Origin of the sequence: Halopseudomonas xiamenensis (assembly GCF_014219065.1) — a bacterium.
In the GTDB taxonomy this organism is placed as follows: domain Bacteria; phylum Pseudomonadota; class Gammaproteobacteria; order Pseudomonadales; family Pseudomonadaceae; genus Halopseudomonas; species Halopseudomonas xiamenensis.
Map to the genome: position 1 here is coordinate 110,562 of NZ_JACLGO010000001.1, position 56,915 is coordinate 167,476.

Consider the following 56,915-nt stretch of genomic DNA (forward strand, 5'->3'; position numbering starts at 1 on the left):
CCTTGGCATCTTCCAGCAGGAATTCCAGCGACACCAGGGCCAGTTGCTCTTCCTCGAAGGGGTTCTGCTCGGCCCCCTGGCAACGATCGCTGTTGAACAGGGCGAAACGCAGGTTGAAGCGGCGCAGCATTTCCACCAGCCACTGGTGCTGCAGGTTCTCCGGTACCACGATCAGCACGCGGCGTACCCGGCCGGTCTGCAGCTGGCGGTGGATGACCAGGCCAGCCTCGATGGTCTTGCCCAGGCCGACCTCGTCGGCCAGCAGTACCCGGGGCGCGATGCGGTCGGCGACATCCCGGGCGATATGCAACTGATGGGCTATCGGCTGGGTGCGTACCCCGGCCAGGCCAAGCAGGGGGGAGCGCTGGATGCGGCAGTAATGGCGCAGGCTCTCGTAGCGCAGGCCGAACCAGGGCAGGGGGTCGATCTGGCTGGCGAACAGGCGGTCGCTGGCCAGGCGGAACTGGATGAAGTTGTCCAGCATGGTTTCGCTGAACTCGTCATGGCTGCCGTCTTCACGCAGACCGCGATAGTGCAGCAGGCCGTCCTGCTCGCTGACGTCACTGACGGTCAGGCTCCAGCCTTCGTGATGGGTGATGCTGTCGCCGGGGCTGAAACGCACGCGGGTCAGCGGCGAGGTGCGGATGGCGTAGTGCCGGGTCTCACCGCTGGCGGGAAACAACATGACCACCAGGCGACCATCCTGTGATAACACCGTACCCAATCCCAGTTCCGCTTCGCTGTCACTGACCCAGCGTTGTCCCGGGGTAAATACTGTCATGCTCCACTCCTGCCCGTGCGTAAAGGGCGCTATGGTAACCGATACGGGTGTGCTCACAAACCGTTGGTAAAAAGCTGTGGTTGACGGCCGATAATATCGGTACCAAGCTGATGATGCTGGCATCGACTGATCAACGACGGGTGTTCCCATGCTCATTCCCGGTTTACCACCGGCAGGCGCACAGCAGGAGGTGTTCAAGCCGGATCGACAACCAAGAACCACGGCCGCCGAGGGGTTGGCTCACGACCCGCTGGCGGAGCTGCCGGTGGAACAGCAAGCCCTGCCACAGCACCATGGCCAGCATGCCGGCGGTGAGCATGCACCACCGGAGGACGCCGAGGCGGTATCCACGGCGGAAGCCGCGGACCCGCAGGCTGGCGCTCCAGAGCTGCCACGCAAGGGGCTGCTGGTGGACATCAGGGCGTGAGACGGCTGGCAATGAAACGGCAATAGGCCCTACACTTGCGCAAGTCTTGAGTCTGTGGGGAATCTGCGTGTCCGAGTCATCCGAACCTGCCGCGGTCATCGATCTTGCCGAAGCGCGACGCGAGCGGCTGCATGATATCCACGAAGCGCGCCTGGCCAAGGTGCGTGACGCTTTCGAAAAAGCCTTTCCCCTGCCTGCCGCGCCCGCCACCAAGAAGCGTTCCCAGAAGAAGAAAAAACCCAAAAAACGCTGAAAATCTCTACTTAATTGACCCTGGTCAATTACCCGGATGAAGTCAGTGGGTATTCTGCAACCATACACGGATGCGGAGGTGCCCTCATGTTTATTGATGACGCTGTAATTGCCGGACTGCTGACAGTCGGTCTGATGGTCGTTTTCCTGGCTGGGGTGGGCGTGTTCATCTACAAGGACGCGCAGAAGACACGCAATAGAAACACCTGAGCTTTTATCTATCGATTTTTAACGTGCATGGCTCGCAAGGCCTTCAGCGGTTGCCCTCGGGTAACCGCTTTTTTTATTTCCCCTTCCTCGCTTTCCTCATTCTCCCCAACCGGCGCCATGCCGATAAAAGTCTAAACCTCTGCAACCTGCTCCGGTCACAAGTTTGACCAGCAACCGTCCGGGCAAGCGAGGTTTTCCATGGCCATCACTGTGAGCGAGTACATTGTCGAGCGTCTCTACGAGTGGGGTATACGGCGTATCTATGGTTACCCGGGTGATGGCATAAACGGGGTCTTCGGTGCGCTCAATGCCGCCAATGGCAAGATTCGCTTCATCCAGGCCCGGCACGAGGAGATGGCTGCCTTCATGGCTTCAGCTGAATCCAAGTTCAGCGGTGGTCTGGGGGTGTGCATTGCCACCTCCGGCCCGGGTGCCTCGCACCTGTTGACCGGGCTGTACGATGCACGCCTGGATCACATGCCATTGCTGGCGATCACCGGCCAGCAGGCGCGCACCGCCATGGGTGGTCACTATCAGCAGGAGCTGGATCTGGCGTCGATGTTCAAGGATGTCGCCGGTTCCTTCGTGCAGCAGGCCAGCGCGCCGGCGCAGGTGCGCCATCTGATCGACCGGGCGATCCGTACCGCCTATGGTGAGCGGCGGGTAGCGGTGATAGTGCTGCCCAACGATCTGCAGGAGGAAGAGTACCAGGAGCCGCCCCGTGCCCATGGCACTGTCCATTCCGGGATGGGGTACAGCCGGCCCAGGGTGATTCCCCATCAGGAGGATCTGGAACTGGCGGCGGAAGTGCTCAATGCCGGCAGCAAGGTGGCCATTCTGGTCGGCGCCGGGGCGCTCGGTGCCACTGACGAGGTGATCCAGGTGGCGGAGAAGCTGGGTGCTGGGGCGGCCAAGGCGCTGCTCGGCAAGGCCGCGCTACCCGATGACCTGCCCTGGGTGACTGGCAGCATAGGCCTGCTCGGCACCGAGCCCAGCTACAAGCTGATGAACGAATGCGACACGTTGCTGATGATCGGCTCGGGCTTTCCCTATTCCGAATTCCTGCCCGAGGAAGGCCAGGCCCGCGGCGTGCAGATCGATATCAAGGCCGACATGCTCGGCTTGCGCTATCCGATGGAGGTCAACCTGCAGGGCGACGCGGCGCAAACGCTGCACCAGTTATTGCCATTGCTGAAGGAAAAGACCGACCGCAGCTGGCGCCAGGAGATAGAAAGCTGGCGTGCCGACTGGGACAGGACGCTGGAAGACCGGGCCATGGTATCGGCCAACCCGATCAACCCCCAGCGCGTCGCTTTCGAGCTCTCGCCGCGTCTGCCCGATCGCTGCATCATTACCTGCGACTCCGGCTCCTGTGCCAACTGGTATGCACGTGACCTGAAGATCCGTCGTGACATGATGTGTTCGCTGTCCGGCGGGCTGGCGTCCATGGGCGCGGCCGTGCCCTATGCGATAGCGGCGAAGTTCTGCCATCCGCAGCGCCCGGTCATCGCTCTGGTGGGTGACGGCGCCATGCAGATGAACAACATGGCGGAGCTGATCACGGTCGCCAAGTACTGGCGGGAGTGGGAGAACCCGCGGTGGATCTGCGCGGTATTCAACAATGAGGACCTCAACCAGGTGACCTGGGAGCAGCGGGTGATGGAGGGCGATCCGAAGTTCGAGGCTTCGCAGAACATTCCCAACGTGCCTTACCACAAGTTTGCCGAGTTGATCGGTCTCAAGGGGATCTTCGTCGATAGCGAAGACGCGGTAGCTGGTGCCTGGGAGCAGGCGCTGGCCAGCGAGTGCCCGGTATTGATCGAGTTCAAGACCGACCCGGATGTCCCTCCGTTGCCGCCGCACATCAAGCTGGAACAGGCCAAGGCCTTCGCCTCGACCCTGCTGCAGGGCGATCCGGACCAGATGGGCATCATCAAGCAGACCGCCAAGCAGGTGCTGAGCCGGATATTGCCGACCAGCAACGACAAATGATCAGCCTGGCGCGGTTCCGGTCCAGACCCTAGACTAACGGGCCGATCCTGACCAGTGGCGCGTCCCATGCCTGAACCCTCCGACCGGCCCCATGCTTCGATACGCCCGCGTTGCGCTCGCTGCCAGCGCCCGCCGGGGCATTGTCTGTGCCATCTGCTGCCGCATATCGCCAGCCGTACGCAGGTACTGGTGGTACAGCATCCGGACGAGCAGAGACATGCTCTCAATACCGCCCGGTTGTTGGTGAACGGCTTGGTCCAGGCCGAGTTGCTGGTGGCTGAAAAACTACCGGAGACCTGGTGTGCTCGACTGGCTGATCCGCACTGGCGTACCGAGCTGCTTTTCCCGGGACCCGACGCGCAGTTGGTGGTGGCGGCCAGCGAGGATCAGCGGCCCCGTCGCCTGGTGCTGCTCGATGGCACCTGGCGCAAGGCGCGCAAGCTGCTGTATCTCAATCCGGTATTGCAGGGGTTGGCGCAGGTGACGCTGCCAGCCGGGCTGAGCAGTCGATACCGGTTGCGCAAGGCGCCCATGGCGGAGTCCCTGTCGACCATCGAGGCGGGCATGCATGCCTTGCAGATCATCGAACCGGGTACCAATTTCAGCGCTCTGCTGCGGCCTTTCGATGCGCTGATCGAGGGGCAGATCCAGGCCATGGGGCGAGCGGTCTACCAGCGCAATCATGCAGGACCACGGCCATGCTGAGTTGCGCCCATTCGTAACAGTGATTTTGGTGTTTTCCGCTCCTCGCCGATTCCGCGCGCCGCTAGACTGGGTAATAGCGGGTGGTTGATACAAAAACAAGAATTGACTCGATCTGATGGCGGTGGTGACTGGAGGCGGTATGCACAAGACAGGTTTGCGGGTGGTGGTGACAGGGGCGGGTAGCGGGCTGGGGCGCGAGCTGGCCTTGCGTTACGCGAGGGAGGGCGCGCGGCTGGCGCTGGCGGATATTCAGGAAGAGGGGTTGGGAGAGACCCTGCGCCTGGTGGAAGCGGCAGGTGGCAGCGGTTTCACCCGGCGCTGCGATGTGCGCGACTACAGCCAGCTGGCCGCCTTGGCCCAGAGCTGTGAGGAAACCATGCACGGCATCGATGTGCTGATCAACAATGCTGGTGTGGCCTCGGGTGGCTGGTTCGAGGACCTGTCGCTGGAGGACTGGGACTGGCAGATCAGCATCAACCTCATGGGCGTGGTCAAGGGCTGCAAGGCCTTCATGCCGCTGCTGCTGGCGCAGCAGGGCCGGATCATCAACATCGCCTCGATGGCGGCACTGATGCAGGCCCCGGGCATGAGCAACTACAACGTGGCCAAGGCCGGGGTGCTGGCCCTGTCGGAAAGCCTGCTGTGCGAACTGCAACCCAAGGGGGTGCAGGTGCATGTGGTCTGCCCATCGTTCTTCCAGACCAACCTGCTCAACTCCTACCGCGGCCCGGACAATGCCTCGAAGGAAGATATCGCCAAGTTGCTCGAAGGCTCGCCGATCTCGGCGGCGGATATCGCCGACACCATCTATCGGGAAAGCCAGGCCGGCCACTTCCTGATCCTGCCCCATGACAAGGGTCGTGAGGCCTGGGAGGTCAAGCAGGCCAATCCACAGGTGATCTACGACGAAATGGTCCGTCTGGCGGAGAAAAAAATGGCGACCGCCAGCCGCTGACACTGCTGCGGCGGAAAAAGGGGAGACGGCGTTCGCCGGTCTCCCCTTTTTTCCATCTGCCGTGGCTGTTCGCCGGTGTCAGGCGCTACGGCATGTGGCACAATGCGTCATCGAATTGACTTATGGGGTCAGGCCGGAACATGGGCGTGTCTACTGCCACGGGCGGGGCGTTTGGATGACAGCTGAAGTGCGTCGCATGGCGTTTCTGATATGGCCCGGGTGTCATCCGGCGATCCTGATGCCGGCACTGTCGGTGTTGCGTTCGGCCAATCGCATGGCCGAGACCACCCATTACCAGATGGACTGCTTCACCCTGGATGATGCGCCTATCCTGTCATCGGAGGGCTGGCAGCTGCCGGCACGGCGCTGGACCGGTCCTGTGTCTGCGCTGTCGCACCTATGGCTGGTGGCGGACGTGGCGCAGCTGCCGGTGTCGCTGAGCCCGGCACTGGCATTGCAGCTGCGCTCGCTGGCGCGTGATGGGGTGCTGCTTGGCGGTCTGGAGGAGGGCGTGTTCCCGCTGGCCATGGCCGGGCTGCTGGATGGACACCGCTGTGCGGTGCACTGGCGCATGCTGGAGGAATTCCGCGAGCGCTTCCCCGCGGTGCAGGCCGGCACCCGGCTGTTCGAGCAGGACCAGGGCCGCCTGAGCAGCAGCGGTTGCGCCATCACCGATCTGTTCCTGACCATGGTCGGCGAGCACCATGGTGCTGATCTGGCGGCGTTGGTGGCCGAGGATCTGAATGTCGAGCGCATTCGTGACGGCAGCGAGCAGCAGCGGGTGCCGCTGCGCAACCGTCTGGGCAGCACGCATCCGAAGTTGACCCAGGCGGTGATCCTGATGGAGTCGAATATAGAAGAGCCGCTGACCACCGACGAGATCGCCCGCCACGTGTGCGTGTCACGGCGGCAGTTGGAGCGCATCTTCAAGCAGTACCTGAACAGCGTGCCATCGCAATATTACCTTGAGCTGCGCCTGAACCGGGCGCGGCAGATGCTGCAGCAGACCAGCAAATCGATCATCCAGATTGGCCTGTCCTGCGGCTTTTCATCGGGCCCGCATTTTTCCAGTGCCTACCGAAATTGTTTCGGCGTCACCCCCCGTGAGGACCGCAACCAGTACCGTGCCCAGCAGGCGCAGGACGGTCGGGTCAGCATGTAACACCGGCATGCCCAGGCATGCCATAGTCACTATCCGCCTTGGGCGAATACAGGAGAGTTGAGGAAATGTCGCAGTCAATGCAGGTCAGCCGTGCCGATTTCGACCGGTTAATGGTGCCCAATTACGCCCCGGTGGACATGATCCCGGTGCGTGGCAAGGGCTCGCGCCTGTGGGATCAGCAGGGCCGTGAATATATCGATCTGGCCGGCGGCATTGCAGTCAACGCGCTGGGCCATGCCCACCCCGAGCTGGTCGAGGCGCTGACCGAGCAGGCGCACAAGCTCTGGCACGTGTCGAACATCATGACCAACGAGCCGGCGCTACGCCTGGCCGACAAGTTGGTGGCGGCGACCTTTGCCGACCGGGTGCTGTTCGTCAACTCCGGTGCCGAGGCCAACGAATCGGCATTCAAGCTGGCCCGGCGCTGGGCGCACGACAATGCCGGTCCGGATAAGCACGAGATCATCGCCTGCAGCAACAGCTTCCACGGCCGCACCCTGTTCACCGTCAGCGTCGGTGGCCAGCCCAAGTATTCCCAAGGCTTCGGTCCGGCCATCGGCGGTATCAGCCATGTGCCCTACAATGACATAGCCGCCCTGGAGGCGCAGATCTCCGAGCGCACCTGCGCCGTGGTGCTGGAACCGCTGCAGGGCGAGGGTGGGGTGATCCCGGCCTCGGCTGAGTATCTGCGGGCGGTGCGTGAGCTGTGCGACCGGCACGATGCGCTGCTGATCTTCGACGAGGTGCAGAGCGGTATGGGCCGTACCGGCAAGCTGTTCGCCTACATGCACAGCGGTGTGACCCCGGACATCCTGACCAGCGCCAAGGGCATCGGTGGCGGGTTCCCGATTGCGGCGATGCTGACCACCGACCGGGTCGCCCCGGCATTGAGCGTCGGCAGTCACGGCAGTACCTACGGCGGCAACCCGCTGGGCTGCGCAGTGGCCGAGCGGGTACTGGATATCATCAATACACCGCAGGTGCTCGACGGCGTGGCCGAGCGCCATGCGCTGCTGAGCGACGGCCTGCGCACCCTGGCCGATGAGCTGGGGGTGTTTTCCGCCATTCGCGGCCAGGGGCTGCTGATCGGCGCCGTGCTGGCCGAACCCTGGCACGGGCAGGCTGGAAAGGTGATGCAACTGGCGCAGCAGCAAGGGCTGCTGGTGCTGCAGGCCGGGGCCGATGTGGTGCGCCTGGCGCCGAGCCTGATCATCCCCGAGGCGGATATCCGCGAAGGCCTGGGGCGGCTGCGCTCCGCGTTGCAGAAACTCGCCGAGTAACCGGAGAACCGCCATGCTCATCCAGCGTCTGTGTACCCCGGCCGATCTGCCTGAAATAGAACGTCTTGCCATCGCCAGCCCGGTGGGGATCACCTCCCTGCCGGCCGATCGCGAACGTCTGTCGGTGATCATCGAGGGCACCGAGGCGGCGATGGACGAGGGGGTGGCCTTCACCGGTGAGGAGCGCTACTTCTTCGTGCTGGAGGAGGTCGCCAGCGGTCGCCTGGTGGGGTGCAGCAGCATCATCTCCGCGGCGGGCTTCAGCCAGCCGTTCTATACCTTTCGCAACGAGATGTTCGTGCATGCCTCACGTGAGCTGGGGCTGCACAACCGCATCCACGTGCTGTCGCTGTGTCACGACCTGACTGGCCACAGCCTGCTTACAGGCTTCTATCTGGACCCGACCTGGCGCAGTTACCAGGCGCTCAAGCTCAATGCCTGCGGACGCTTGCTGTTCATCGCCTCGCAGCCGCAGCGGTTCGCCGAGTCGATCGCCGTGGAAATCTCCGGGATCAGCGACGAGGATGGCAACTCGCCGTTCTGGGACGGCGTGTGCCGGCACTTCTTCGATGTCGACTACACCGAGGCCGAGCGTCTGGGCAGCAGCCTGGGGCGTAGTGTGCTGGCCGAGTTGCTGCCCGGTTATCCGCTGTATGTGCCGATGCTGCCCGATGCTGCCCAGGAGGTCATCGGGCAGGTGCGGCCGGCTTCGCAGATGGTCTACGACATCCTCATGCAGGAAGGCTTCGAGAGCGACAATTACATCGATATCCTCGATGGGGGCCCGGTGGTGCAGACCAAGACCGCCGAGTTGACCTCGGTGCGCTGCAGCGACGTGGCCAGGGTCGTCATCGGTCAGCCGCCGGCTCCCACCGGCACCTGGCTGGTGGCCAACGAGCGGGTGCGGGATTTTCGCGCCTGCCTGTGCTCGTTGGCCTGGACGCCCGGCGAGCCGCTGGTGCTGGATGCGCAGTTGGCCGAGTTGTTGAAGGTAGCCGAGGGCGATACCCTCAGATTGATTGAAGGAGACTGAGATGCTGGTACGTGCGGCATGCATCGACGATCTGCCGGCGCTGCTCCAGCTGGCGCTGGAAGCAGGCTCGGGGCTGACCAGCCTGCCGGCCAGCGAAGAGCGCCTGGGCCGGCGCCTGCAGACGGTGATGGCGAGCTTTGCCGGCGAGCTGCCGGCTGCCGATGCCGACTACCTGTTCGTGCTCGAGGATCAGCAGGGGCAGGTGATAGGTACCAGTGGCATGCTCGCCGCTGCCGGCCTGCGCGAGCCCTGGTACAGCTATCGCAAGGGCCTGACGGTCACTGCCAGCCGCGAGCTGAACGTGTATCGCCAGCAACCCACGCTGTTTCTGACCAACGATCTGACCGGGGCCACGGCGTTGTGCTCGCTGTACCTCAGTCTGCCGCACCGGCATAGTCTCAACGGTCGCCTGCTGTCCAAGGCGCGCTTTATCCATATGGCTGAATTCGCCGGCGATTTCGCGCCGCGGGTCATCGCTGAGATGCGTGGCCTGTCGGATCGCCAAGGCCGCTCGCCGTTCTGGGACAGCCTTGGGCACCACTTCTTCCGCATGGATTTTGCCCGTGCGGATTACCTCACCGGTACCGGCAGCAAGGCCTTCATCGCCGAGATGATGCCCAAGTTCCCGCTGTATGCCTGCTTTCTCAGCGACGAGGCGCGCGCGGCCATGGGCCGGGTGCACCCGGACTCGGAGCCGGCGCTGGCGATGCTGCTCGAGGAAGGACTGCACGACCAGGGCTATATCGACATATTCGACGGCGGCATCACCATCGAGGCGCCGCCCAGCCAGATCCGCAGTATCCGCGAAAGCCAGCAACTGGTGCTGGCCGTCGGTACGCCGGGGGATGATGCGCAGACCTACCTGATTCACAACCGGGGGCGGGCGAACTGCCGCATCACCGCCGCGCCCGGGCGCATTGCCGCGGGCACCCTGGTGGTGGCCGCGCAGACCGCCGAGCTGCTGCGGTTGCGTGCCGGTACCCCGGTGCGGGCCGTGGCCCTGGTTGGCAGTCCCGGTGCTGCCGACCCCTATGCCGCTGCCGACTGACCGTCAGTCTGTCGTTGCTGGCAAAACGCTTCTATTGCGTTGATAGACAGAATCGCGCAGAGCAGGTAATGCATGCTGTGTTGCTATGCCTATATAATGTTGGACTTTGCCCGGCGTGAGCCTGGCCGACCTGATCCGTGGTAAGGGACCTATGAAAAGCGCTGAGATCCGTGAAGCCTTCCTTCGTTTCTTCGAAGAGAAGGGCCATACCCGAGTCGCCTCCAGTTCGCTGGTGCCGGCAGACGACCCGACGTTGCTGTTCACCAACGCCGGGATGAACCAGTTCAAGGACTGCTTCCTGGGGCTGGAAAAGCGAGCCTACACCCGTGCGACCAGCAGCCAGAAATGCGTGCGTGCCGGTGGCAAGCACAATGACCTGGAGAACGTCGGCTATACAGCCCGTCACCATACCTTTTTCGAGATGCTGGGTAACTTCAGCTTCGGTGATTACTTCAAGCGCGACGCCATCCACTATGCCTGGGAATTCCTGACCTCGGAGCAGTGGCTCAAGCTGCCCGCCGAGAAGCTCTGGGTCACCGTATATGCCAGCGATGACGAGGCCTACGATATCTGGACCCAGGAGATCGGCGTGCCTGCCGAGCGCATGGTGCGCATCGGTGACAACAAGGGCGCGCCCTATGCCTCGGACAACTTCTGGGCGATGGGCGATACCGGCCCCTGTGGCCCTTGCACCGAGATCTTCTTCGACCATGGCGAGCACATCTGGGGTGGCCCGCCGGGCAGCCCGGAAGAGGACGGCGACCGCTATATCGAGATCTGGAACAACGTGTTCATGCAGTTCAATCGCACCGCCGATGGCGTGCTGCACCCGCTGCCGGCACCGAGCGTGGACACCGGCATGGGCCTGGAGCGCATCAGTGCGGTACTGCAGCACGTCAACTCCAACTACCAGATCGACCTGTTCCAGAACCTGTTGCAGGCTGCCGCCGAGGCCATCGGCTGCGAGCAGAACGATGCCGCGTCGTTGAAGGTGGTGGCCGATCACATCCGCTCCTGCAGCTTCCTGATCGCCGATGGCGTGCTGCCGTCCAACGAAGGGCGGGGCTACGTGCTGCGGCGCATCATCCGCCGCGCCTGCCGGCACGGCAACAAGCTGGGCGCCAGCGGAACCTTCTTCCACAAGATAGTGCCGGCCCTGGCTGCCGAGATGGGCGAAGCCTTCCCCGAGCTGAAGGCCCAGCAGGCGCATATCGAGCGGGTACTGAAGGCCGAAGAAGAGCAGTTCGCCAAGACCCTGGAGCAGGGCCTGCGGATTCTCGAACAGGACCTGGCCGGTCTCGAGGGCAGCGAGATCCCCGGTGATATCGTGTTCAAGCTGTACGATACCTACGGCTTCCCGATGGACCTGACCGGCGATATCGCCCGGGAACGGGGGCTGAGTATCGATGAGGCCGGCTTCGATGCGGCCATGGAGGGGCAGCGTGAGCGTGCCCGTGCCGCCAGCCAGTTCGGCCTCGATTACAACCAGCTGGTCAAGATCGACGGTGACACCCAGTTCGAGGGCTACACCGCGACCGCCGGCTCGGCGCAGATCGTCGCGCTGTACCGTGACGGCCAGCAGGTGGAGACCCTGGGCGAGGGCGAGTCGGGCGTGGTGGTGCTGGACCGCACTCCCTTCTATGCCGAGTCCGGCGGTCAGGTGGGTGACACCGGCTACCTGAGTGGCGCCGGGGTGCGCTTCGATGTGCGCGATACCACCAAGGCCGGTGGTGCGCATCTGCATCACGGGGTGGTGACCAGCGGCAGTCTGGCCGTCGGCACCAGCATCAAGGCGGTGGTCGATGACAGCATCCGTGATGCCACCAAGGGCAACCACTCGGCGACCCACCTGTTGCATGCGGCGCTGCGCCAGGTACTGGGCGAGCATGTGCAGCAGAAGGGCTCGCTGGTCGACAGCCAGCGCCTGCGCTTCGACTTCAGTCATTTCGAGGCGATCACCGCGCAGCAGCTGCGTGAGCTGGAACGCATGGTCAACGAGCAGATCCGCCACAATTCGGCGGTGGAGATCGAGGTTACCGATATCGAGACCGCCAAGGCCAAGGGTGCCATGGCGCTGTTCGGCGAGAAGTATGGTGATCAGGTGCGTGTACTGACCATGGGCGGTGGCTTCTCGGTGGAGCTGTGTGGTGGCACCCACGTCAGCCGCACCGGCGATATCGGTCTGTTCAAGATCGTCAGCGAAGGTGGTATCGCTTCGGGCGTGCGGCGGATCGAAGCCATCACCGGCCAGGTGGCATTGGACTGGGTTGCCGAGACCGAAGAGCAACTGCGCCAGGCGGCGCAACTGGTCAAGGGCAACCGTGACAACCTGCTGTCCAGGCTGTCGGCGGCGCTTGAGCGTGCGCAGCAATTGGAGAAGGACATTCAGCAGCTCAAGGCCAAGGCCGCCAGTGCGGCGGGTAACGATCTGGCTGGCGAGGCGCAGCAACTGGGCGGCATGAATGTGCTGGTCAAGCGCCTGGACGGCCTGGATGGCAAGGCGTTGCTGGCGCTGATCGACCAATTGAAGAACAAGCTGGGCTCGGCGGTGGTGCTGCTCGGTGGCGAGCTGGACGGCAAGGTAGTGCTGGTCGCCGGCGTCACCAAGGACCTGACCGCCCGGGTCAAGGCGGGCGACCTGATCCGCAGCACCGCGCAGGCGGTGGCTGGCAAGGGTGGCGGGCGTCCGGACATGGCGCAGGGTGGTGGCACCGATGTGGCGGCGCTGGATGCCGCACTGGCTGGCGCAGCCCAGTGGATCGCGCAGCAGTGACAGTGAACAGGTCAGGCTCCCCCGGGAGCCTGACGCAATGATCGGGTAACCGATATCTGCATGGGGGTTGGTGCAACAAATGGCACTTATTGTCCAGAAGTTTGGTGGTACCTCGGTCGGCAGTGTGGAGCGCATTGCCCAGGTGGCCGAGAAAATCAAGACGTTCAAGGCCCAGGGCAATGATCTGATCATCGTGGTATCGGCCATGAGCGGCGAGACCAATCGCCTGATCGGTCTGGCGCGGGAAATCTGTGCCGATCCCGATCCGCGGGAGATGGACGTGATCCTGTCCACTGGCGAGCAGGTCACCATCGGCCTGCTGGCCATGGCGCTCAAGGCTATCGAGGTACCTGCCGTGTCCTACACCGGCGCCCAGGTACGCATCGAGACCGATGATGCCTTCGGCAAGGCGCGCATCCAGCATATCGATGAGCAGAAGCTGCGTACCGAGCTGGATGACGGCAAGGTGGTGATCGTCGCCGGCTTCCAGGGCATGGATGGCAACGGCAATATCACCACCCTCGGTCGTGGCGGGTCGGATACCACCGCGGTGGCCCTGGCCGCCGCGCTGAAGGCCGACGAGTGCCAGATCTATACTGACGTGGATGGCGTCTACACCACCGACCCACGGGTGGTCGACAGTGCTCGCCGGCTGGACAAGGTCACCTTCGAGGAAATGCTCGAGATGGCCAGCCTGGGCTCCAAGGTGCTGCAGATCCGGGCGGTCGAGTTCGCCGGCAAATACAACGTGCCACTGCGTGTGTTGCACAGTTTCAAAGAGGGTCCCGGGACCCTGATTACCCTTGAGGAAGATCTTTCAATGGAACAGCCCGTCATTTCCGGCATTGCTTTCAATCGTGACGAAGCCAAGCTGACTATCCGCGGTGTACCGGATACCCCCGGCGTGGCCTACAAGATCCTCGGGCCGGTCAGCGCGGCGAACATCGAAATCGACATGATCGTGCAGAACGTCTCCCAGGATCAGACCACCGACTTCACCTTCACCGTCAATCGCAACGACCAGCGTCGTACCGAAGAGATCCTGCGCAAGGTGGCGACCGACATCGGTGCCCGGGAAGTGGCGGGTGACAGTGCAATCGCCAAGGTGTCGATCGTCGGCGTGGGCATGCGTTCGCATGCCGGTGTGGCGAGCAAGATGTTCGAGGCGCTGGCGCAGCACGGCATCAACATCCTGATGATCTCCACCTCGGAGATCAAGATTTCCGTGGTCATCGATGAGAAGTACCTGGAGCTGGCCGTACGTACCCTGCACTCGGCCTTCGAGCTGGATGCGCCTGCCGAAGACGCCGAGCAGATCGGCTGACATCCCGGCAATGGTCGCTTGACCGTGGCGGCGGGCACGCTGGTTGACCCTCGTGCCCGCTGACAGGCCCGGATCAGTATGAATTGTCGCATCGATATCGAACGCCTGATGCAGGTTGTGGTCACATTTATGCAAACGTGACGGCTGAACCGGCACCAGGCCGATTTTTTTATTGCAGAGCTGTGTCCTGATTAATGAGCAAGGAGAAATGGAATGCTTATTCTGACTCGCAGGGTTGGTGAAACCCTGATGGTAGGTGATGAAGTGACAGTAACGGTCCTGGGCGTGAAGGGCAATCAGGTGCGTATCGGCGTCAATGCCCCGAAAGAAGTGGCTGTGCACCGCGAAGAAATCTACCAGCGCATCCAGAAAGAAAAGGATGATGCATCAAACGATTAATTTTCTTAAATTTTTCATTGCATTAGCGCAGCCGCGCAGTTAATATTCTGCGCGTGTTACGGAGAGGTGGCCGAGAGGCCGAAGGCGCTCCCCTGCTAAGGGAGTACACCTCAAAAGGGTGTCGAGGGTTCGAATCCCTCCCTCTCCGCCACTTTTGTATTATGGAGTTGTCAAGCGATAGATTCTTGAATTTAAAAGAAAAAATCGGTTGACAGGCAGAAAAAAGACTCTATAATACGCACCCACAACGCACTCGTAGCTCAGCTGGATAGAGTACTCGGCTACGAACCGAGCGGTCGGAGGTTCGAATCCTCCCGAGTGCGCCACTTTGAAAAGCCCATTGGTCATACAATGGGTTTTTTTTCGTCCCGCAAAAATCGCAGTCATCACGCCTGCGCAAAAGCCTGCCAGACTGGCTGGAGAGCCTGTTGTTGCGTCGCCCGGTGGTCCCTCGTGGCATTGTGGGACGGCACGACCCGGGGTGGCAGGCCGATCTTGTCTTGTCGGAGGACGCAGCATGTCAGAGTTGAACAGAAAGTCCCCAGAGCGCCTGCAGGACCGCCTCGAACAGGTCATCCAGCTGCTTGAGCGACATAGGCTGGTCGATTCCCTGCTCGACAGGAGCGGCGGTGGCAGGGAGGACCTGGTCGACAACCTGGTGCAGCGGCAGAACCAGGCCGAGCTGCAGCGCAAGCTGAGCGAGCTGCACCCGGCCGATGTTGCCTATATCCTCGAGTCGCTGCCGCTGGATGAGCGCCTGGCGGTCTGGCAACTGGTCAAGTCCGACCATGACGGCGACATCCTGCTGGAAGTGTCGGATGCGGTGCGCGAAACCCTGATCGCCGACATGGACAGCCACGAGATCATCGCCGCCGCCAATGCGCTGGATGCCGATGAGCTGGCCGACCTGGCGCCGGACCTGCCGCGCGATGTGGTGCGAGAGCTGATGGACAGCCTGGATGCCCAGCGGCGCGAGCGGTTGCGTTCGGCCCTGTCCTACGATGAGGACGAAGTGGGCGCGCTGATGGACTTCGACATGGTCACCATTCGTGATGATGTCACCCTGGAGGTCGTCAGCCGTTACCTGCGCCGCTTCGACAGCTTGCCGGACCATACCGACAAGCTGTTCGTGATCGACAGCGAGGGGCGCCTGCAGGGCGTGCTGCCGATCCACAAGCTGCTGGTGAGTTCGCCGGATGCGCTGGTCGCCGATGTCATGGCTACCGACCCGGTGGTATTCGACCCGCATGCCGAGGCCGGCGAGGCGGCCCAGGCCTTCGAACGCTACGACCTGGTCACGGCGCCGGTGGTCGATGCCGACGGCAAGCTTTGCGGCCGGGTGACCATCGACGAGGTGGTCGACTACATCCGTGAGGAAGGGGAGACCGAGGCGCTCAATTCCGCCGGTCTGCGCGAGGAGGAGGATATCTTCGCCTCGGTATGGAAGTCGGTGCGCAACCGCTGGGCCTGGCTGGCGATCAACCTGTGTACGGCACTGATCGCCTCGCGGGTGATTGGCCTGTTCGAACATTCCATCGAGCAATTGGTGGCGCTGGCGGCGCTGATGCCGATCGTTGCCGGTATCGGCGGCAACTCCGGCAACCAGACCATCACCATGATCGTCCGTGGTATAGCCACTGGTCAGGTCCAGGTGGCGCATGGTCGACGACTGATCCGCAAGGAAGCGGGCGTGGCGATGATCAATGGACTGTTCTGGGGGCTGGTGTTGGCAGTGATCGCCTGGGTTCTGTATGACAGCACCGCACTGTCAATGGTGTTGATGGCGGCCATGCTGTTGAACATGCTGCTGGCGGCACTGATGGGGGTATTCATTCCGCTGTTGCGACTGCGTGGCGGCAAGGACCCGGCACTGGGTTCCAGCGTGATGATCACCGGTATCACCGACAGCGGCGGTTTCTTCATATTTCTCGGGCTGGCGACGCTATTCCTGTTGTGAGTCGTTGATCTGGACGATTGCCAGTCCTGGCAATGTAAGGTTACATTGAGCCGGCTTTGCCGGGGCGGAGTGTCTATTCAGTCCGCCAGTACGCCAGAAGCGCATTCACACAGGTGGTGCGCTTTTTTGATAATGGAGGCATGAAAACTATGAGTTCGACTGAGCTGCTGATGGAAGGCGTGGAGCTGATGTTGATGGGCATGGGGGCGGTATTCGTCTTTCTGATGCTGCTGATCGGTTGCATCAACCTGATGTCGTGGTTGGTAATCCGCTTCGTGCCGGAAGAGGTACCGGTGACCGCGGCGCCCAGGCAGGTGCCTGTGCCGGCTGCCGTGCCGGTTGAACCTGAACTGCTTGCTGCGATCGGTGCCGCTGTGCGCCTGCATCGTGCCAAGCGCGCCGTCAGCTGAAAAGCATTCTGAAAATCTGAATAACAACAAAGGCCGTACATTCATGACCATCATGAAAGCTAACCCATTAGGAATCACCGACGTCATCCTGCGTGACGCTCACCAATCCATTCTAGCCACCCGCATGCGCCTCGAAGACATGCTGCCGATCGCCGGCAAGCTGGATCAGGTAGGCTTCTGGTCCGTGGAGTCCTGGGGCGGGGCGACCTTCGATGCCTGTATTCGCTATCTCGGCGAAGATCCCTGGGAGCGCATCCGTGCCCTCAAGCAGGCGATGCCCAATACCCGTCAGCAGATGCTGCTGCGTGGTCAGAACCTGCTGGGTTACCGGCATTATGCCGATGATGTGGTGGAGAAGTTCGTCGAGCGGGCTGCCCTGAACGGGGTAGATGTATTCCGCGTATTCGACGCTATGAACGACCCGCGTAATCTGCAGACCGCGCTCAAGGCGGTCAAGCAGGTGGGCAAGCATGCCCAGGGCACGATCTCCTATACCACCAGCCCGGTGCATACGCTGGATATGTGGGTCGATCTGGCCAGACAGATCGAGGACATGGGCGCCGAATCCATCGCCATCAAGGATATGGCCGGTATCCTGACGCCCTATGTGGCGTTCGAGCTGGTATCCCGGCTGAAGCAGACGCTGAGCATTCCGGTGCATATGCAGTGTCATGCCACCGCTGGCCTGTCCACGGCAGCGATTCTCAAGGCTGCAGAGGCGGGCATCGATAACGTCGACACCGCCATTTCTTCCATGTCCATGACCTATGGTCACTCGCCGACCGAGTCGGTGGTTGCGATCTTCCAGAATACCGAACGGGATACCGGTCTGAATCTGGAGCTGCTGGAGGAGGTGGCTGCCTATTTCCGCGAAGTGCGGAAGAAGTACGCCAGGTTCGAAGGTAACCTCAAGGGGGTGGATTCGCGCATCCTCGTCGCCCAGGTACCGGGCGGCATGCTGACCAATATGGAGAGCCAACTGAAGGAGCAGGGGGCCGGGGATCGCTTCGATGAAGTGCTCGCCGAGATTCCAAGAGTGCGTGAAGACCTGGGCTTCATCCCGCTGGTCACGCCCACCTCGCAGATCGTTGGTACCCAGGCGGTGATCAATGTGCTGACCGGAGAGCGCTATAAGTCCATTACCAAGGAAACCGCTGGTGTGCTCAAGGGTGAGTATGGCGCGGCGCCAGCCCCCTTCAATGCCGAACTTCAAGCCCGTGTGCTGGATGGTGCTGATGCGATCAGCTGCCGCCCGGCGGATTTGCTGGAACCGGAAATGGACAGGCTGACCCTGGAGTTGCAGGAGCTGGCAGCGGAAAAGGGCTTCGCCCTGGCCGATAACGACGTCGATGACGTTCTCACCTATGCCTTGTTCCCGCAGATCGGTCTGAAATTCCTGGAGAATCGCGGCAACCCCGCAGCGTTCGAGCCGGCACCGACCGGCCAGGTAGCCCCCGCCAGTGGTGGGCAGCCAGGTGAGTCGGAGGTCTACACGGTATCGGTGGATGGCAGGGACTTCGTGGTCCAGGTCACTGAAGGCGGCGACATCACCGGTATCAAGCCGCTGGGTGAGTCATCTCCGGCCAGCACCAGCCCGGCGGCGGCCCCGACGGCAGGTGAGCCGCAGGTGGCTCCGCTGGCGGGCAACATCTTCAAGGTGCTGGTGCAGCCTGGCGACCAGGTGCAGGCAGGGGACCTGATACTGATTCTGGAAGCGATGAAGATGGAAACCGAAATCCGGGCCATCAGCTCCGGTGTGGTCGGCTCGGTCAATGTGAAGGTCGGCGATGCGGTATCGGTCGGTGACACTCTGTTGACCATCGGCTAAGGAGAGCCCCATGGAAAAGTTGTTCCTGCTGTGGCAGACCACCGGCCTGTATCATCTGGCAGCTGGTCAGTTGCTGATGATCCTGGTGTGCCTGCTGCTTATCTACCTGGCTATTCGCAAGGGCTTCGAGCCGCTGCTGCTGATCCCGATCGGCTTTGGCGGCATTCTGGCCAATCTGCCGGTCGCCGGCATGGCGGAGGTGGGTGGCCTGCTCCGGCTCATCTATGATGTCGGTATCCCGACCAGCGTGTTTCCCCTGCTGATCTTCATGGGGGTCGGCGCCATGACCGACTTCGGGCCGATGCTGGCCAACCCGCGTACCCTGCTGTTGGGTGCCGCGGCACAGGTCGGTATCTTCGGCACCTTGCTCGGGGCGTTGGCACTGACGGCCTGGGGGATCCCCGGATTCGACTTCACCCTGCGCGAAGCCGCCTCGATCGCGATCATCGGCGGAGCCGACGGCCCCACCTCGATCTTCGTGACCTCGAAGCTGGCACCGGACCTGCTGGGGCCGATTGCCGTGGCGGCGTATTCCTACATGGCACTGGTGCCGCTGATCCAGCCGCCGATCATGCGCGCCCTGACGACGGAAAAGGAACGTGCCATCGTCATGACCCAGTTGCGGGTGGTCAGCAAGGTTGAGAAGATCACTTTCCCTCTGGTATTGCTGCTGCTCATCTCGCTGCTGTTGCCCGATGCCGCGCCGCTGGTGGGCATGTTCTGCTTCGGTAACCTGATGCGCGAAAGTGGTGTGGTCGAGCGACTGGCGGACACGACCCGCAATGCCCTGATCAACATCGTCACCATTGCGTTGGGGCTGGCGGTGGGCTCCAAGCTGTCGGCCGACTCCTTCCTGCAACTGAAGACCCTGGGGATTCTGGTGCTGGGAATGGTGGCTTTCTGCATGGGAACCGCCGGCGGCGTGCTGATGGCCAAGCTGATGAACAAGTTCAGCAAGCACCCGATCAACCCGTTGATCGGTTCGGCCGGTGTGTCAGCGGTACCGATGGCGGCCCGCGTATCCAACAGGGTGGGTCTGGAGGCCAACCCGCACAACTTCCTGCTGATGCATGCCATGGGTCCCAACGTGGCAGGGGTGATCGGTTCGGCGGTGGCGGCAGGTATCCTGCTGGCATTCGTCGGGTGATCCGCAGGCTGGAAGCCAACGGATAGCAGCCCCAAAATGAAAAACCCGCTCAGTGAGAACTGAGCGGGTTTTTTTACGGCTGCTGCATGGCGACAGGCAGCGCCAAGGTGGCGCCACCTGATCCGCTGGCTCAGGCCTGCTGTTCGCCAGCCAGAAGGGCGAGCAGGGCGTTCTGCTGGCGACGGCTCATTTCCCGGAAGCGTAGCAGCAGCTCGCGCTCGGGATGGTTCAGGTCTTCCAGGCGCTGCTCGTTGAGAGCTTGGCGAGAAGGCTGTTCCGGCAGGCTGGGGAGATCCAGCAGGCTGTGCTCCAGCCGGGCAATGATCTCCGAGTTCATGCTGCGGTGGTGTTGCTTGGCAACCTCGGCAATGCGGTCACGCATGCCTTCGGGGAGGCGGACGACAAATTTGTCGGCTGTTCGACTGGTGTAGCTCTGGAGTGCAGTTTTCATGGGCAACAATAATCGCTTTAGCTGATGAATCGATCCCGGCCAGTTGGAATCCGTATGGCTTCCTGCCATCCAAACCGCCTTCTCGTCAGGAGTTAAAAAAAATCCTGACACATTGACAATGGATAAAGGCATTTTGCTCAATTCCATACCCATTTTTTCAACGGCCTACTGAGGTGCCGGAATTACGTCTAGTTTTTGCGACGGGTTTCCGACGCTGGCCATTTGAAATCGAACTTTGGCAGTATTTGTCAAGGTGGTCAAGTCCAGTTGTGATCGGGTAATATGCGCGGCACGAAAAAACGATGCTGTGATTTGCGCTTGTAGCTCAGCTGGATAGAGCAACCGCCTCCTAAGCGGTAGGTCCCCGGTTCGAATCCGGGCTCGCGCACCATATAAATGAAGGCTTGCTGGGTGGGTGACCGGCAAGCCTTTTGTTTTTTTGGGGTTTTGGTCCCTGTTTGTTCTGAAGCTTGGTTCTTGGCTGCGGGTTTCCCCCTCTCCCCAACCCCGCTCCGCGCCCCGGCCCTTCGCAGAGCTCTGGGCGCTCAAGCGGGCGAAGCAGTGCTTCGCTTTTTCCGCTCTCGCCCCGCAAGGGGAGAGGGGGCTCCTGGGGCTTACTTTCGTTTGTTTCCTGATAATCTGCGAAGACCTTTGGCGTTTCGCTTGGTCCGGGTCTACGGAAAGTTGCCGACAAACACCGAGCCTGCCCTCAAACGCCCCCCCTCTCCCCTTGCGGGAGAGGGGCCGGGGGAGAGGGGGAACTCAGTCTGCCGTCTAGCGCGCCTTGGCCACCTGCCGCCAATGGTGCAGCAACGGCTCGGTATAGCCGCTGGGCTGCTCCAGACCCTTGAATACCAGATCCAGCGCTGCCTGGTAGGCAACCGAGGCCGAGAAGTCGGTGGCCATGGGTCGGTACTCGGGGTCGCCAGCGTTCTGCTGGTCCACCACCTTGGCCATGCGCTCGAAGGTCTCGATCACCTGTTCCTTGCTGACCACACCATGGTGCAGCCAGTTGGCCATGTGCTGGCTGGAGATGCGCAGGGTGGCGCGGTCTTCCATCAGGCCGATATCGTTGATATCCGGCACCTTGGAGCAGCCGATGCCCTGGTCGACCCAGCGCACCACGTAGCCGAGGATGCCCTGGGCGTTGTTGTCCAGCTCCTGCTGCTTCTCCACCTCACTCCAGTTAGCCTGTTCAGCCAGCGGTGCGGTGAGCAGGCCGTTGAGCAGGGCTTGCTGCTCGTCCTGCAGGGAGACCTTTTCCAGCTCCTGCTGGACCGCCTGCACATTGACCTGGTGGTAGTGCAGGGCGTGCAGCACGGCGGCGGTCGGTGAGGGTACCCAGGCGGTGTTGGCACCGGCCTTGGGGTGACCGATCTTCTGCTCGAGCATGGCGGCCATCAGATCCGGCATGGCCCACATGCCCTTGCCGATCTGCGCCTTGCCGCGCAGGCCGCAGGTCAGGCCGACCAGCACGTTGTTGCGCTCATAGGCCTGGATCCACGGGGTGGACTTCATGTCGCCCTTGCGCAGCACCGGGCCGCCCTGCATCACGGTGTGCATCTCGTCGCCGGTCCGATCGAGGAAGCCGGTATTGATGAAGGCCACCCGCGCGCTGGCGGCGGCGATACAGGCCTTGAGGTTGACCGAGGTGCGGCGCTCCTCGTCCATGATGCCCATCTTGATGGTGTGCTGTGGCAGGCCGAGCAGTTGCTCGACGCGGCCGAACAGTTCGTTGGCGAAGGCGACTTCGTCCGGACCGTGCATCTTCGGCTTGACGATATACACGCTGCCAGTGCGCGAGTTGCCCTTGCGTTGCAGGTCGTGCATGGCGATCAGGCTGGTGCAGACCGCGTCCATGATGCCCTCGGGAATCTCGCTGCCGTCTTCGAGCAGGATCGCCGGGTTGGTCATCAGGTGGCCGACGTTGCGGATGAACAGCAGCGAGCGGCCGTGCAGGGTCAGTTCACTGCCATCGGCGGCAGTGTACTGGCGGTCCGGGTTGAGCTTGCGGACCATGGCCTTGCCGCCTTTTTCCATATGCTCGACCAGATCGCCACGCATCAGCCCCAGCCAGTTGCCGTAGGCCAGCACCTTATCCTCGGCATCGACGGCGGCGATCGAATCCTCGCAGTCCATGATGGTGGATACGGCGGCCTCGATCAGCAGGTCTTTCACGCCGGCGGCATCGGTCTTGCCGATCGGATGGTTGCGGTCGATCTGGATCTCGAAGTGCAGGCCGTTGTGGGTGAACAGCAGGGCATCCGGGCTGGCCGGGTTGCCTTGGTAGCCGGCGAACAGCTCCGGCGACTGCAGACTGGTGGTCTGGCCCGACTGCAGGGTGACCTGTAGCTGGCCGTCCTGAACGCGGTAGGCCTCGACCTGGGTATGGTCGCCCTGCTGCAGCGGGATGCTCTGGTTGAGGAAGTCGCGGGCGAAGGCGATGACCTTGTCGCCGCGCACCGGGTTGTAGCCCGGGCCGCGTTCGGCACCGTCATCCTCGGCAATCGCATCTGTACCGTACAGTGCGTCGTACAGGCTGCCCCAGCGCGCGTTGGCGGCGTTCAGCGCATAGCGGCCGTTCATCACCGGCACCACCAGCTGCGGACCGGCCTGGGTGGTGATCTCGCTGTCGGTATTGGCGGTGCTGATCTGGAAGTCGGCGGGTACCGCTTTCAGGTAACCGATGCCGGTGAGAAATTCGCGGTAGGCGGCCATATCACGTACTGGCCCCGGATTGGCTTTGTGCCACTGGTCCAGCTCGCTCTGCAGGCGATCACGCTCGGCCAGCAGGGCACGGTTCTTCGGCGCCAGTTCATTGGCCAACTGGCTGAACCCGTTCCAGAAGGCGGCGGCATCGACGCCGGTACCCGGCAGTGCCTGCTGCTCGATGAATTGATGCAGGGCGGCATCGATCTGCAGGCCCTGGATGTTCACACGTTGGGTCATGACAACATTCCTCCTCGGGTTAGAGTGCGGCGATGCCGGCCTTGGCGACCTGGGCATCCTGGTCCGGCTTGACACCGGAAACGCCGATGGCGGCAACCACCTGGCCCTCGACCTTCAGCGGTACGCCGCCTTCGAGCAGGCCGCTGACTTCGGGGGCGGACAGGAAGGCGGTGCGGCCGCCGTTGATCATGGCCTCGAATTCGCTGGTATCGCGGCGGCCCAGGGCAGCGCTGCGGGCTTTCTGCGGGGCGATATAGGAGGCGATCGGCGCGCATCCGTCCATCCGCCGCATGGCCAGGATATGGCCGCCATCATCGACCACGGCGACAGTGACCTTCCATTCGTTCTTGTCCGCTTCGGCGAAGGCGGCGTCGATCATGCGGTTGGCTTCTTCGAGGGTCAGTACGGGTTTGCTCAGCATGGTGTTGTCTCCTGGTAGTCAGTTGAGTGCGTCTTCGACGACTTCGATCCAATGGCGCACGGGTGTTCGGTTGGCTGATCCCAGATGGGTCTGGCAGCCGATGTTGGCGGTAACGATGGTGTCCGGCTGGCCGGCTTCCAGCGCGTTCAGCTTGTTGTCGCGCAGTTGTCTGGCCAGTACCGGCTGGGTAATCGAGTAGCTGCCGGCCGAGCCGCAGCACAGGTGGGCATCGGCGACCGGGGTCAGGCTGAAGCCGAGCTTCTGCAGGATGGGTTCCACCCGGCCGCCCAGCTTCTGTGCATGCTGCAGCGTGCAGGGGCAGTGGAAGGCCAGCTTCTGGGTGGTGCGGGCCTGCAGCGATTGCAGGTCTTCCTTTTCCAGCAGCTCGACCAGGTCCAGCGCCAGGGTGCTGACTTTCTCCGCCTTGCCGGCGTAGGCCGGATCATCCTTGAGCAGGTGCGCGTACTCCTTGACGAAGGCGCCGCAGCCGCTGGCGGTCTGGACGATGGCCTCGGCGCCACCTTCGATGGCCGGCCACCAGGCATCGATATTGCGCCGTGCGCGGTCCAGGCCGGCCTGTTGGGCATCGAGGTGGTAGTCCACCGCGCCGCAGCAGCCGGCTTCGCTGATCGGCTTGATCGAGATGCCCAGGCGGTCCAGTACCCGCGCCGTGGCGGCGTTGGTATTGGGTGACAGGCCCTGCTGGGCGCAGCCTTCGAGGATCAGTACGTGGCGGGCATGACGCGGTGCCGGGCGTGGTTTGGCCGGGGCCACCTTGGCCGGAATCTTGTCCTTGATCGCCGCCGGCATGAAAGTGCGTACCGCCTGGCCGGTCTTGAGCAGGGTGTTGAAGATACCGGGGTTGGGCACCACCTGGCGCAGCGCCGAGCGCAGCATGCGCTGCTGCAGTGGGCGCTCGATCTGCCCGGCCATGGCTTCGCGGCCGATGTCCAGCAGGGTGTGATACTTCACCCCGGACGGGCAGGTGGTCTCGCAGTTGCGGCAGCTCAGGCACTGGTCCAGATGCAGCTGGGTTTCCCGGGTAGTGGCTTCGCCCTCGAGAAACGCCTTGATCAGGTAGATGCGGCCGCGCGGCCCGTCACGCTCGTCGCCGAGCAACTGGTAGGTCGGGCAGGTGGCGTTGCAGAAGCCACAGTGGACGCAGGAGCGCAGAATGCTTTCCGCTTCTGCGGCGCGCGGCAGCTGGCGCGCCTGTTCGGTGAGATTGGTTTGCATGGTGTTACCTCTTGTATCTCAGAGCCCGGAATACATCCGGCCGGGGTTGAACAGGCCCTGAGGGTCGAGCTGCTTTTTCAGTTGCCGGTGATAGCGTTGCAGCAGCGCTGCCAGCGGCTGGAACGGGCTGTCGGTAACGCCGCTGCTGTGGCAGGTGGCATGGCCGCCGTGCCGGCTGGCCAGCGCCTGGATGTCCTCGGCGGCGGCGTCGCTCTTCAGCCAGCGCTGGGCGCCGGCCCAGTCCAGCAGCGTGGAGCCGGGCAGCTCCAGATCCGGGGTCAGCGGTGGCAATGACAGCCGCCACAGCGGGCGCGGGTCCTGGAAAAACGCCAGTTGCTGTTCGTTAAGCTGGCTCCAGAATCCGGCATCCAGTTCCTCGCCGCCGATACGATCGGCTGCCGAGCGTACCGAGCCGACTCCGCCTTCCAGACGCAGGTGCAGATGGCCATCCAGATAGCTGGCAGCGGTGATCGGGATCGGCTGCTGGCCCCATTCAGCGAGCTTCAGCAAGGCCTTCTCGGCAGGCAGTTGCAGGCGCAGGTGGCGGCTGCACACCGGCTTGGGCAGCACTTTCATCGATACCTCGGTGATGACCCCGAGCTGGCCGAAGCTGGCCGCCATCAGGCGCGACAGGTCATAGCCGGCGACGTTCTTCATCACCTCACCGCCAAAGCGCATCAGCTTGCCGTGCCCGGTGATGACCCGGGTGCCGAGCACCAGGTCACGCACCGCGCCGGACCAGGGCCGGCGCGGGCCGGACAGGCCGGCAGCGACCATGCCGCCCACGGTGGCCTGGCCGTTGAAAGTCGGCGGCTCGCAGGTCAGCGTCTGGCCCTGTTCTTCCAGTGCGGCCAGCAGCTCGACCAGCGGCGTACCACTGCGCACGGTCACCACCAGTTCGGTGGGATCGTAGTTGACGATGCCGCTGTGACCGCGGGTATCCAGCACCTGGCCGTCAACCGGACGGCCGAGGAAGGCCTTGCTGTTGGCGCCCTGAATGGCCAGTGGCGTGTTGCTGTGCAGGGCATCGAGTACCTGCTGCTGCAGTTGCTGCTCACTGGCGCTGGCCGCCCGCTCGCCGGGGCGATGGCTGTGGGTATGCTGTGCGGACATCAGAAGCGCTCCAGTTCGGGGAAAGGCAGATTTCCGTTATGGATATGCATGGCACCGAATTCGGCGCAGCGGTGCAGGGTGGGGATGTTCTTGCCCGGGTTGAGCAGCCCGTCGGGATCGAATGCCGCCTTGACCGCATGGAAGGTCAGCAGTTCGTCATCATTGAACTGCGAGCACATCTGGTTGATCTTCTCCCGGCCCACGCCATGCTCGCCGGTGATCGAGCCACCGACCGCCACGCAGAGTTCGAGAATCTTGCCGCCGACCGCCTCGGCGCGCTCCAGCTCGCCTTCCTGGTTGGCATCGAACAGGATCAGCGGGTGCATGTTGCCGTCACCGGCGTGGAACACGTTGGCCACGCGCAGGCCGTATTCGGCGGACAGGTCGGCGATGCCCTGCAGCACGCGGGGCAGTTCGCGGCGGGGAATGGTACCGTCCATGCAGTAGTAGTCGGGCGAGATGCGACCCACCGCCGGGAAGGCGTTCTTGCGTCCGGCCCAGAACAGCGCGCGCTCGGTGTCGTCCTTGGCCTGGCTGATGGCGGTGGCGCCGCTGTTTTCCAGCACCGCGCGCACCCGGTCGCACTCGTCGGCAACGTCGGCTTCGACGCCATCGAGCTCGCACAGCAGGATGGCCTCGGCCTCGACCGGGTAGCCGGCGTGGATGAAATCCTCGGCGGCGCGGATCGCCAGGTTGTCCATCATCTCCAAGCCGCCGGGGATGATGCCGGCGGAGATGATATCGCCGACCGCCTTGCCGGCCTTGCCCACGTCATCGAAGCTGGCCATCAGTACCTTGGCCACCTGCGGGCGCGGCAGCAGCTTGACGGTGACCTCGACGACGATGCCGAGCATGCCCTCGGAGCCGGTGAACAGCGCCATCAGGTCGAAGCCGGGGCTGTCCAGCGCGTCGGAGCCCAGCGTCATGCGCTCGCCTTCGACGGTGACGATTTCCAGCTTCAGCAGGTTGTGCACGGTCAGGCCGTATTTCAGGCAGTGCACGCCGCCGGCATTCTCGGCCACGTTGCCGCCGATCGAGCAGGCGATCTGTGAGGAAGGGTCGGGCGCGTAGTACAGCTGATAGGGGGCCGCCGCTTCGGAAATCGCCAGGTTGCGCACGCCGGGCTGTACCCGGGCGAAGCGGCCTTCGGCATTGACCTCGAGGATGCTCTTCAGGCGTGCCAGCACCAGCAGCACGCCGCCTTCCAGGGGCAGGGCGCCACCGGACAGGCCAGTGCCGGCGCCGCGGGCGACCACCGGCACCTTGCGCTGGTGGCAGATCTTCATGAAGGTTTCGATCTGCTCGACGGTATCGGGAAGCACCACCAGCATCGGCAGCACGCGATAGGCCGACAGGCCGTCGCACTCATAGGGTTGGAGGTCTTCGCGTTCGTGCAGCAGCTCCATGTCCGGGAGCGTCTGACGCAATTCCTGGATCAGCCCCTCCCGGTCTACCGGAGGCAGGGGGCCGTCGAGCTTTTCGTCGTACAGAAGGTTCATGGCTATCACCTGTTGTTCTATGGTCACTGACCCATTCAATGTCTGAATACTGCGGTCAGACTTGACCTTCGTCTAGTCCATTGACCACTGGTCGTACCAGTTTATCTTGTAGTTTTGTTAATGAGGCTCCCTGTAAGCCAGCTGGATACAGGGGTTGTTGTGTCTGTAGTGGATTATTTGGCGAACTACCCTTAATCTGGTCGGACCAGTTTGAAAGGCAAGGAAAAGGTCATGGTTGAAAGTGTTGAACAGCGCCGGCAGGTGGGTGATGTGGTGGCGGACCGCATCGAGAAATTGATTGCCGACGGGGTTCTGAAAGTGGGCCAGGCGCTGCCTTCGGAAAGGCAGCAGTGCGAGAAGCTGGGCATATCCCGTAGCGCCCTGCGTGAGGGGCTGAAGGTGTTGCGCGGGCGCGGGCTGATCAAGACCGAGCAGGGGCGTGGCTCTTACGTGGCGAGCCTGATCGGCAACCGTGCCGACACGCCCATGATGCACCTGTTCAGCAGCCACCCACGGACCCTGTTCGACCTGCTCGAGGTACGCGCGCTTCTGGAAGGGGAGTCGGCCAGGCTGGCGGCCCTGCGTGGCACTGATGCGGACTTCGTGCTGATCCAGCGGCGCTACGACGAGATGGTCGCGGCGCATGGCGCCGGGGTGAAGGACCCCGAGGCCCTGGCGCATCTGGATCATGCCTTCCACCTGGCGATCTGCGACGCCTCGCACAACCCGGTGCTGGTGCACACCCTGCAATCGCTTACCAGCCTGCTGCTGAGCTCGGTGTTCGCCTCGGTACAGAACCTCTACCACCGCCCGGCGCACAAGCGGCAGCTGGACCGCCATCATGCGCGGCTGTATCACGCGGTGATGGAGCGTCTGCCGACCCAGGCCAAACGTGCGGCGATTGATCATATTCACAGTATTCGGGATGACTTGCGGGAGATCGAGAATGAGGAGCAGCGCCTGGAGCGTGCCACCATGCGCCTGGATGGCTGGCAGTGAGTGCATGACGGAGGCGCCCGCGGCGCCTCCATCATGAATCACCCCGACTAGCGCGTCGTGGTGGTGATCCCTGCTGCGCTCAAGGGATCACTGACGCCCAGCACATAGACCGCCAGCATGGCCAGGATGCCTGCCGCTGTCACGTAGTAGATCGTCGGCAGGATGGTCTTGCGCAGGGTGATGCCCTCGCGACCGAGCAGGCCCACGGTGGCGGAAGCTGCGACCACGTTGTGAATGGCGATCATGTTGCCCGCCGCGGCCCCGACCGACTGTGCAGCGACGATGATGGCGCCGGAGATACCCAGCAGTTCGGCAGTATTGAACTGGAACTGGGAGAGCATCAGGTTGGAGGCGGTGTTGGAGCCGGCAATGAACGAGCCCAGTGCGCCGATGGTCGGTGCGAACAGCGGATAGATGCCGCCGACCGCAGAGGCGACGGCCTCGGCCATGGCTACCGGCATCGAGGGCAGGTCGGACAGGTTGACGCCGGAGTTGATCAGGATGCGGACCATGGGGAAAGTGAAGACCAGCACGAAGCCGGCACCCAGGATGGTGCCTGTGGACTCGCCCAGCGCACGCTTCATTTCATTGAAGTTCATGCGATGCAGGAAGTAGGTCAGGATCACCACCATGATCAGGATGCCGCCGGGCAGATACAGCGGCTCAAGGCTGGCGGACAGACCGGCTTCGCCGAGAATGTCGGTGAAGCGCAGGCTCAGGCTGTTCAGTGCCGCCTTGACCGTATCGTTGGTCCGTGACAGCACCAGCAGTCCCGCCAGCAGTACATAGGGCAGCCAGGCCATCCAGATGGCTATCGGACGCTTGCCGGCGACATCATCCAGTTTCATCTGGATGCTGCCCATCCATTCGGCAGGCCAGTCCTTGGGATCGGCGAAGTCCCAGGCCTTCTTCGGAATCAGGAAGCCGGCCTTGGCGGCAGGCACCACGATTGCCAGGCCAACCAGGCCACCGATCATCGAGGGGAACTCCGGCCCGAGGAAGACCCCGGCGAGGACATAGGGAATGGCGAAGGCAAGGGCGGTGAAAATCGCGAATGGCGCGATCTCCAGGCCTTCCTTCCAGGACTTGTTCTGGCCGAAGAAGCGTACCAGCACCATGACCATGAACAGCGGCATGAGCAGGCCGACGATCGCATGGATGATGGCGACCTCCGAGACGATCAGCTGGAAGAAGCTCGGCCAGTCGGAACCGACTGTCTGCAGCGTCGCGCCGATACCGGCCTGGTCAAGCCCGGCCCCGACCCCGACCACCATGGGGGTACCGACAGCGCCGAAGGAGACAGGCGTGGATTGCACCATCATGCCGACCACCACGGCGGCTACCGCCGGGAAACCCAGGGCGACCATCAGCGGCGCGGCGACCGCGGCCGGAGTGCCGAAACCGGACGCACCTTCGATGAAGCAGCCGAACAGCCAGGTGACAATCAGCGCTTGCACCCGCCGATCCGGACTGATGGAGGAGAAACCCTTGCGAATGGCCAGGATACCGCCCGAATGCTTGAGTGTATTCAGTAGCAGGATCGCGCCGAAGATGATCCACAGGATCGAAGCCGTCAGCACCAGCCCCTGTAGGGTGGAAGCAATCACGCGTACCGCCGTTATGTTCCAGGCAAACAGGGCAATGACCACAGTGACTACGAAGACGACAGGCATCGCATATTTTGCCGGCCAGCGGAACCCGACCAGCAGGACCCCCGCGAGCACCAGAGGGAAAAATGCGAGCAAGGACAGAAGCGTTTGGCTCATGTGATATTTCCTTGTTTTTTTTATGACAAATGCGCATCCCGGAAGCCGCGCATGTTCTCGACATGCCGATACTGCGGCGGCGGCTTTGAGAGGTCTAGATGTTATCTCTGTGGTATGACCAGTTGTTTTGTATGAGTTATGTATATGTAGTTGGCAAGTCAGCGCAGATCAAGGAGTTGGGCGGTATATTGGGCGTTTATATAGTGACTGATGTGACTGGTCAGACCAGTGCTTTCAGCGGTTGACAAATATATTGCGGAGCAAAGACCAGTTTTGTGCCATCCGTTCTCCTGGCGGTTGAGCAGCAATGCCGGATGCCGGTGCAGGAGGGCAGGGAAGGTCTCGCCCAAAGTGGGCTTTGCTGCCAGAATACGGTCCTTTCACCGTCAATCGGCTCGTTTACCATAAGGAATGCTATGGGTACTACACATCATCGCTGGCAGTTCTTTCGCGCCGGCGGATTCGATCAGGTCCAGCTGGATACTCCCGCCGATCTCGCCGCGCTGCGCAGTCTCGATCAGAAGCTCTGGGCCACCCTGGCTTGTCCTACCAGCAATCTGGAGCTGGACCAGCGCATGCTCGGCTATATCGACAGCAACGGGGATGGACGCATTCGCGCCCCCGAGGTGCTGGATGCGGTGGACTGGACCCTGGCGCGGCTGGCCGATCCGCACACGCTGTTTCGCGATGATCCGTTGACCCTGGCCTCCTTCAGCGGGGACGATCAAAGCCATCACCTGGTTGTAGCCGCGCGCCGGCTGCTGCATATCCTCGGTCGGGACGAGAGCCAGGGGCTGGATGCGACCGACACCGATGACCTGAAGTCCCTGTTTCCACCAGCCGAGCCCAATGGCGATGGCCTGGTGCCGGCCACATTGACCGAGGATGCCGATCTGCAGGCGGCGATCGCCGACATCATCGCCAGCATGGGCGCCGAAACCGACCGCAGTGGCGAGGCGGCGGTATCCGAGGCCGGTATCAATGCCTTCTTCGAGCAGGCGCAGCAGGTGCATGACTGGCAGCGACAATCCCTGGAGCATGGTGTGCAGTCGCTGGGACCGGATGCCGAATCCGCAATCGCCGCGATCGGTGCGCTGCGGGAAAAGATCGACGACTACTTCACCCGCGTGGAAATGGTCGCCTTCGACCCCCGCGCAGCCAGCATCATGAATGCCGACGAAGCCGAGCTGGTACGTCTGTCCGCACTGAACCTGGCCGATTCCCGGGAAGTGGCGGCGTTGCCGCTGGCCAGCCTGCAGCATGGCGAGGCGCTGCCGCTGGAGCAGGGCATCAACCCGGCCTGGCGTAGCGCCATGCAAGCCCTGCGTGAGCACGTGGTCAAGCCGCAACTGGGTGATGTGCAGGCCATTACCCGCGAGCAGTGGCGCGAGCTGACCGCTCGCTGCAACGACTATTTCACCTGGCAGGCGGCCAAACCGGCGGTGGCCATCCTGCAGACCCTGGATGTGGAGCGGATCGTCTGGCTGGTCGAGCATGGCGTGCAGGCACGACTGCTGGAGCTGGTGGCCAGGGATCTGGAGGTGGCCGAGGCGTCCGATGGGCTGGTGGACCTGGACAAGCTGCTGCGCCTGCAGCGCGGGTTGCTGACCCTGTTGCGCAACTTCGTATCATTCCAGGACTTCTACGGTCGCGAGCGCAAGGCGATATTCCAGGCCGGCCGGTTGTTCATCGATGGTCGCAGCTGTGATCTGGTGGTGGAGGTGGGTGATGTGGAAGCGCATGGCCAGGTGGCCAGCAACAGCGACAGCTTCCTGCTGTACTGTGCCTGTACCCGCCGAGGCCAGCCGGTCAGGCAGCGGGAGACGCTGAACATAGTGGCAGCGGTGACCGCCGGTAGCGAAGAGGAGTTGCTGGTCGGGCGTAACGGCCTGTTCTACGATCGCCAGGGTAACGACTGGGATGCCACCGTGGTCAAGGTGGTGCAGAACGCGATCAGCGTGCGCGAAGCCTTCTGGTCGCCGTACCGGCGCATCGCCAGGCTGGTATCCGAGCAGATCCAGAAATTCGCCGCCAGCCGTGACAGCGAACTGGTCAACAGCACCGCGGCCCGGGTTGGCGATGGCACCGAGGTGGCAGCGGAAGCGTCGGTGGCGTCGAAGAGCTTCGATATCGCCAAGTTCGCCGGGGTGTTTGCCGCCATCGGCCTGGCAGTGGGCGCTCTGGGGGCAGCCATGGCTGCGATCTTCAGCGGTCTGCTGTCGCTGCAGTGGTGGCAGTGGCCGCTGGTGTTCGCGGGTGTGCTGCTGGCGATTTCCGGTCCGTCGATGCTGATGGCCTGGTTCAAGTTGCGCCGCCGCAACCTGGGGCCGATCCTCGATGCCAACGGCTGGGCGGTGAACAGCCAGGCACGCATCAATATCGGCTTCGGCACCACGCTGACGCAACTGGCCTGCCTGCCGCGTGGCGCGGGACGCTCGTTGCGTGATCCCTATGCTGCACGCAAGCCGCTGTGGCCATGGTTGCTGCTGGTGCTGGTGATCCTCGGTCTGGTGTTCGGCGCGGTGCAACTGGACTGGTTCAGTTCGCCTCTACCGCCGGCGCCTTGATACCCGGAAAAGGCAGCGTCATGCTGCCTTTTTCGATTCCGGCGGCGGCCTCCTTGCCCCCGTGCGGCTGCGTGCTGCTATCCTGTTGAGGACCGGAACGGAAACCGGCACTTGGATGCTTTCATGCCAGGCATGGCGAATCTTCAGTCTATTCGGAGTCTTCATTGCCTCGCACATTCACCTCCTTTTCATCGCTCTACACTGCCACCCTGTTGATGCTGCTGGGCAGCGGCCTGCTCAGTACCTATCTGGGCCTGCGCCTGTCCGCCGCCAACGTCAGTGAAATCTGGATCGGCATCCTGATGACCGGCTATTACGTCGGCCTGGTCATGGGAGCTGCGGTGGGGCACCGGCTGATCGCCCGGGTCGGGCATATCCGCGCCTTCGTCGCCAGCGCCGGCGTGGTGACGGCCTCGGTGCTCGGGCATGCGCTGACTTCCAGCGTGGAGGTGTGGCTGCTGCTGCGCTGGCTGGTGGGGGTGGCGATGATGTGCCAGTACATGGTGCTGGAGAGCTGGCTCAACGAGCAGGCCGAATCCCACCAGCGCGGCCGGGTATTCGCCGGCTATATGCTGGTGACCTTCCTCGGCCTGGGGCTGGGGCAACTGGTGCTGACGCTGATGCCAGAGCTGAGCGTCCGGCATGTCATCCTGGTCGCCATGTGCTTCGCCCTGTGCCTGGTGCCGGTGGCGGTCACCCGCCGGCTGCACCCGGCGCCGCTGCATCCGGCACCGCTGGAGATACGCCTGTTCGTCCAGCGCATCCCCCAGGCGCTGAGCACCATTGGCGTGGCCGGCTTGCTGCTGGGTTCCTTTTACGGCCTGGCGCCGGCCTATGCCAACTCGATCGGCCTGGATACGCAGTTCATCGGCATCTTCATGGCGGTCACCATCGGCGCCGGGCTGGTGGCGCAGTGGCCGGCCGGCTGGCTGTCCGATCGCCTGGATCGCAGTCGCATGATCCAGGTCAACGCCATCATCCTGACCACGGTCTCGCTGCTGATCGCGCTGGTCTCGCTGCCGCAGATGCTGATGGTACTTACCGTGTTGTTCGGGCTGCTGGCCTTCACCCTGTACCCGCTGGCCGTGGCCCTGGCCAATGACCACGTCGAGCAGGAGCAGCGCGTGCTGCTATCGGCCATGCTGCTGGTCACCTTCGGCCTGGGCGCCGCCGCCGGCCCGCTGCTCGGTTCGGTACTGATGAAGTTCGGTGGTCCGGCGATGCTCTACGTGTTCATGGCCTGCAGCAGCCTGCTGCTGGTGATCTTCGTGCGGCCGGAGCGGGTGACCGGCGAGAACCTGGTGGACGAGGCGCCGATCCAGTTCATGCCGGCGGCCGGTAACCTGGCCAGCTCACCGCTGGCCGCGGCGATCGACCCGCGGGTGGACGAACAGGTGGTCATCGAGCAGATGCAGGACGAGAGCGATATTCCACCGGCACCGGTCGATGAGGATGATGACGAGCATCGACCGGGCTAGGGTCGAACAGACCCTGGTTCAGAACAGGTCTTCCCTGGCCAGGCGCCGCGCCTCGCGCTGCAGGTAGTGGACAAAGCGGTCGATATGCCGCTGTGCCTGGGGGGCGGGGTGTACAAAACGCAAGCCGACATGGGTCTCATCGCTGGCCTCATGGTACTCGCGATGGCGCACCTCGATATTGATATCGAAGCGGGTATCCTCGGGCAGCAATAGCCGGCTGTGCTCGTAATATTCGCCTGGCTGCAGGGCCTGCAACTGGTTGCCGGTCAGGCGCAGCTTGCAGCCGGTGGCCGAGATGTCCAGCAGTTCACCGGCGAAGCGCCGTTCATGACGGGCATGAATCAGTTCCAGGTGGGTGTCGATGCTGCGCTGGATGGTCGCGCGGTAGGCACCGCGGCGCTGATGATGGGTGAGCCGGGTCGGCAGTGGCATGCTGAAGGCCGGAGCGTCGTCCAGCAGGACTTTCAGCGCGGTATCGCCCTGCCAGCGCATATGCACGCCGTCCAGCCAGGCATCGATGTGGAAACTGTCACCCTGAGTGAGCCACTTGTCGCCGATCTGGGGGATGGTTTCATCGATGAGCAGGCGGTTGTCGGGAATATCCAGGTCAACGATATAACTCTGGCATTGCTGGCTGCGGCCATCGAAGCTGATGGTCAGCGGTGTGCGCGCCAGCTGCAGGCTCTTCAGCAGGGCCTGGATCTCGACCGCGGTGGTAACTTCCCTGGGCGGCTGCGGGCCGACCTCTTGTTCAAATAGCGTTGACACGTCAGCTTCTCATCGGCAGTTGAACCAACGGAACCTCAATCGGCCTTTGCGGCCCGGATCACAGGTCGTTCAGGCGCGGCTTATCGGACGCTGGGACGGAGCGCGGCTGGCGTTGCCCTGGCGATCGTAGACATTCAGGCTGGCTTCACCCTGGTTGCGCAGCAGGTCCAGCAACCTGCCGTTGATATGTTGGCTGTGACGAATCAATTGGGCGTTGCGCAGGTTGTTGCTCTGACAGGCTTCGGCAGCGGCGAGGAAGGCGCTGTGCTGCGCGGTCAGGCTGGCATCATTCAGGCTGCGGATGAAGTCCTGCAGGCTGCCGTTATCGGTCCGGCCCAACTGCTGCAGGTGGGCGGTAATGGCCTGTTCATCGGCCTGCAGCGAGGAGATCAGCGGCGCCTTCGCTTCGATCAGCGCATCGAGAGCGGGCATATCCTGCTCGAGCAGGGCCTGGCGTTCCTGGTCGAGCAGTTCGGCAAACTGCTGGCAGTGTTGCGTGGCCCGGGTGAACAGCTCGCTGAGATACTGCATCCTTCATTCTCCGCTGATGGGCGTGCCCGCTACCGGTCAGTGTTCGAGCGCGATCAGCTTGTCGGCAATCCGGCTGCTGTCGGGCTTGTAGCTGCCGTCGGCAATGGCCTGCTTGATCTGCTCGACGCGCGCGCTGTCCACTTCCGGCAGTTCCCGCAGACGCTCTTCGATCGCCTGCAGCTGCTGCGCCTGGTTGCTCAGTTTCACCTGCGAGTCGGCTGCCGCCGGCTGGCTGGTGGCTTGGGTCTCGGCAGTCGGGTGGTCAGCTGCCACGTCGCGCTTGCCGGCGGTGGCACCGCTCTGGTTGCTGCGCGCGGCACCGCTGGTGCTGCCTGGGTTGAAGTCGATGACCATGTGTTTGTCCTCAGAGCCTGAATGCTTCGTCAGCATCTGTAACGGCCGATGCAGGAAAAACTTTAGGGAATCTTTGCAAAAAAGTGACGCGACGTTTTGCCGCGATTCCCCGACACCAAATGGCGTTGTGACGCACAGTGTGCGCGTTCACGATAATGCCGGCAAGTATAGCTGATTCGAGTCCGGACTCACATGGCCACCTCCACCTGGCCGGGCCCGATGATGCGTGCCCTGATCACCCGATCGGAGCGGGTGTTGCGTACCCGGATCTGGCTGCCGGTACTACCGCTTTCCAGCGCCTCGCCCGGCATGCGCACCGCGACCCGGCTGTTGGCTGCGCTGATCACCACCTTGTCGCCGCGCTTGACCGTCTCGTCCTGTTCCAGCTGGTTGGGCGCCAGCACGCTGTCGGCATCCACCGGCCGGCGTACGCGCATGCCCACCGCCTGTTCGGCTTGGGTCAGGTAGCCGCCACTGAGCTGGCCGAGGTTGCGCTCGCGCAGTACCAGGTCGCCGGCACCGATCACCGCATGGCGCGCCAGCGGGCGTGTGGTGACCACCACCTCCTGGAACAGGTCCACGGTAGCCGGTACGAACAGGCGCCACTGTACCTCGCTGTTGCAGCTGACGCGCACGGTGACGCGGCCGACCGGTACGTCGGGGCTTTCCAGGTTGGCGCTGATGGCATCGGCCGGGCAGAGCGGCAGGCGCAGGCGTGGATCGAGGCGGTTGACCCTGATCTCGTAGCGCGCATCCCGGGTGCTGCCATCCAGGTGGGCGGCAACTTTATCCTCAAGATACGCCGTGGTGGTGCCGATAAGCTGATCGATGAGCGGATTGGCATGCAGGCCGCCGGAGCCCAGCAGGGCGATCGCTGCGATCAGTCTGATGAAAAATGCCTGTAACTGCATATAATCCGAACCTTGATCAGGGGTGACGCACGTCAAAATGCTGTCGTCTCTATTAGTCCTGATGGGAACAAGCAAGGACCATGCCGCTTGAACCGTATCGCAAGAGGAGCATTTCATGGCTGGCATAATGGACTCGGTGGATCAGCGCACCCGACTGGTCGGGCAGAACCGCCTGGAGCTGTTGCTGTTCCGGCTCGGCGGCAGGCAGCTGTACGGTATCAACGTGTTCAAGGTCAAGGAGGTGCTGCAGTGCCCGCGCCTGACCCTGTTGCCCAAGTTGAACCCGATGGTGCGGGGCGTGGCGCATATTCGTGGCGGCACCCTGCCGATCATCGATCTCGGCCGGGCCACCGGTGGCCGCTCGCTGGAGGATCTTTCCACTGCCTTCGTCATCATCACCGAGTACAATAACCGGGTGCAGGGCTTCCTGGTACGCGCCGTCGAGCGCATCGTCAACCTGAACTGGAGTGACGTGCATCCGCCGCCACGCGGTACCGGGCGCGATCACTATCTGACGGCGGTGACCCACGTGGACGAGCAGATGGTGGAAATCGTCGACGTCGAGAAGGTGCTTGCCGAGGTGATCGCCCGCGAGGAGCCGGCGCCGCAACGGGCGGCCGATGCCACGCCGCTGGCCGCGGCCACCAACCGCAAGGTGCTGATCGTCGATGACTCCTCGGTGGCGCGCAAGCAGATCATCCGCTGTCTGGATGCCCTGGGGCTGGAAGTCATCGCGCTGAACGATGGCCGTCAGGCGCTGGACTGGCTCAAGGCGCAGGCTGATGCCGGGGTGCAGGTGGCCGATGAGCTGCTGTTGATGATCTCGGATATCGAAATGCCGGAGATGGACGGCTACACTCTTACTGCTGAAGTGAGAAATGACCCACGAATGAAGGACTTGCATGTCATGCTGCATACCTCACTGTCTGGTGTGTTCAACCAGGCCATGGTGCGCAAGGTTGGCGCGGATGACTTCCTCGCCAAGTTCGTTCCCGATGAGTTGGCTGATCGGGTGATCCAACGTCTGCAGGCGCTACGTGAGGGCGGCAATGCTTGAATTTCTTTTCCCTGTCCGGAGTCTGGAGCCGAGTGAGTGAGCGCGGCTGACCAGGATTTCAATCTGTTCCGGGATTTTCTCGAGCGCACTTGTGGCATTGTGCTGGGGGACAACAAGCAGTATCTGGTGGCCAGCCGGCTCAATCGTCTGCTGGAGCAGCGTGGCATCAATGGCCTCGGTGAGTTGATGCGGCGCATTCAACAGCAGCCGCATTCCGGCCTGCGCGAGATCGTGGTGGATGCCATGACCACCAACGAGACGCTGTGGTTCCGCGATATCTACCCGTTCGAGGTGCTGAAGAACCGGCTCATACCCGAGTTCATCGCCAGCCAGCCGGGCCAGCGGCTGCGCATCTGGTCTGCCGCCTGTTCCTCGGGGCAGGAGCCCTATTCATTGAGCATGGCCATCGACGAGTTCGAGCGTGCCAATCCGGGCCAGTTGCGCGGTGGAGCGCAGATCGTTGCCACGGAAATCTCCAGCAGCATGCTCAGCGCTGCCAAGTCGGCCCAGTACGACAGCCTGGCCATCGCCCGGGGCTTGTCCCAGGACCGCCTGACACGCTATTTCGATGAGGTGACGCCCGGCCAGTGGACGGTGAAAATGCCATTGCGGAATCGGGTGGAGTTCCGCCAGCTCAATCTGCTGGACAGCTACAGCATTCTCGGCAAGTTCGATATCGTGTTCTGCCGCAACGTGCTGATCTACTTTTCCGCGGATGTGAAGAAGGACATCCTGCGGCGCATCCATGCCACCCTCAAGCCCGGCGGCTACCTGATGCTCGGCGCTTCCGAGGCGCTGAACGGGCTGCCTGAGCTGTACCGCATGGTGCAGTGCAACCCGGGGATTATCTACCAGGCTATCTGATGGGGTAGCGTGCCGGCTGGCGCAGCCCTCGGGTTGTCGAACGCCTCGGGCAGCGGCATTGCCGGTTGCCGCCGGGGCTTGCCGTCAGGCGGAAATCCCTTGCCGCTTTCCTCTGGTTCTATTCCCCCAACTCCCTGAAAACAAAGGCTTTCAGCCTGATGGCACAGCTATTGCTTGGGGAATGGCAATAGAACTCTGGCCGCCGTGGCCACAGTGAGGACTGCCATCATGAGTTTGAGTTTCGACCGCGCCCTCGGGCTGCATGAAAAGGCCCTGGCCTTCCGTGCCGACCGGGCCGCGGTGTTGGCCAACAACATCGCCAACGCCGATACGCCCAACTACCAGGCCCGCGACCTGGACTTCGCCAGCGTGCTGGAAGCCCAGCAAAGCGGTGCCGATCAGCCGTTCCAGGCCACGCGCACCCATGCCCGGCATCTGCAGGTCGAGGGTTTCATCGATCAGGCTGCCGGCTTGCGCTACCGCACTCCGCACCAGCCGTCGATCGATGGCAACACCGTGGAAGTGCAGGCCGAGCAGGCCCGCTATGCGGAGAACGCCATTGACTTCCAGGCCAGCTTCACCTTCCTCAACAGCAAGTTCAAGGGCCTGATGACGGCCCTGCGCGGAGACTGATCATGTCACTCAATCAGGTATTCGACATCGCCGGTTCCGGCATGAACGCACAGTCGCTGCGGCTGAACACCACCGCCAGCAACATCGCCAACGCTGAAACCGTGTCCAGCAGCATCGACCAGACCTACCGCGCCCGGCAGGCGGTGTTCGCCACCGTATTCAATCAGCAGCAGGCGCTGGGCGGCTCGCTGTTCGCGCCCAATGACCAGGCCGGGAGCGGTGTGGAGGTGCTCGGTGTGGTGGAGTCCGATGCTGAGCTGCAGGCGCGTTACGAGCCGGATCATCCGATGGCCAACGAGGAGGGCTATGTGTACTACCCGAACGTCAACGTGGTCGAGGAGATGGCCAACATGATGGCTGCCTCGCGGGCCTACCAGACCAATGTGGAAATCATGAATACCGCCAAGACCATGCTGCAGCGCGTGCTGACGCTGGGCCAGTAAGGGAGTGGGCAGATGAGCACCAATATCAGCGTCGGCAATAGCCTGCTGGATGAATACAAGGTCGATCAGGGCCGCTTTGCCAAGGGCAGCGAGCTGGGCAAGAACGAGTTTCTCGAATTGCTGGTCGCGCAGTTGAACAACCAGGACCCGCTGTCGCCCCAGGAAAATGGCGAATTCATCGCCCAGCTGGCGCAGTTCAGCACCGTCGAGGGTATCGAGAAGATGAACAGCACCATGGATTCCATGGTCAGCAGCTTCCAGTCATCCCAGGCGTTGCAGGCCTCATCGCTGGTCGGGCGCACCGTGGTCATACCGACTGACCAGGCGATGGTCGACACGCAGAATGGCTTTACCGGTCAGCTGGCATTGCCGCAGGCCAGCGGGGCGGTGGTGGTGAATGTCTATGACGAGGCTGGCAGTGTGGTGTCCACCATCAACCTGGGCGCACTGGAGGCCGGTATCCGCGACTTCACCTGGGACGGCACCGATGCCAGCGGCAATGTCTTGCCGGCCGGCAAGTACGTATTCGAGGCGCAGGCCAGCATCGATGGCGAGACCAAGCAGCTGGCCACGTTGCTGCCGGCCAACGTCGATAGCGTGTCGCTGGGTGTCGGCCATGGCGGTGAAATGGTTCTCAACCTGGCGGGCCTGGGCAGTATCGGCCTGTCTGAAGTTTTCTCTATCGGTAAGTAACGTCGTCCGACAAGCATAGAAGCAGGAGTCAATCATGTCTTTCAATATCGGTCTCAGTGGTATCCGGGCGGCTTCCTCCGATCTGAATATCACCGGTAACAACATCGCCAACGCCAGCACCGTGGGCTTCAAGAGCTCCCGGGCGGAATTCGCCGATGTCTACGCGGCCTCCATCCTCGGTACCGGCAGCAATGCCCAGGGCAGCGGGGTAGTGCTGAACAACGTCGCGCAGATCTTCACCCAGGGCAATATCAACTACACCGAGAACAGCCTGGACCTGGCGATCAACGGTAATGGCTTCTTTGTTACCAGCAACAACGGCGCGCTGAGCTATACCCGTGCCGGCTATTTCGGTACCGACCGCCAGGGCTATATCGTCAACAACAATGGCGAGCGCCTGCAGGGCTACGGCGTCAACGCGGTGACTGGCCGGATCAACGAAGGGGTGCCGACCGATCTGCGGGTGGATACCCGGGCGGCCAATCCGAACCGTACCAGCGAGGTCAGCTCCACGCTGAACCTGAACTCCACCAGCGTACGGCCGGTGGCGGCGCAGAATGTCTATGATTCGACCTTCGCCAGCGAGTACAGTACTTATATCACTGCCAATGCCGCTGATCCGGATGCGCCAACTGAGGCCGAGATGGCCGCTGCCAGGGCCGCGGCTGAGCCCGCTGCGCTGAGTGCCTCGCGCGATGCCGCGCGCAATGGCTTCGACCCCTCGGATTCCTCCACCTACAACAGCTCCACCTCGGTCAACGTCTACGACAGCCTGGGTAATGCCCATGTCATGACCAAGTACTTCGTCAAGACCGACGCCAATACCTGGGATATGCATATCCTCATCGACGGCCGCAATCTCGATGGCGTGCTGGCCAATGATCCGAATTTCTCCAGCACTCCGCAGGAGCTGACCTTCAACAGCAGTGGCGCGCTGACCAGCGGGCAGGTCACCACTATCGACGGCTGGCAGCCGCTGGATGCCAACGGTCAGCCGGCTGGTGCGGAGTTGCAGACCCTGGCGCTGGATCTGACTGGTTCTTCCCAGTACTCCTCCAGCTTCGGTGTGACTGCGGTGGTGCAGGATGGCTACACCACCGGTGAGTTGGCCGGCCTGGAGATCGATGACCAGGGCATGCTGATTGCGCGCTATACCAACGGCCAGACCAGGACCCAGGGCCAGCTGGTGCTGGCCACCTTCGCCAACCAGCAGGGGCTCAAGCCGCTGGGCGATACCGCCTGGGCACAGTCCAGCGCCTCCGGTGAGCCGGTGATCGGTGTGCCGGGTAGTGGTACCCAGGGCTTGGTGCAGTCGGGTGCGCTGGAGCAGTCCAACGTCGACCTGTCGGAAATGCTGATCAACCTGATCGTTGCCCAGCGCAACTACCAGGCCAACGCCAAGACCATCCAGACCGAGGATGCGGTAACCCAGACCATCATCAACCTGCGCTGATTCCAGGTTGGGAACGGGGTCTAGGGTTGTCGAGCGGCTCGGGCCGCGATCGGACCGGGTCACGTTGACCGGGTCGCGATCGACTCGACGACGCGATGGCTCAGGGGCCGTAGGCGTAGCGCGGGGGCGCTACACCCCCAGGGTGTTGCCTTTGGGTTGTCGAGCCCCTGCTCGACGACGCCGCGGCTCGGAGTTTGCCGACGTGCCGCGGACATGCCACACCCAAGGCGGCAACAGCGGCAAACACCCTTGCCGCTGTTGCCGCTTTCTCTTTTCCGTGTTTGCACAACTTATTGATTATATTGAATATATACTCCAATCTTTAAGTTGGCACGAACCCTGCTTGAATAACTCCGAGATCATTCAGAGCGGCAATTTCCTGTCGTCGGATTGCCGAAGCGGAGTCAGAGCGTGGACAAATCACTCTTCATTTCCATGAGCGGTGCCAGCCAGAACATGCTGGCCCAGCGCGCGCATGCCAACAATCTGGCCAACGTCGCCACTACCGGCTTTCGCCGGGATTTTGAACAGGCGCGCTCGATGCCGGTTTTTGGTGACAGTTTTCCGACGCGGGTCTATGCCATGACCGAACGCCCCGGTACCGACCTGTCCGCCGGCACTCTGCAGGAGACCGGGCGCGACCTGGATGTGGCGATCAATGGCGAGGGCTGGATCGCGGTGCAGGCACCCGATGGCAGCGAGGCCTATACCCGTGCCGGCAGCCTGAATATCGACGTGTTCGGCATCCTGCGTACCAGCGGCGGCCTGCCGGTGCTCGGCAACGCCGGGCCGATCGCGCTGCCGCCGGCGGACAAGGTGGAAATCGGCACTGACGGCACCATCAGCTTCCGCGCCCAGGGCGAGGCGCCGAACGTGCTGGCCGAGGTCGACCGGATCAAGCTGGTGCGACCGGTACAGGCCGACATGCGCAAGGGCGAAGACGGCCTGATGCGCATGCAGAGTGGCCTGGACCAGCCGGCCGATGGTGCCGTGACCCTGGTTACCGGTTTTCTCGAGGGCAGCAACGTCAATGCGGTGGAGGAGATGACCGCGATGCTGTCGCTGGCGCGCCAGTTCGAGCTGCACGTGAAGATGATGCGCACCGCCGAAGAGAACGCCCAGACCACCAACAAGCTTTTGCAGATCAGCTGATCAGCCCCTTTTTCCGCCAGCAGCCGTAGCTGACACGCGAGGAGAACGCACATGCACGCAGCACTTTGGGTAAGCAAGACCGGTCTGTCCGCCCAGGACACCATGCTCACCACGATTTCCAACAACCTGGCCAACGTCTCGACCACCGGCTTCAAGCGCGACCGTCCGGAATTCGAGGACCTGCTGTACCAGATCAAGCGTCAGCCCGGCGCGCAGAGCACCCAGGACACCCAATTACCGTCGGGCCTGCAGCTGGGCACCGGGGTGCGCATCGCCGGCACCCAGAAGATCTTCACCGCCGGCACCCTGCAGACCACCGAGCAGCCGCTGGACATGGCCATCAACGGCCGCGGCTTCTTCCAGATCCTGATGCCCGACGGCAACATCGGCTACACCCGTGACGGCAGCTTCCACTTGGATTCCGACGGCCGCATCGTCACCTCCAACGGCTACCCGCTGGAGCCGGGCATCGACCTGCCGCAGGACGTGCAGACCTTCACCGTGGGTGAAGACGGCACGGTATCGATCTCGGTGTTCGGTGATGCCGGGGTGCAGGAGCTGGGGGTGATCCAGACCGCCGATTTCATCAACCCGGCGGGGTTGCAGGCGATCGGCAGCAACCTGTTCCTGGAGACCGCTTCCAGTGGTGCGCCGCAGGTCGGCAACCCCGGTGAGAACGGCCTGGGCACGGTGCTGCAGAACACCCTGGAAAACTCCAACGTCAGCGTGGTCGAGGAACTGGTGAACATGATCACCACCCAGCGCGCCTACGAGATGAACTCCAAGGTCATCTCCACCGCCGACCAGATGCTGCAATACATCAGCCAGAACCTGTAATTGACCGGTTCCCGGAGTGAATGAGATGAAAGCCCTGCGTGCCACCCTGTTGCTGCTGTGCCTGGCCAGCCTGGCTGCCTGCGTACAGACCCCGCCCAAGCCTGATGACCCGGCCTACGCACCGGTGATGCCGCGTACGCCGGTACCGCAGGAACTGAACAATGGTGCCATCTACCAGGCGGGTTTCGAGATGCAGCTGTTCGATGACCGCAAGGCCAATCGGGTCGGTGATGTGATCACGGTGGTTCTCACCGAGCAGATGAGAGCGCAGAAGAAGGCCGAGAACGAAATCAGCAAGAGCAGCAATACCAGTATCGCCAACCCCATGCTGTTCGGTCGCAGCGGCATCGCCGGGATCAATACCGGCGTGGAATTGTCCGGCAGCCGTGGCTTCAACGGCGAGGCCGATGCCAACCAGAGCAACAGCCTGAGCGGCTCGATTACCGTCACTGTCGCCGATGTACTGCCCAACGGCCTGCTGGCGGTGCGCGGTGAGAAGTGGATCACGTTGAACAACGGCGATGAGCTGATCCGCCTGTCCGGCCTGATCCGCCCGGATGACGTTGGCTCCGACAACACCGTGCTGTCGACCCGGGTGGCCGATGCGCGCATCACCTATTCGGGTACTGGTGCCTTCGCCAACGCCAGCAAGCCCGGCTGGCTGAGCCAGTTCTTCATGAGCCCGGTGTGGCCGTTCTAAGGAGCATTGCCCATGCGTACCCTGTTGATCTGTCTGTGCCTGGCCCTGCTCAGCCCGCTGGCCCAGGCCGAACGCCTGAAGGATATCGCCAGCATTGCCGGTATCCGCAGCAACCAGTTGATCGGCTATGGTCTGGTAGTGGGTCTGGACGGTTCGGGTGACCAGACCACCCAGACACCCTTCACCGTGCAGACCTTCAACAACATGCTGACCCAGTTCGGTATCACCGTACCGGAGGGCACCCGCATCCAGATGAAGAACGTCGCAGCGGTGGCCATCCATGCCGACCTGCCGCCGTTCTCCAGCCCGGGGCAGACCATCGACATCACCGTATCCTCGATCGGCAACGCCAAGAGCCTGCGTGGCGGCAGCCTGCTGATGACGCCGCTGAAGGGCATCGACGGCCAGGTCTACGCCATCGCCCAGGGTAACCTGGTGGTGGGCGGCTTCGGTGCCGAAGGTGCCGATGGCTCGCGCATCACGGTCAACGTGCCCAGTGTTGGGCGCATCCCCAATGGCGCTACCGTGGAGCGCGCCGTGGCCAACCCCTTCGCCAGCAGCGATCACCTGGTGTTCAACCTCAATCGCCCGGACTTCACCACCGCCAAGCGCGTGGTCGACCAGATCAACGATACCTTCGGCCCGGACGTGGCCCAGGCGCTGAATGGCGGCTCCATTCGCGTGCGCGCGCCGCTGGACCCGAACCAGCGGGTCGATTACCTGGCCATGGTCGAGAACCTGCAGATAGAGCAGGGCAACGCCGCCGCCAAGGTGGTGATCAATTCGCGTACCGGCACCATCGTCATCGGCCAGGACGTACGCGTGCAGCCGGCGGCGGTCACCCATGGCGGATTGACCGTGACCATCAGCGAGAACTACCAGGTCAGCCAGCCGGAGCCGTTCAGCGGTGGCCAGACGGTGGTCACGCCCAGTTCGCAGGTCAGTATCGAAGAGGGTGACGGTCGCATGTTCGTGTTCAATCCCGGCGTATCGCTGGACGAGATAGTGCGCGCTGTGAACCAGGTGGGCGCAGCACCGGGTGACCTGATGGCCATCCTCGAAGCCCTGAAGCAGGCCGGCGCACTGAATGCCGACCTGGTTGTTATCTGAGGAACACTGACATGAACAGTCCCAGTCTGAGCTACACCGACCTGAATGCCATGGCGCAGATGAAGGTCGCCAGCAAGGCCGACGACCCGGAGAACATGGAGCGCGTAGCTCGGCAGTTCGAGTCGCTGTTCCTGAATGTCATGGTCAAGAGCATGCGCGACGCCAACCAGGCGTTCGCCGAGGGCAATCCGCTGAACACGCCGCAGACGCGCTTCTACCAGGACATGTATGACAGCCAGCTGTCGGTGCACCTGGCGGAGAAGCAGGGCCTGGGGCTGGCCGATGTGATGCTGCGCCAGCTGTCACCGCAGAAGGTCGGGCCGAGTGTGGCTGCGGCGCCGACCACCGCGGCCGAGGGCAACGTCCGGCCCGACCATTCGGCGCTGCTGGCACGGCGCCGGCTGGCCCTGAGCTTCGGGCGTGGCGAGGTGACCCTCGGCGGGCCGGCGGCTGCACCGAGCCCGGTGGTCCGGGAATCACCTGCTGATACGGTCGCCAGCGTCGAGCCGTCGAGTAGCTGGCAGCCGCTGCGTGCCCTGCGGGCAGCCGCGCAGAGCAGCAGCTCTGCCGTGGCGTCGACCCAGGCCAAGACCCGCTTCGACAGTCCGGCGGAGTTTGCCGCCGCCATGCTGCCGATGGCCGAGAAGGCCGCGGCGCGCCTGGGCGTGGACCCGCATTACCTGGTGGCCCAGGCGGCGCTGGAGACCGGCTGGGGCAAGTCGATCATTCGTGGCAGCGATGGCAGCAGCAGCCACAACCTGTTCGGCATCAAGACCCATGGCCAGTGGCAGGGTGATTCGGCCAATGTGCTGACCAGCGAATACCGCAACGGGGTGCGCCAGCAGGAGCGCGCAACCTTCCGCAGCTACGAATCATACGAGCAGAGCTTCAATGACTACGTGGACTTTCTGCAGAGCAACGGCCGTTATCAGCAGGCGCTGAGCCGCACCGGCAATGCCGATGCCTTCTTCCGTGAGCTGCAGCAGGCCGGCTACGCCACTGATCCACGCTACGCCAGCAAGGTGTCGCAGATCGCCCGCAAGCTGATCAATGACAACGTGACCGCGTCGGTCGCCCAGACCACCACCGAAGGCAGGGCATAAGCATGGCGGATCTGTTCAGTATCGGTCTCAGCGGCCTGCGCGCGGCGCAGACCAACCTGTCAGTCACCGGGCAGAACATCACCAACGTCAACACCCCCGGCTACAGCCGGCAGACCGCGGTGCAGTCCACCAGCCCGGCCAGCTTCACCGGGGCCGGCTACATGGGCAGCGGCACCAAGGTGACCGACGTCCAGCGCATCTACAACCAGTTCCTGACCAACCAGGTGCGCACCACCACCTCGGCGGCGGCAGCCAACCTGGCCTACAACGTCCAGATCGAGGAGCTGAACAGCACGCTTTCCAGTACCGCTTCGGGCATCACCACCGGTCTGCAGAGCTACTTCGACGCCCTGCAGACTGCCATCGAGGACCCGGCCAGCCTGCCGGCGCGGCAGCTGTTCCTGTCCGAGGCCGAAGGCCTGGCCGGGCGCTTCAACTCGGTACACCAGCAGCTGTCGACGCAGAACCGCTTCATCAACCAGCAGATGACCACGGTAGCCCAGCAGGTGACCCGCCTGGCCCAGTCGGTGGCCGGCTACAACGATGCGATTGCCAAGGCCGCAGCCAATGGCGCGGCGCCCAACGACCTGCTGGACGCACGCGACGAAGCCATTCGCCAGCTCAGCGAGTACGTCGGCGTCACCGTGGTCAACCAGGACGACCACAGTATCAACCTGTTCATCGGCTCCGGACAGCCGCTGGTGGTCGGCAAGGAGGCTTCCATCCTGCAGGCCAAGCCCGGTCTGTCGGACCCAGCACGGCTGGATATCCAGTTGGTCAGTGGCAACTCGGCGCAGGATGTCACCGGCCTGATCAGCGGCGGGGAGCTGGGTGGCCTGCTGCGCTACCGCGATGATGTGCTGGACCAGGCGTTCAATGCGCTGGGGCGCATGTCGCTGGCGCTGGCCAATGAGTTCAACCAGCAACTGAACAAGGGGCTGGATCTGAACGGGCAGGTCGGCAGCGACCTGTTCGGAGACATCAACAGTCCCGAATACATGGAACTGCGCAGCCGTGGCCGCGACGGCAATCGCTCGGAGTCTTCGCTGGATGTACGCATTGCCGATACCTCGACGCTGAGCACCTCGGATTACGAGCTGACCTTTACCAGCGATACCGAGTTCACCGTGCGCCGGGTCAATGATAACCGGGTGCTTGGCCCCTTCGACCTGAACGCCGCGGAAGGTGAGCCTGGCTATGCCATGTTCGACGGCCTGGATCTGACTGGCCAGACCGGCAACTACCTGGCCGGCGACCGCTATCTGCTGACGCCGACCCGCTCGGCTGCCCAGGGCCTGTCGGTGGTGATGACCGAGCCGCAGCAACTGGCCTTCGCCTCGCCCATGGCCGCCGAGGCCAGCCTTGATAATCGCGGTACCGGTAAAGTCAGCCAGCCGCTGTTGACCGATGGCCCGCAACCGCTGGACCTGGCCACGTTGCAGGGTCTGGGCGTCGAATTCAGCTATGCCGACAATGGCGATGGTACCGGGGTGCTGACCAGCACCAACCCGCCGCTGAGCATCGATGTCACCCTTGGCCAGCCGTTCAGTTGGGAGGTCAATGGCCACAGTTTCAGCATGACCCTGTCCGGCAAACCGCTGGACGGCGATACCTTCTCAGTCGGTTTCAATGAGGGCGGGGTGGCCGACAACCGTAACGCGCTGGCGCTAGCCGGGCTGCAGAACAAGCAGGTACTGGGGCAGGGCGAGGGCGCGCGGGGCTTTTCGCTGCTCGACGGCTATGGTGACCTGGTGCAGCGGGTGGCGACCTTTACCGCGCAGTCGCGCACCGAGACCGAGGCCAACATGGCGATGCTGACCCAGGCGACCAACAACCGCAACTCGGTCTCGGCGGTCAACCTCGACGAGGAGGCGGCCAGCCTGATCCAGTTCGAGCAGTACTACAATGCCTCGGCGCAGATCATTCAAGTGGCGCGCACCGTGTTCGATACATTGATCAGCAGCATGCGCTGACAGGACTGACAATCATGCGTATTTCCACCATTCAGGCATTCAATACCGGGGTTCGCGGGATTCAGGACAACTACGCCGCGGCGGTGCGTACTCAGGAACAGATCAGCTCCGGCAAGCGCATCCTCACCCCGGCCGACGATCCGGTGGCGTCGGTACGACTGCTGCAACTGGACCAGGAAGCGGCCAAGCTGAGCCAGTACAAGGACAACCTGACCGCGGCGACCAACAGCCTGACCCAGCAGGAAGCCATCTTCAACTCGGTGAACAACGTGCTGCAGCGGGTACGCGAGATCACCCTGGAGGCCGGCAACGGCGCGCTGGATGCCGCAGGGCGCCAGGCCCTGGCCCAGGAGCTGGCCGAACGCGAGGACGAACTCTACAGCCTGCTCAACAGCCAGAACGCCCGGGGCGAGTACCTGTTCGGCGGCTACCAGAGCGACACTCAGCCCTTCGTCCGGAATCCTGACGGCAGCTACAGCTATGCTGGCGACGAGGGCCAGCGCTCGATCCAGATCGGTAGCGCGAAGATGGTTGCGATCAATGACAACGGCAAGCAGCTGTTCGTCGATATCGGCAACGTCAACCGGGTGGAAACTGCTGCCGCGACCAGCAACACTGGCAGTGCACGCATCTCACTTGGCGTGGTGGAGAACAAGGGCAGCTACGATAGCCAGTTCTACCCCAATAGCCCTGTCGGCATCGTCATCACAGCTGATGCCGATGGTGAGGTCGCTGGCTACGAGATCGTCGATGCTGCCGGTGATCCCCTGGTGCCGCCGGTGATTGGCGAGCTGCAGGCCAACGCCAGTGGCAGCTATGAGATACGCCATGCCGGCGTGGTGGTGACGCTGGATGGCGAGCTGGCGGTTGACGACGAATTCAGCATCAGTGTCGGGACTGGCGAGCAATCCGAGAAACGCAGCGTGCTCGACAGTGTACGTCTGCTGCGTGAAGCCCTGGAGAACACCGATGACAGCACCGAAGGCAAGCTGCAGCGTCGCGACATGCTGGCCATCAGTCTGCAGAATATCGACAATGCCAAGGATCAGGTACTGGGCGTGCAGACCAGCCTGGGCGCGCGTCTCAACGTGATCGAGTCGACCATGCTGGAAAACGATGAGGCCACGCTGATCAATACCCAGGTGCAATCCGGTCTGGAAGACCTGGACTATGCCGAGGCGCTGAGCCGCCTGAGCATGCAGAGCATAGTGCTGGAGGCCGCGCAGCAGAGCTTCGTCAAGATCAGCGGCCTGAACCTGTTCAATTACCTGCGCTGAGGCGCAGCGGGATCTTCAGGTAGCGGGTGCCGTTGGCTTCCGCTGGTGGCAGGCGCCCGGCGCGGATGTTGACCTGGATCGATGGCAACAGCAGGGCCGGCGCCGCAAGGCCGGCGTCACGCTGCTCGCGCAGGGCAACGAACGCTTGCTCGCTGATACCCGTGCGCACATGCACATTCTCCTCCCGCTGGCTGGCAACCGTGGTTTCCCAGAGATGCCGGTCGCGCTGTGAGCCTGTATAGTCGTGGCACAGGAACAGCCGGGTACTCGGTGGCAATGCCAACAAACGCTGTATCGAGCGGTACAGCCTGCGTGCATCCCCACCGGGAAAATCGGCCCGGGCAGTGCCATAATCGGGCATGAACAGCGTATCGCCGACGAACACCACATCCCCCATCTGATAGGAGACACAAGCCGGCGTATGTCCGGGTGTATGCAGGACCTCTATCTGCAGGGTGCCGAGGGGAAGAATCTGGCCGTCCTGCAACAGCAGGTCGAAATCCCCGGCATCGGCGGTCAGGTCCTGCAGGTGGAACAGGTCGCCGAAGATCTCCTGTACCTGGCGGATATGTTCACCGATGGCCACTGGCGCAGCGGTTTGCTGGCGCAGCCAGTCGGCGGCGCTCAGATGGTCGGCGTGGGCGTGGGTCTCCAGGATGTAGGCCAGCTGCAGATCATCGGCGCGGGCCGCATCGAGTATGCGCTGGGCGCTGCAAGTGGATATCCTGCCGCTGGCGGGGTCATAGTCGAGTACCGGGTCGATGATGGCGGCCTGCCTGCTGGCTGGATCGGCGACCAGGTAGCTGATGGTGTTGGTCGCGGGATCGAAAAAGGACTGGATGTGAGGACTGCTGGACATGGTTGTTCCTGAGTGATGCTTGTGAATTCATTAATATTAGATTAATCTAAATTAGATGTTTATAAAATAGGTTCATATGTCTTTGAGCGAGAAGGATGCGGAGTTCTTCGCACAGGGGGTGGCGCGGGCCACGGCGTTGCTGCGCACGGTCGGTAACGAACGTCGTCTGCTGGTGCTGTGCCTGCTGGCCGGCCACGGAGAAATGACGGTGGGGGACATGCTCGGTCAGATCGACCTGAGCCAGTCGGCGCTGTCCCAGCATCTGGCGAAGATGCGCGAGGAGGGGGTAGTGAGCTACCGGCGGGAGGCGCAGACTCTGTACTACCGCATCGCCGACCCCAATGTGGAACGCCTGCTGGCCCTGCTCAAGGACATGTATTGCCCATGAATTGCCACAGGAGACGAACACATGGCCCTGACCTCGATATCGCCCCAGGCGGCGCGCCAGCTGCTGGAACAGGGCGCGGTGCTGGTGGATATCCGCGCCGCGGATGAATACGCCCGGGAACACATTGCCGGGGCGCGGCACATGCCGGTCGAACAGCTCGCCAGCGCCCAGCAACCGCTGGCCGGTGCCAGCGCGGTGATCTATCACTGCCGTGGCGGCCAGCGCACCAGGATGAATGCCGTGCAGCTGGCCGGCTGCGTCAGTTGCGAGGCCTATATGCTCGAAGGTGGCCTGGATGCCTGGAAGCAGGCCGGCCTGCAGGTCGAGACCGATCGCAGCCAGCCGCTGGAGCTGCAGCGCCAGGTGCAGATAGGTGCCGGCTCGCTGGTGCTGCTGGGGGTAGTGCTGGGCTATACGGTCTCGCCGTGGCTGTTCCTGCTGTCCGGGTTCGTCGGCGCCGGGCTGGTGTTCGCCGGGGTTTCCGGGTTTTGCGGCATGGCCCGGCTGCTGCAGAAAATGCCGTGGAACCGCCGTGCCGGTGCTGCCTGAAGCGCCGGCGTCATGGTCAGTGGCTCAGCGGCTGCTCGCTGTCGGCCAGTCGCTCGAGGATCGGGCAGTCCGGGCGCTCGTCGCCCAAGCAGCAACTGGCCAATTGTGACAGGCTGTCGTGCATGGACTGCAGGCCGGCGATCTTGTCTTCCAGCTCCTGCAGATGCTGGCGTGCCAGGGCCTTGACCGTAGCGCTGCTGCGCTCGCGATCTTGCCACAGGGCCAGCAACTGGCTGATCTGGTCGATGGAAAAGCCCAGGCTGCGTGCGCGCTGGATAAAGCGCAGGGTGTGCAGGTCCTGCTCGCTGAACAGCCGGTAGCCCGCCGCGGTGCGCGCGGTACCGGCGAGCAGTCCGATGCTTTCATAGTGTCTGATCATGCGTGGCGTCAGGCCGGTGGCCTTGGCAGCCTGACTGATGTTCACTGCTGCTGTGCTCATTGGGACACCTCATGCTGCGGGATCGCTGCTTTCGGCCTTTTTTATCCTGGCCTTGTCCATTTTCAATCCAACCTTGCTGATCCACCCATTCTCGCCCTCGGTTTCCGCTACCGTCCAGGTCATCCCTTGCCAATGTATGCTGTCGCCCAGCACTGGGTAGCCGCCAAATTGCCGTTCAAAGAAACCGGCCAGGGTCTGCTTGTGCATCTCGGCAGGTACTTCGAAACCATAGAACTGGCCGATATCTTTCAGCAGGGCACCGCCGTCCAGAATGAAATCACCGTAGACATGCTGGTTGGCCAGGTGGCGGGGTGTATTCACTGTGCTGAATAGCTTGGACAGGGTAGGCAGGTCTTTGGCGCGACCGATGACGCAGAGCACATCGCTCAGCTCAAGCCGGGTGCTGCCCGACGGATGGAGCAGTTGCTTGCGGCGGAAAACCGCGGCGATGCGGGTATCCGCTGGCATTTTCAGATCGCGCAGCTGCATGCCGATACACCATTTTGTTTGCGTCAGCTGGTAGACCATCAGCTCATAATCGCTTTCCACTGACATATCCAGGCTGGTGCGATGCAACGGCTCGGGGCTGGGTGGAATCTCCACGCCGCATAGTCGGGCGGCGAGTGGCAGGCTGGCCCCTTGCAGCAACAGGGATACCAGCACCACGACGAAGGCGGCGTTGAATAGCAGTTGTGCCTGCTCCAGGCCTGCAACCAGGGGAAATATGGCAAGCATGATAGGTACGGCACCGCGCAGGCCAACCCAACTGATGAACAGGCGTTCGCGCCAGGAGAAGGAAAACGGGGCGATACAGACCAGGACGGCCACAGGGCGTGCCACCAGGATGATAAAAAAGGCCACGGCCAGGGCAGGCAGGGCAATATTCAGCATCTCCGAAGGTGTCACCAGAAGGCCGAGCATCAGGAACAGGCCGATCTGGCTGAGCCAGGCCATACCATCCTGCATGTGCAGGATGTTCTGCAGATTGCGCAGCTTGCGATTGCCCAGCACCAGCCCGGTGATGAAAATGGCGAGGAAGCCGCTGCCCCCCAGCAGGTTGGTCAGAGAGAAAACCAGTATCGCCCCGGCGGTGATCAGCAGTGGGTAGAGGCCGGTATCCAGCGTCATCCGGTTGACCAGCCAGGTCAGGAACAGGCCGCCAGCCACACCGCAGATACCGCCGATACCGAACTGCTGAATGAACATCAGCAGGAAGGACCAGGTGAAGCTGGTCTGTCCCGAGGCAAGCATTTCGACCAGGGTGATGGTCAGAAAGATGGCCATGGGGTCGTTCGATGCGGACTCGATTTCCAGTGTCGCACTGACCCGCTTCTTCAGGTTCAGCCCCTTGCCCTGCAGCAGGGAGAAGACCGCAGCGGCATCGGTGGAACCGACGATGGAGCCGAGCAACAATCCCTCCATCCAGTGCAGATCGAGTAACCAGGTCGCCGCCATGCCGGTTACCACTGCACTGATGAGAACGCCGAAACTGGCAAGAGACAGTGAGGGAGCCAGCGCAATCTTGAAGTTCTCCGCCCGTGTGCGCATGCCGCCATCCAGCAGGATGATGGCCAGCGCCAGGCTGCCGACGACATAAACCGTATCGGTATTGTCGAAAGCCAGCCCGCCAAGACCGTCCTCGCCGGCCAGCATGCCGACGACCAGGAACACCAGCAGCAAGGGAATACCCAGTCTGGAAGACATCGAGCTGGCCAGAATGCTGATGGTCAGCAGTCCGGCGCAGACCACGAACAGACTATTCATTATTTCCATGTATGATCAGGCCTAGAAAAAAATGTGATGATGAATGTTATCATCGCGACCGATTTTTTTTGCATGGAAAAACCGGTTGATACAAATGCGGTTTTCAGGACAGGGCTGGTCTGGAAGCAGGCTGGCGAATCCGATGCGGTTGCTGGTTGACTATATTCTCGGCAACCCGGGGAGGATCATGCGAGGGGCTTCATGACTGCAGCGCTGACTCTGCTGTACAAACTGCTGCCGCTGTATGTGACGGTGATCCTGGGCTGGCTTGCCGGGCGCTTCCCGCAGGCCCGCGGCAGCCATATCGCCGGCATCATGATGTATATCATCACGCCCTCGGTGGTGTTCGCCGGGGTAATGCGCGCGCCGCTGTCACCGGAGGTGATCGCGCTGCCGTTCCTGATCCTTGGCCTGTGTTCACTGATCGGCTATGCGCACCTATTGCTGGCCCGGCGCTGGGTGGGTGACGCCAGCGCCAACCTGATTCCGCTGGCGGTGGGTACCGGCAATACCGGTTACCTGGGCATACCCGTGGCGCTGCTGCTGTTCGGCGAGCAGGGCCTGAGCATCTACATCCTGTGCATGCTCGGTACCGTGCTGTATGAGAACTCGGTGGGCTTCTACCTGGCGGCGCGCGGGCGCTACAGCGTGGCTGACTGCCTGCGCAAGATGAGTCGGTTGCCGTCGCTGTACGGTTTCTTCCTGGCGGTGGCGCTGAACCTCGGCGGGATCGGCATACCGGCGCTGTTCGAGCCGCTGTTCGACAACCTGCGCGGTGCCTACAGCGTGTTCGGCATGATGATCATCGGCATGAGCATTCTCAGCTTCCGCGGGCTGGCGGGTAACCTGCGCTTCACCGCACTGGCGTTCTTCGGCAAGTTCATCACCTGGCCGCTGGTGGCACTGCTGTTCTGGTGGCTGGACAGCCAGGGTCCGCAACTCTACGACCGGCAGGTGTACCAGGCGATTTTCCTCGTCTCGATCACGCCGATCGCCGCCAATACCGTGGTCATCGCCACCTTGCTCGACCTGGAACCGGCCCAGGTCGCCGGCAGCGCCTTGCTCAGCACCCTGGTGGCGCTGTTCAGCATCCCGCTGATGATTGCCCTGTTCATTGGCGCCTGACTGGTGGTTTGCTGCGCAACGGGTCGAGCAGCGCCGACAGGCCGTTGTGGTCTATCTCCTGCATCAACTGCAGCAGGCGGCCGATTTCGCCCTGGGGAAAGCCCTCGCGGGCGAACCAGTTGAGGTAGTGGCCGGGCAGGTCGGCGATCAGCCGGCCCTTGTACTTGCCATAGGGCATTTCGCGGCTGACCAGCAATTGCAGGTCTTCGGGTTGCATGGGGTGGTCTCCGGCAGGAATATGCCCCGATTATAACCAGGCAGGATGGCCGCGGCGCAGGGTCGCAACGTCTGCCCATGCATCGAATGCTATTTGTGGTTGTAACTTGCGCGCAAGCCGTTACAATAGCGCGGCCCGCATCTGCCGGGCACGTTATGGTGACCCTGTCGGTCCCCTCGCAACGATTCGCCGTGAACCCGGTCAGGCCCGGAAGGGAGCAGCCGCAGCGGTTATATCGTGTGCCGGGGTGTGGCTGGCAGGGTTGCCACCCATCTTGTAGTAACGCCAATTTCTCCAGCGGTTCTCCAACATCCTCCTGGTCATTTCTGTCGATCACGCCTGGTCGAGATGAATCCTGTTCCTGTGTTGTGCTGAGACAAAACCGGTTTATGGCAGAAGCTGACTGGCTGGTCTAAAGTCATTGGGGCAAATAACCCCAGACTTCGTATAACAACAAGAAGGTCAGTTCCATGGACAATATCCCAACCCGGAGCCGCCGGTCATGGTGTCTCCCACTGCTCCTGCTGTTCGGTACGGCGCTGCTGTCTGGTTGTCTTGGCGGCTCCGGTTCAGATCGCGTGTCCTGGCCGGGTGGCCCGAAAATGCCCGATATCGACGAAGAACGCATTCTGCCGCTGATCTTCGTGCATGGCACCGCCGGCTCCGCCTCCCAGTACCAGAGCCAGGCCATGCGCTTTGCCAGCAATGGCTATCCTGATGATCATATCCTTGCGTTCGAATACAGCACTGCCTCGTTGGCTGATGTCATGCTGGCCCGTAATGGTGGCCTGAGCGCAGCAGCATTCTGCCGCAGCGCGGTGACGTGGATATCTCCGGCCGGGCGGTGTACTTTCCCGCCAACAGCGGGGCGAGTGGCACCACGCTGCAGGTGTGGGAAGTGGAACGGGATACCGGCGAGCGCATCGACAGCGAGCCACTGGCCAGCTTCAACATAGCCAGCAACGGCGAGTGGGGGCCGGTCCGGCTGGACCCGCAGGCGTATTACGAATTCCACCTGCTGCGTCCGGGGCGGGCGGATCACCACTTCTATCGTCAGCCGCTGATCCGCGACAGCCGGTTCGTGCGGCTGAATACCTCGCCCGCCGGTTCCGAGATCGAAAACAATACCCAGGTCAGCGATGACCATGCGGCACTGGTCATCAGCCGCGACATGGAATGGTGGGGAGATCGCGGAGCGGACAATGACATCCTGGAAATCTCCACCACCAGCGCGCTGTGGGGAGACCAGCCGGCGGTGGATATCATTACCCCGGCCATCGGCAGCGGCAGAATCGGCATCCACGTGCATGATGACCAGGCCACGCCGGCGCTGACCACTGGCGACCCGCTGCCTTATTTCCCGGATCAGCCATTCCAGTGGGGTGTGGACGTCTACATGCCGGCCAGCACACCGGTTGACGGTAGCATCTCGGTGGTCAGCGCGCCGCGTGGCGACACCGATAACCCGCAACGTTTGAATGTGCCCAACTGGGCTTCATCCAGCCACCGTATCTCACTGATATTCAACGATTACGTACAGGACTGAGACGATG

54 protein-coding genes, 3 tRNA genes and 1 other RNA gene (1 of these 58 only partly in view) are annotated in these 56,915 nt (G+C 62.7%); 42 read left to right on the forward strand and 16 right to left on the reverse strand.

Going from position 1 to position 56,915, the window contains the following annotated elements; genetic code table 11:
* Positions 1–781, reverse strand: partial view of an RNA polymerase-associated protein RapA gene (rapA, locus tag H6X51_RS00560; protein ID WP_185265570.1) — the start only. 2,063 nt of this gene lie to the left of the window's left edge; the window shows 781 of its 2,844 coding nt (coding positions 1–781); its start codon is at positions 779–781; its stop codon lies beyond the left edge, outside the window.
* A 148-nt stretch (positions 782–929) separates the two neighbouring features.
* On the opposite strand from rapA, the gene H6X51_RS00565 reads away from it, so the two are divergent.
* The 19 genes from H6X51_RS00565 to H6X51_RS00650 all read left to right on the forward strand — a co-directional run bounded on the left by H6X51_RS00565 (position 930) and on the right by H6X51_RS00650 (position 19,683).
* The gene (locus H6X51_RS00565) at positions 930–1,208 is read left to right on the forward strand and encodes a hypothetical protein (RefSeq protein ID WP_185265571.1); all 279 of its coding nucleotides are present in this window, start codon (positions 930–932) and stop codon (positions 1,206–1,208) included.
* 67 nt (positions 1,209–1,275) lie between these two features.
* Positions 1,276–1,461, forward strand: a complete 186-nt coding sequence (locus H6X51_RS00570; RefSeq protein WP_185265572.1) for a hypothetical protein — start codon at positions 1,276–1,278, stop codon at positions 1,459–1,461.
* A gap of 86 nt (positions 1,462–1,547) precedes the next feature.
* Positions 1,548–1,670: a cytochrome c oxidase subunit CcoM gene (ccoM, locus tag H6X51_RS20185; RefSeq protein ID WP_268898576.1), complete on the forward strand. Its 123-nt coding sequence runs from the start codon at positions 1,548–1,550 to the stop codon at positions 1,668–1,670.
* Positions 1,671–1,868: 198 nt separating this feature from the next.
* Positions 1,869–3,662 (forward strand): thiamine pyrophosphate-requiring protein, encoded by a 1,794-nt coding sequence (locus tag H6X51_RS00575; RefSeq protein ID WP_185265573.1) that lies wholly within the window; start codon positions 1,869–1,871, stop codon positions 3,660–3,662.
* 66 nt (positions 3,663–3,728) lie between these two features.
* Positions 3,729–4,367: a tRNA-uridine aminocarboxypropyltransferase gene (locus H6X51_RS00580; protein ID WP_185265574.1), complete on the forward strand. Its 639-nt coding sequence runs from the start codon at positions 3,729–3,731 to the stop codon at positions 4,365–4,367.
* 139 nt (positions 4,368–4,506) lie between these two features.
* Positions 4,507–5,322: an SDR family oxidoreductase gene (locus H6X51_RS00585; protein WP_185265575.1), complete on the forward strand. Its 816-nt coding sequence runs from the start codon at positions 4,507–4,509 to the stop codon at positions 5,320–5,322.
* Between the two features lie 175 nt (positions 5,323–5,497).
* Positions 5,498–6,484: a GlxA family transcriptional regulator gene (locus H6X51_RS00590; RefSeq protein WP_185265576.1), complete on the forward strand. Its 987-nt coding sequence runs from the start codon at positions 5,498–5,500 to the stop codon at positions 6,482–6,484.
* Between the two features lie 65 nt (positions 6,485–6,549).
* Positions 6,550–7,764 (forward strand): aspartate aminotransferase family protein, encoded by a 1,215-nt coding sequence (locus H6X51_RS00595; RefSeq protein ID WP_185265577.1) that lies wholly within the window; start codon positions 6,550–6,552, stop codon positions 7,762–7,764.
* Between the two features lie 13 nt (positions 7,765–7,777).
* On the forward strand, positions 7,778–8,797 hold the full coding sequence (locus H6X51_RS00600; RefSeq protein ID WP_185265578.1) for an arginine N-succinyltransferase: 1,020 nt from the start codon (positions 7,778–7,780) through the stop codon (positions 8,795–8,797).
* Position 8,798: 1 nt separating this feature from the next.
* Positions 8,799–9,845 (forward strand): arginine N-succinyltransferase, encoded by a 1,047-nt coding sequence (astA, locus tag H6X51_RS00605; RefSeq protein ID WP_185265579.1) that lies wholly within the window; start codon positions 8,799–8,801, stop codon positions 9,843–9,845.
* 151 nt (positions 9,846–9,996) lie between these two features.
* Positions 9,997–12,618 (forward strand): alanine--tRNA ligase, encoded by a 2,622-nt coding sequence (gene alaS, locus H6X51_RS00610; protein ID WP_185265580.1) that lies wholly within the window; start codon positions 9,997–9,999, stop codon positions 12,616–12,618.
* A gap of 79 nt (positions 12,619–12,697) precedes the next feature.
* Positions 12,698–13,942, forward strand: a complete 1,245-nt coding sequence (locus H6X51_RS00615; protein ID WP_185265581.1) for an aspartate kinase — start codon at positions 12,698–12,700, stop codon at positions 13,940–13,942.
* A gap of 213 nt (positions 13,943–14,155) precedes the next feature.
* Entirely contained in the window at positions 14,156–14,341 is a 186-nt protein-coding gene (gene csrA, locus H6X51_RS00620; RefSeq protein WP_105646123.1) for a carbon storage regulator CsrA, read from the forward strand.
* A gap of 60 nt (positions 14,342–14,401) precedes the next feature.
* Positions 14,402–14,492: transfer RNA gene (locus tag H6X51_RS00625), tRNA-Ser, on the forward strand.
* A 98-nt stretch (positions 14,493–14,590) separates the two neighbouring features.
* Positions 14,591–14,667: transfer RNA gene (locus tag H6X51_RS00630), tRNA-Arg, on the forward strand.
* A 191-nt stretch (positions 14,668–14,858) separates the two neighbouring features.
* Positions 14,859–16,298, forward strand: a complete 1,440-nt coding sequence (gene mgtE, locus H6X51_RS00635; protein WP_185265582.1) for a magnesium transporter — start codon at positions 14,859–14,861, stop codon at positions 16,296–16,298.
* Between the two features lie 149 nt (positions 16,299–16,447).
* Positions 16,448–16,708 (forward strand): OadG family protein, encoded by a 261-nt coding sequence (locus tag H6X51_RS00640; RefSeq protein ID WP_185265583.1) that lies wholly within the window; start codon positions 16,448–16,450, stop codon positions 16,706–16,708.
* Between the two features lie 43 nt (positions 16,709–16,751).
* Positions 16,752–18,536 (forward strand): sodium-extruding oxaloacetate decarboxylase subunit alpha, encoded by a 1,785-nt coding sequence (gene oadA / locus H6X51_RS00645; RefSeq protein ID WP_185265584.1) that lies wholly within the window; start codon positions 16,752–16,754, stop codon positions 18,534–18,536.
* Between the two features lie 10 nt (positions 18,537–18,546).
* Positions 18,547–19,683 carry a sodium ion-translocating decarboxylase subunit beta gene (locus H6X51_RS00650; RefSeq protein ID WP_185265585.1) on the forward strand — a complete coding sequence of 379 codons (1,137 nt, stop codon included), beginning with the start codon at positions 18,547–18,549 and terminating at the stop codon, positions 19,681–19,683.
* Positions 19,684–19,813: 130 nt separating this feature from the next.
* Here H6X51_RS00650 and H6X51_RS00655 read toward each other — a convergent pair whose 3' ends face one another.
* Complete coding sequence (locus H6X51_RS00655; RefSeq protein ID WP_105646128.1) at positions 19,814–20,143, reverse strand: Arc family DNA-binding protein; 330 nt, start codon at positions 20,141–20,143, stop codon at positions 19,814–19,816.
* A 305-nt stretch (positions 20,144–20,448) separates the two neighbouring features.
* Here H6X51_RS00655 and H6X51_RS00660 point away from each other — a divergent pair.
* Positions 20,449–20,525: transfer RNA gene (locus H6X51_RS00660), tRNA-Arg, on the forward strand.
* Between the two features lie 383 nt (positions 20,526–20,908).
* On the opposite strand, the gene H6X51_RS00665 is transcribed toward H6X51_RS00660, so the two are convergent.
* The 5 genes from H6X51_RS00665 to glcD are packed head-to-tail and all read right to left on the reverse strand — an operon-like array spanning position 20,909 to position 27,352.
* Complete coding sequence (locus H6X51_RS00665) at positions 20,909–23,083, reverse strand: malate synthase G (protein WP_185265586.1); 2,175 nt, start codon at positions 23,081–23,083, stop codon at positions 20,909–20,911.
* A 19-nt stretch (positions 23,084–23,102) separates the two neighbouring features.
* A complete protein-coding gene (locus tag H6X51_RS00670; protein ID WP_185265587.1) occupies positions 23,103–23,504 on the reverse strand; it encodes a GlcG/HbpS family heme-binding protein in 402 nt (133 codons plus the stop codon).
* A gap of 18 nt (positions 23,505–23,522) precedes the next feature.
* A complete protein-coding gene (gene glcF / locus H6X51_RS00675) occupies positions 23,523–24,740 on the reverse strand; it encodes a glycolate oxidase subunit GlcF (RefSeq protein WP_185265588.1) in 1,218 nt (405 codons plus the stop codon).
* Between the two features lie 18 nt (positions 24,741–24,758).
* Positions 24,759–25,853, reverse strand: a complete 1,095-nt coding sequence (gene glcE / locus H6X51_RS00680) for a glycolate oxidase subunit GlcE (protein ID WP_185265589.1) — start codon at positions 25,851–25,853, stop codon at positions 24,759–24,761.
* Complete coding sequence (gene glcD, locus H6X51_RS00685; RefSeq protein WP_185265590.1) at positions 25,853–27,352, reverse strand: glycolate oxidase subunit GlcD; 1,500 nt, start codon at positions 27,350–27,352, stop codon at positions 25,853–25,855. The genes glcE and glcD overlap by 1 nt, the downstream gene beginning before the upstream one ends.
* Before the next feature lie 231 nt (positions 27,353–27,583).
* On the opposite strand from glcD, the gene glcC reads away from it, so the two are divergent.
* The gene (glcC, locus tag H6X51_RS00690) at positions 27,584–28,351 is read left to right on the forward strand and encodes a transcriptional regulator GlcC (protein WP_185265591.1); all 768 of its coding nucleotides are present in this window, start codon (positions 27,584–27,586) and stop codon (positions 28,349–28,351) included.
* A gap of 47 nt (positions 28,352–28,398) precedes the next feature.
* Here glcC and H6X51_RS00695 read toward each other — a convergent pair whose 3' ends face one another.
* Positions 28,399–30,117: an L-lactate permease gene (locus tag H6X51_RS00695; protein WP_185265592.1), complete on the reverse strand. Its 1,719-nt coding sequence runs from the start codon at positions 30,115–30,117 to the stop codon at positions 28,399–28,401.
* Positions 30,118–30,533: 416 nt separating this feature from the next.
* Between H6X51_RS00695 and H6X51_RS00700 the strand changes: the two genes are divergently transcribed.
* Complete coding sequence (locus H6X51_RS00700; RefSeq protein ID WP_185265593.1) at positions 30,534–32,684, forward strand: MFS transporter; 2,151 nt, start codon at positions 30,534–30,536, stop codon at positions 32,682–32,684.
* 164 nt (positions 32,685–32,848) lie between these two features.
* Complete coding sequence (locus H6X51_RS00705) at positions 32,849–34,162, forward strand: MFS transporter (RefSeq protein ID WP_185265594.1); 1,314 nt, start codon at positions 32,849–32,851, stop codon at positions 34,160–34,162.
* A gap of 18 nt (positions 34,163–34,180) precedes the next feature.
* Here H6X51_RS00705 and H6X51_RS20285 read toward each other — a convergent pair whose 3' ends face one another.
* The 4 genes from H6X51_RS20285 to flgA form a co-directional block, all read right to left on the reverse strand.
* The gene (locus H6X51_RS20285) at positions 34,181–34,930 is read right to left on the reverse strand and encodes a flagellar brake protein (protein WP_185265595.1); all 750 of its coding nucleotides are present in this window, start codon (positions 34,928–34,930) and stop codon (positions 34,181–34,183) included.
* Between the two features lie 69 nt (positions 34,931–34,999).
* Complete coding sequence (locus tag H6X51_RS00715; RefSeq protein WP_185265596.1) at positions 35,000–35,461, reverse strand: flagella synthesis protein FlgN; 462 nt, start codon at positions 35,459–35,461, stop codon at positions 35,000–35,002.
* A gap of 36 nt (positions 35,462–35,497) precedes the next feature.
* Complete coding sequence (flgM, locus tag H6X51_RS00720) at positions 35,498–35,815, reverse strand: flagellar biosynthesis anti-sigma factor FlgM (protein ID WP_185265597.1); 318 nt, start codon at positions 35,813–35,815, stop codon at positions 35,498–35,500.
* A gap of 188 nt (positions 35,816–36,003) precedes the next feature.
* Positions 36,004–36,726 (reverse strand): flagellar basal body P-ring formation chaperone FlgA, encoded by a 723-nt coding sequence (flgA, locus tag H6X51_RS00725; protein ID WP_185265598.1) that lies wholly within the window; start codon positions 36,724–36,726, stop codon positions 36,004–36,006.
* Positions 36,727–36,841: 115 nt separating this feature from the next.
* Here flgA and H6X51_RS00730 point away from each other — a divergent pair, with 115 nt between their 5' ends.
* From H6X51_RS00730 to flgL, 13 genes are all read left to right on the forward strand, one after another.
* A complete protein-coding gene (locus tag H6X51_RS00730) occupies positions 36,842–37,783 on the forward strand; it encodes a chemotaxis protein CheV (RefSeq protein WP_185265599.1) in 942 nt (313 codons plus the stop codon).
* 36 nt (positions 37,784–37,819) lie between these two features.
* Complete coding sequence (locus H6X51_RS00735; protein WP_185265600.1) at positions 37,820–38,647, forward strand: CheR family methyltransferase; 828 nt, start codon at positions 37,820–37,822, stop codon at positions 38,645–38,647.
* A 228-nt stretch (positions 38,648–38,875) separates the two neighbouring features.
* Positions 38,876–39,280, forward strand: coding sequence for a flagellar basal body rod protein FlgB (gene flgB / locus H6X51_RS00740; RefSeq protein WP_185265601.1), 405 nt, complete (start codon positions 38,876–38,878; stop codon positions 39,278–39,280).
* Between the two features lie 2 nt (positions 39,281–39,282).
* Positions 39,283–39,723, forward strand: a complete 441-nt coding sequence (flgC, locus tag H6X51_RS00745) for a flagellar basal body rod protein FlgC (protein WP_185265602.1) — start codon at positions 39,283–39,285, stop codon at positions 39,721–39,723.
* Between the two features lie 12 nt (positions 39,724–39,735).
* Positions 39,736–40,416 (forward strand): flagellar hook assembly protein FlgD, encoded by a 681-nt coding sequence (gene flgD, locus H6X51_RS00750; protein ID WP_185265603.1) that lies wholly within the window; start codon positions 39,736–39,738, stop codon positions 40,414–40,416.
* A gap of 34 nt (positions 40,417–40,450) precedes the next feature.
* Positions 40,451–41,869, forward strand: a complete 1,419-nt coding sequence (locus H6X51_RS00755; RefSeq protein WP_185265604.1) for a flagellar hook protein FlgE — start codon at positions 40,451–40,453, stop codon at positions 41,867–41,869.
* A 411-nt stretch (positions 41,870–42,280) separates the two neighbouring features.
* Entirely contained in the window at positions 42,281–43,021 is a 741-nt protein-coding gene (gene flgF / locus H6X51_RS00760) for a flagellar basal-body rod protein FlgF (RefSeq protein ID WP_185265605.1), read from the forward strand.
* Between the two features lie 51 nt (positions 43,022–43,072).
* A complete protein-coding gene (gene flgG, locus H6X51_RS00765) occupies positions 43,073–43,858 on the forward strand; it encodes a flagellar basal-body rod protein FlgG (protein WP_105646198.1) in 786 nt (261 codons plus the stop codon).
* 25 nt (positions 43,859–43,883) lie between these two features.
* Positions 43,884–44,558 carry a flagellar basal body L-ring protein FlgH gene (gene flgH, locus H6X51_RS00770; protein WP_185265606.1) on the forward strand — a complete coding sequence of 225 codons (675 nt, stop codon included), beginning with the start codon at positions 43,884–43,886 and terminating at the stop codon, positions 44,556–44,558.
* Positions 44,559–44,570: 12 nt separating this feature from the next.
* Positions 44,571–45,668 carry a flagellar basal body P-ring protein FlgI gene (locus H6X51_RS00775; protein ID WP_185265607.1) on the forward strand — a complete coding sequence of 366 codons (1,098 nt, stop codon included), beginning with the start codon at positions 44,571–44,573 and terminating at the stop codon, positions 45,666–45,668.
* Positions 45,669–45,679: 11 nt separating this feature from the next.
* Complete coding sequence (flgJ, locus tag H6X51_RS00780; RefSeq protein ID WP_185265608.1) at positions 45,680–46,771, forward strand: flagellar assembly peptidoglycan hydrolase FlgJ; 1,092 nt, start codon at positions 45,680–45,682, stop codon at positions 46,769–46,771.
* 2 nt (positions 46,772–46,773) lie between these two features.
* Positions 46,774–48,744, forward strand: coding sequence for a flagellar hook-associated protein FlgK (flgK, locus tag H6X51_RS00785; protein WP_185265609.1), 1,971 nt, complete (start codon positions 46,774–46,776; stop codon positions 48,742–48,744).
* 14 nt (positions 48,745–48,758) lie between these two features.
* Positions 48,759–50,021 carry a flagellar hook-associated protein FlgL gene (gene flgL / locus H6X51_RS00790; RefSeq protein WP_185265610.1) on the forward strand — a complete coding sequence of 421 codons (1,263 nt, stop codon included), beginning with the start codon at positions 48,759–48,761 and terminating at the stop codon, positions 50,019–50,021.
* Here the strand turns inward: flgL and H6X51_RS00795 are convergent.
* On the reverse strand, positions 50,005–50,880 hold the full coding sequence (locus tag H6X51_RS00795) for an MBL fold metallo-hydrolase (protein ID WP_185265611.1): 876 nt from the start codon (positions 50,878–50,880) through the stop codon (positions 50,005–50,007). The two genes, flgL and H6X51_RS00795, sit on opposite strands and share 17 nt — an antisense overlap.
* An 82-nt stretch (positions 50,881–50,962) precedes the next feature.
* Between H6X51_RS00795 and H6X51_RS00800 the strand changes: the two genes are divergently transcribed.
* Together H6X51_RS00800 and H6X51_RS00805 are read left to right on the forward strand one after the other, a co-directional pair.
* Entirely contained in the window at positions 50,963–51,268 is a 306-nt protein-coding gene (locus tag H6X51_RS00800; RefSeq protein ID WP_456237515.1) for an ArsR/SmtB family transcription factor, read from the forward strand.
* A gap of 21 nt (positions 51,269–51,289) precedes the next feature.
* A complete protein-coding gene (locus H6X51_RS00805) occupies positions 51,290–51,817 on the forward strand; it encodes a rhodanese family protein (protein ID WP_185265613.1) in 528 nt (175 codons plus the stop codon).
* Between the two features lie 16 nt (positions 51,818–51,833).
* Here the strand turns inward: H6X51_RS00805 and cueR are convergent, their stop codons facing one another.
* Entirely contained in the window at positions 51,834–52,241 is a 408-nt protein-coding gene (gene cueR / locus H6X51_RS00810) for a Cu(I)-responsive transcriptional regulator (protein ID WP_185265717.1), read from the reverse strand.
* Positions 52,242–52,265: 24 nt separating this feature from the next.
* A complete protein-coding gene (locus H6X51_RS00815; protein WP_407925928.1) occupies positions 52,266–54,020 on the reverse strand; it encodes a potassium/proton antiporter in 1,755 nt (584 codons plus the stop codon).
* Between the two features lie 36 nt (positions 54,021–54,056).
* On the opposite strand from H6X51_RS00815, the gene H6X51_RS20200 reads away from it, so the two are divergent.
* On the forward strand, positions 54,057–54,179 hold the full coding sequence (locus H6X51_RS20200; RefSeq protein WP_268898578.1) for a hypothetical protein: 123 nt from the start codon (positions 54,057–54,059) through the stop codon (positions 54,177–54,179).
* 42 nt (positions 54,180–54,221) lie between these two features.
* A complete protein-coding gene (locus H6X51_RS00820; protein ID WP_185265615.1) occupies positions 54,222–55,145 on the forward strand; it encodes an AEC family transporter in 924 nt (307 codons plus the stop codon).
* Here the strand turns inward: H6X51_RS00820 and H6X51_RS00825 are convergent.
* The gene (locus H6X51_RS00825; protein WP_185265616.1) at positions 55,132–55,362 is read right to left on the reverse strand and encodes a DUF3820 family protein; all 231 of its coding nucleotides are present in this window, start codon (positions 55,360–55,362) and stop codon (positions 55,132–55,134) included. The two genes, H6X51_RS00820 and H6X51_RS00825, sit on opposite strands and share 14 nt — an antisense overlap.
* A 165-nt stretch (positions 55,363–55,527) precedes the next feature.
* Between H6X51_RS00825 and ffs the strand changes: the two genes are divergently transcribed.
* Both ffs and H6X51_RS00835 read left to right on the forward strand, forming a co-directional pair.
* Positions 55,528–55,624: signal recognition particle sRNA small type (gene ffs / locus H6X51_RS00830), an RNA gene on the forward strand.
* 561 nt (positions 55,625–56,185) lie between these two features.
* A complete protein-coding gene (locus H6X51_RS00835) occupies positions 56,186–56,908 on the forward strand; it encodes a hypothetical protein (RefSeq protein ID WP_185265617.1) in 723 nt (240 codons plus the stop codon).
* Positions 56,909–56,915: the final 7 nt, after the last annotated feature.

Bases quoted from the DNA above. Each gene is read 5' to 3' on its own strand.
- H6X51_RS00565 (WP_185265571.1), top strand. From the start codon at position 930: ATGCTCATTCCCGGTTTACCACCGGCAGGCGCACAGCAGGAGGTGTTC.
- ccoM (WP_268898576.1), top strand. From the start codon at position 1,548: ATGTTTATTGATGACGCTGTAATTGCCGGACTGCTGACAGTCGGTCTG.
- H6X51_RS00575 (WP_185265573.1), top strand. From the start codon at position 1,869: ATGGCCATCACTGTGAGCGAGTACATTGTCGAGCGTCTCTACGAGTGG.
- H6X51_RS00580 (WP_185265574.1), top strand. From the start codon at position 3,729: ATGCCTGAACCCTCCGACCGGCCCCATGCTTCGATACGCCCGCGTTGC.
- H6X51_RS00585 (WP_185265575.1), top strand. From the start codon at position 4,507: ATGCACAAGACAGGTTTGCGGGTGGTGGTGACAGGGGCGGGTAGCGGG.
- H6X51_RS00590 (WP_185265576.1), top strand. From the start codon at position 5,498: ATGACAGCTGAAGTGCGTCGCATGGCGTTTCTGATATGGCCCGGGTGT.
- H6X51_RS00595 (WP_185265577.1), top strand. From the start codon at position 6,550: ATGTCGCAGTCAATGCAGGTCAGCCGTGCCGATTTCGACCGGTTAATG.
- H6X51_RS00600 (WP_185265578.1), top strand. From the start codon at position 7,778: ATGCTCATCCAGCGTCTGTGTACCCCGGCCGATCTGCCTGAAATAGAA.
- astA (WP_185265579.1), top strand. From the start codon at position 8,799: ATGCTGGTACGTGCGGCATGCATCGACGATCTGCCGGCGCTGCTCCAG.
- alaS (WP_185265580.1), top strand. From the start codon at position 9,997: ATGAAAAGCGCTGAGATCCGTGAAGCCTTCCTTCGTTTCTTCGAAGAG.
- H6X51_RS00615 (WP_185265581.1), top strand. From the start codon at position 12,698: ATGGCACTTATTGTCCAGAAGTTTGGTGGTACCTCGGTCGGCAGTGTG.
- csrA (WP_105646123.1), top strand. From the start codon at position 14,156: ATGCTTATTCTGACTCGCAGGGTTGGTGAAACCCTGATGGTAGGTGAT.
- mgtE (WP_185265582.1), top strand. From the start codon at position 14,859: ATGTCAGAGTTGAACAGAAAGTCCCCAGAGCGCCTGCAGGACCGCCTC.
- H6X51_RS00640 (WP_185265583.1), top strand. From the start codon at position 16,448: ATGAGTTCGACTGAGCTGCTGATGGAAGGCGTGGAGCTGATGTTGATG.
- oadA (WP_185265584.1), top strand. From the start codon at position 16,752: ATGACCATCATGAAAGCTAACCCATTAGGAATCACCGACGTCATCCTG.
- H6X51_RS00650 (WP_185265585.1), top strand. From the start codon at position 18,547: ATGGAAAAGTTGTTCCTGCTGTGGCAGACCACCGGCCTGTATCATCTG.
- H6X51_RS00665 (WP_185265586.1), bottom strand. From the start codon at position 23,083: ATGACCCAACGTGTGAACATCCAGGGCCTGCAGATCGATGCCGCCCTG.
- H6X51_RS00670 (WP_185265587.1), bottom strand. From the start codon at position 23,504: ATGCTGAGCAAACCCGTACTGACCCTCGAAGAAGCCAACCGCATGATC.
- glcF (WP_185265588.1), bottom strand. From the start codon at position 24,740: ATGCAAACCAATCTCACCGAACAGGCGCGCCAGCTGCCGCGCGCCGCA.
- glcE (WP_185265589.1), bottom strand. From the start codon at position 25,853: ATGTCCGCACAGCATACCCACAGCCATCGCCCCGGCGAGCGGGCGGCC.
- glcD (WP_185265590.1), bottom strand. From the start codon at position 27,352: ATGAACCTTCTGTACGACGAAAAGCTCGACGGCCCCCTGCCTCCGGTA.
- glcC (WP_185265591.1), top strand. From the start codon at position 27,584: ATGGTTGAAAGTGTTGAACAGCGCCGGCAGGTGGGTGATGTGGTGGCG.
- H6X51_RS00695 (WP_185265592.1), bottom strand. From the start codon at position 30,117: ATGAGCCAAACGCTTCTGTCCTTGCTCGCATTTTTCCCTCTGGTGCTC.
- H6X51_RS00700 (WP_185265593.1), top strand. From the start codon at position 30,534: ATGGGTACTACACATCATCGCTGGCAGTTCTTTCGCGCCGGCGGATTC.
- H6X51_RS00715 (WP_185265596.1), bottom strand. From the start codon at position 35,461: ATGCAGTATCTCAGCGAGCTGTTCACCCGGGCCACGCAACACTGCCAG.
- flgM (WP_185265597.1), bottom strand. From the start codon at position 35,815: ATGGTCATCGACTTCAACCCAGGCAGCACCAGCGGTGCCGCGCGCAGC.
- flgA (WP_185265598.1), bottom strand. From the start codon at position 36,726: ATGCAGTTACAGGCATTTTTCATCAGACTGATCGCAGCGATCGCCCTG.
- H6X51_RS00730 (WP_185265599.1), top strand. From the start codon at position 36,842: ATGGCTGGCATAATGGACTCGGTGGATCAGCGCACCCGACTGGTCGGG.
- flgB (WP_185265601.1), top strand. From the start codon at position 38,876: ATGAGTTTGAGTTTCGACCGCGCCCTCGGGCTGCATGAAAAGGCCCTG.
- flgC (WP_185265602.1), top strand. From the start codon at position 39,283: ATGTCACTCAATCAGGTATTCGACATCGCCGGTTCCGGCATGAACGCA.
- flgD (WP_185265603.1), top strand. From the start codon at position 39,736: ATGAGCACCAATATCAGCGTCGGCAATAGCCTGCTGGATGAATACAAG.
- H6X51_RS00755 (WP_185265604.1), top strand. From the start codon at position 40,451: ATGTCTTTCAATATCGGTCTCAGTGGTATCCGGGCGGCTTCCTCCGAT.
- flgG (WP_105646198.1), top strand. From the start codon at position 43,073: ATGCACGCAGCACTTTGGGTAAGCAAGACCGGTCTGTCCGCCCAGGAC.
- flgH (WP_185265606.1), top strand. From the start codon at position 43,884: ATGAAAGCCCTGCGTGCCACCCTGTTGCTGCTGTGCCTGGCCAGCCTG.
- H6X51_RS00775 (WP_185265607.1), top strand. From the start codon at position 44,571: ATGCGTACCCTGTTGATCTGTCTGTGCCTGGCCCTGCTCAGCCCGCTG.
- flgJ (WP_185265608.1), top strand. From the start codon at position 45,680: ATGAACAGTCCCAGTCTGAGCTACACCGACCTGAATGCCATGGCGCAG.
- flgK (WP_185265609.1), top strand. From the start codon at position 46,774: ATGGCGGATCTGTTCAGTATCGGTCTCAGCGGCCTGCGCGCGGCGCAG.
- flgL (WP_185265610.1), top strand. From the start codon at position 48,759: ATGCGTATTTCCACCATTCAGGCATTCAATACCGGGGTTCGCGGGATT.
- H6X51_RS00795 (WP_185265611.1), bottom strand. From the start codon at position 50,880: ATGTCCAGCAGTCCTCACATCCAGTCCTTTTTCGATCCCGCGACCAAC.
- H6X51_RS00805 (WP_185265613.1), top strand. From the start codon at position 51,290: ATGGCCCTGACCTCGATATCGCCCCAGGCGGCGCGCCAGCTGCTGGAA.
- H6X51_RS00815 (WP_407925928.1), bottom strand. From the start codon at position 54,020: ATGAATAGTCTGTTCGTGGTCTGCGCCGGACTGCTGACCATCAGCATT.
- H6X51_RS20200 (WP_268898578.1), top strand. From the start codon at position 54,057: ATGATGAATGTTATCATCGCGACCGATTTTTTTTGCATGGAAAAACCG.
- H6X51_RS00820 (WP_185265615.1), top strand. From the start codon at position 54,222: ATGACTGCAGCGCTGACTCTGCTGTACAAACTGCTGCCGCTGTATGTG.
- H6X51_RS00825 (WP_185265616.1), bottom strand. From the start codon at position 55,362: ATGCAACCCGAAGACCTGCAATTGCTGGTCAGCCGCGAAATGCCCTAT.